This window comes from Nocardia sp. NPDC004168 (genome assembly GCF_040610355.1).
GTDB classification, from domain to species: domain Bacteria; phylum Actinomycetota; class Actinomycetes; order Mycobacteriales; family Mycobacteriaceae; genus Nocardia; species Nocardia sichangensis.
In genome coordinates this window covers 1-56,360 of sequence record NZ_JBEXME010000017.1, presented here as the reverse complement: position 1 = coordinate 56,360, position 56,360 = coordinate 1, and the positions used below count along the sequence as shown (strand labels likewise).

Sequence of the window (56,360 nt, the reverse complement as noted above, 5' to 3'; positions counted from 1 at the left end):
CTGCTCGACCGCGCCGGCTACGGCACCTATTGGTACTGGCTCGGCATGGTGCTGGTGGTGATCGTGCTGCTCTTGGTCGGGAACCTGGAGCGCAGCCGCGTCGGCCGCGCTTGGGTCGCCATCCGCGAGGACGAGGACGCGGCCGAGATCATGGGCGTGCCGACGTTCAAGTTCAAGCTGTGGGCGTTCATGATCGGCGCCGCGGTGGGCGGCATGTCCGGCGCGATCTACGCCGGACAGGTGCAGTTCATCAATCCCACCGGGTTCAACATCATCAACTCGATGCTGTTCCTGTGCGCGGTGGTCATCGGCGGGCAGGGCAACAAGCTCGGGGTGATCTTCGGCGCGTTCGTGATCGCCTATCTGCCCGCAAGGTTGCAGTCGGTGAACCTGGTGAGCAACGAGTCGACCGGGTACGTCCTGCTGGCGATCGATGTCGCGGTGTTCGTCGCGCTGATCGTCGCGTGGCGGCTGTGGTCGGGCCGGCTGAGCGTATGGCCGCGGCGCGGCGTCATCACCGCGATGGTGGTGACCGGCGTGCTGGCATTGCTGCTGCTCGGCAGTGTGCTGCTGTTCCGCAAGGGCGGCGCGCAGTCGCTGGGCGACCTCAAATATCTGTACTTCGGCATCGCGTTGGTGGTGATGATGATTCTGCGTCCGCAGGGTCTGTTCCCGGTGCGGCAGAAGCTGCTCACCTACGGCAGGCAGGTGTACCAGGCCGTGCGCAGACCGGCCCCCGTCGAGCCGATCGGAGCGGGCCGATGACCGGGCCGGGTGCGGGCGACGCGCTGTTCGACAACGAGGACATGGCCGCGGGCTACGCTGCCGAGCCACAGGCCGAGTCCGCGGGCACGGTCGACGTCACCCAGGTGATCCCGGAACTCGCCGACGCGGAGACCGTGGCGGAAGTGGTCGCCCCGCGCCGCGAGATCGAGACCGCGGTGGGTGCGCCGCTGCTGCGGACCGAGGGCCTCACGGTGCAGTTCGGCGGGCTCACCGCGCTGGACCAGGTGAGCTTCGAGATCCGCCGCGGCGAGATCCTCGGTCTCATCGGACCCAACGGCGCCGGCAAGACCACGTGCTTCAACGCGATCACCGGCGTCTACCAACCCGCCTCCGGACTGGTCTACTTCGACGGCAAACCGCTGACCAAGACCAAACGCAACGCGATCACTCGCCTCGGCATCGCCCGCACGTTCCAGAACGTGCGCCTGTTCGGTGAGATGACCGCGCTGGAGAACGTCGTGGTCGGCACCGACGCGCGGCACAAGACCTCGGTGCCGGGCGCGGTGTTCCGGACGCCGCGGCATCGGCGCGAGGAACGCGACGCCATCGAGCGCGGTATGGCGCTGCTGGAGTTCGTCGGGATCGCTCCGCGCGCGGTGGAGAAGGCGCGCAACCTGTCCTACGGCGACCAGCGTCGCCTGGAGATCGCCCGCGCGCTGGCCACCGAGCCGAAGCTGCTGTGCCTGGACGAGCCAGCGGCCGGGTTCAATCCGAGCGAGAAGTCCGCGCTCATGGACCTGATCCGCAAGATCCGCGACGACGGGTTCACCGTGCTGCTCATCGAGCACGACATGCGGCTGGTGATGGGCGTGACCGACCGGATCGTGGTGCTGGAGTTCGGCCGCAAGATCGCCGACGGGCTCCCCGGGGACATCAAGGACGACCCCGCCGTCATCGCCGCGTATCTCGGCGTGCCGGACGCCGAAGCGGTCGGAACCGGCTCCGCCACGGGCGAAGACGGCGCGTCCGGGGATGTCGCGCCGTCCGGGCCCGAGCCGGATGCGGTGCCGCTCGCCAAGGCGGCGGCCACCGAGCCGGTGGCGGAGACGGCACGCGAGACCGCAGCGGGCACACCGCTGCTCGAAGTCGAGGGCATGGTCGTCAACTACGGCAGGATCCAAGCGCTGCACGGGATCTCGCTGACCGTCGCGGAGGGCGAGCTGGTCACCCTGCTCGGCGCCAACGGCGCGGGCAAGACGACCACGATGCGCGCGATGTCGGGACTGCTGCCGTTGACGCGTGGCCGGATCCTGTTCGAGGGTCGCGACATCACCCAGATGAAGGCGCACGAGCGGGTGCTGCACGGGTTGATCCAAGCGCCGGAGGGCCGGGGCGTCTTCCCCGGCATGACGGTGCAGGAAAACCTCGACATGGGTTGCTACGGACGAGGTTTCAAGCAGAAGGCCGAGTACGACCGGACCTTGGAGTGGGTGTTCGAGCTCTTTCCCCGGTTGCTGGAGCGGCGCAAGCAGGTCGGCGGCACGCTCTCCGGCGGTGAGCAGCAGATGCTGGCCATCGCCCGCGCGCTGATGGCGCGGCCGCGGCTGCTGCTGCTCGACGAACCGTCGATGGGGTTGGCGCCCATGGTGATCCAGCAGATCTTCCGGATCATCGGCGAGATCAACCAGCAGGGCACCACGGTGCTGCTGGTGGAGCAGAACGCACAGCAGGCGCTGGCCCGCAGCGACCGCGCCTACATCATGGAGACCGGTGAGGTCACCAAGACCGGCCGCGGCGCGGAATTGCTCACCGATCCCGCGGTGAAATCGGCGTATCTCGGCGTGGGCTAGGCGTACCTCCGCCTTCGCTGCGGCCATGCGCGGGCTGAGGACGGACTTCGTCCGGCTGCGCCGTTGAGGCGTACCTCCGCCTTCGCTGGGGCGGCTTCGCCTAACTCGCCGCAGACTCCGGTGCCGCGCGGCCTGGCTCGAGGCATGATCGTGACCATGGATGGTCACGACGAGCTGATGAGCTTGGCCGAGCGGTACTGGGACAGCGTCCTCGAGGCGGCGCCGAGCGAGGCGACCCTGCTCGGCGACCGCCGCTTCGACGATCGGATCGAGGATCTGTCCGTCGACGCCGAACAGCGGTTGCTGTCGACCTGGCGCGATCTGCTGTGCGCGGTCGACGCGCTCGACGCCGAGGGGTTGAGCCAGGGCGACCGCATCACCCGCAGCTTGCTGCGCACCGAATTGAACGGTGCGGTCGAGCATCTGGAGTGGCGGCCGCTGGAACTGGCCTCCGACCAGATGAACGGCGTGCACGCGGGCGTGCTGATGGTGGCGCCGCAGACGAACGCGCCGCGGCCGGAGCACGCGCTGGCGCTGGTACGCCGCTACCGCCAGTTCGGGGACATGCTCGGCCAGGCCGTGGAGCGGTTCCGCGCGGGACTGGCCGCGGGCCGCACGCCCGCCCGGATCGCCATCGAGCGCTCGCTCAATCAGCTGGACGGCTACCTGGATTCCGACGTGGCCGCCGATCCGTTCGTCACCTTCGCCGGTCCGGAGGGCTGGGACGGCGAGGCCGCATGGCGCTCCGAATTGACCGAGGTGACGCGGGATGTCATCCGGCCTGCGTTCCAGGTCTACCGCGACGCGCTGTACGACGAACTGCTGCCCGCCGCGCGTCCCGACGACCAGCCGGGCCTGTGCTGGCTCGGCGCCGACGGCGAGGACATCTACCGGCGGCTGCTGCGCCACCACACCACGCTGCCCGATCTCGGCGCCGACGAGATCCACGAACTCGGCCTCGCCGAGCTGGCGAAGCTGCGCGAGGAATACGCGACGGTGGGCGCGCGCCTGTTCGGCACCGGCGATCTCGGTGCGATCTTCGGTCGGCTGCGCGACGATCCCGCGCTGCGCTACGACGACGCCGAGCAGATCATGTTCGACGCCCGCCGCGCCCTGGCCGTGGCGACCGCCGAAATGGGGAACTGGTTCGGACGCCTGCCGAAGGAGTCCTGCGACATCGTCCCGGTGCCGGAGTTCCTGGCCGCGGATTCGCCTGCGGCGTATTACTTCCCGCCGGCCGCCGACGGGTCCAGGCCGGGCACGTACTTCGTCAACCAGCACCATCCCACCGGCCGTGGGCGCTTCGAGACCGCGTCGGTGGCCTACCACGAGGCGATCCCCGGTCATCATCTGCAACTCACCATCGCCAACGAACTCGATCACCTGCCGCGTTTCCAGCGCCAGTCCTTCGCCAACACCGCGTTCGTCGAGGGCTGGGCGCTCTACACCGAGCGGCTTGCCGACGAGATGGGTTTGTACGAGGACGATCTCGGCCGCCTGGGCATGCTGGCGGGCGATTCCTGGCGCTCCTGCCGGTTGGTGGTCGACACCGGCCTGCACGCGAAAGGTTGGAGCAGGCAGCAGGCGATCGACTTCATGGTGGCCAACGCGCCGGTCGGGCTGGCCGAGATCACCGTGGAGGTGGACCGCTACATCGCGATGCCGGGGCAGGCGGTCGGCTACAAGATCGGGCAGCTGGAAATCCTGCGCCAGCGGGTGGCGGCCACCGAGCGGCTCGGCGCGGACTTCGACATCAAGGCCTTCCACGACGTGGTGCTCGGCTCCGGATCGGTGAGTCTGCCGGTGCTGCGGGAACTGGCGGGCACACTCTGACGGCGCGGGGCGCGACCGGTACTCGCGCCCCGCGGACCGGAATCCGGTCCCGGCGGCTCCGGCTGCCGGGTGTCGGCGTATCGCCTTGTCGGTGCCGGTCCCTAGACTCTGGGGCGTGAGTTCACCCACGACCGCTCCGCGTCCTGCCCCCGCGTCCGGCTCCGGCGATCCCGGCTCGGGAGACCGGCCGACGCTGCTGTTGCTGGACGGGCATTCGATCGCCTATCGCGCGTTCTTCGCGCTACCGGCGGAGAATTTCAAGACGGTCACCGGGCAGACCACCAACGCGGTCTACGGCTTCACCGCGATGCTGATCAACCTGCTGCGCGACGAGAAGCCGACGCATGTGGCCGCGGCGTTCGACGTGTCGCGCCAGACCTTCCGCGCCGAGGCGTATCCGGAGTACAAAGCCAACCGCACCACCACGCCGGACGAGTTCCGCGGGCAGGTGGAACTCACCAAGGACGTATTGGGCGCGCTGGGCATTCCGGTGATGGCGATCGAGGGCTTCGAGGCCGACGACATCATCGCCACGCTCACCACGCAGGCGACGGCCGCGGGTTTCCGCGTGCTCATCGTCACCGGCGACCGGGACTCCATCCAGTTGGTGAACGAGAACGTCACGGTGCTGTACCCGCGCAAGGGCGTGTCCGACCTCACCCGGTTCACCCCTGACGAAGTGATGGCCAAATACGGCCTCACGCCCAACCAGTACCCCGACTACGCGGCGCTGCGCGGCGATCCGAGTGACAACCTGCCCGGCATTCCCGGCGTGGGGGAGAAGACCGCGGCCAAGTGGATCCGCGAGTACGGCGACCTGAACACGCTGGTCGAGAAGGTCGACCAGGTGAAAGGCAAGGTCGGCGACGCGCTGCGGGCCAATCTGAGCAGCGTGGTGCTCAACCGGCAGCTCACCGAGCTGATGCGGGAGGTGCCGCTGCCGTACACCCCCGATCAGCTGGCGCAGGGGCCGTGGGATCGCGAGAAGATCCATCAGCTGTTCGACGATCTCGAGTTCCGCGTGCTGCGCGACCGGCTGTTCGAGACGCTGGCTCCGCCGGAGCCGGAGGCGGAGGCCGGTTTCGAGATCAGCGGCGGCGCGCTGGAGATCGGTGCGGTCGCGGACTGGCTCGCCGAGCACGCGAAAGCCGGTGTGCGCCACGGTGTCTCGATCCTCGGCACCGGCTCCCCGGCCGGCGGTGACGTTCGTGCGCTCGCCATCGCCGCAGGTGACGGCGAGAGCGGCTACATCGACGTCACGGTGCTCACCCCCGAGGACGAGGCGGCGCTGGGCGCCTGGCTGGCCGACCCGGCCGTGCCGAAGGCGCTGCACGAGGCCAAGGCCGCCCTGCACGCCCTGCGCGGCCGCGGCTGGGCACTGGGCGGGCTGACCAGCGACACCGCGCTGGCGGCGTATCTGGTCCGCCCGGGCCAGCGCACGTTCAACCTCGACGACCTGTCACTGCGCTACCTGCACCGCGAGTTGCGCGCCGAGACCGGCGAGACCGCGCAGTTGTCGCTGCTCGACGACGAGGACGCCGTCGACGCCGAGCTCGCGCGGGCGCAGATGCTGCGCGCGCGTGCCGTCGCCGACCTGGCCGACACGCTCGACGGGGAACTGGCCCAGATCGAGTCCACCCCGCTGCTGGCGGACATGGAGCTGCCGCTGCTGGGTGTGCTGTCCACCTTGGAGGAAGCGGGCATCGCGGTGGACACCGACCAGTTGGCGACGCTGCAGCGGCAGTTCGCCGACCGGGTGGCCGAGGCGGCCGAGGCGGCCTACGAGGTGATCGGCAAGCAGATCAACCTGGGCTCGCCCAAGCAATTGCAGGTGGTGTTGTTCGACGAGCTGGACATGCCGAAGACCAAGCGCACCAAGACCGGCTACACCACCGACGCGGACGCGCTGGAATCGCTCTACGAGAAGACCCAGCACCCCTTCCTGGAGCATCTGCTCACGCACCGCGACGCCACGCGCTTGAAGGTCACCGTCGACGGCCTGCTCAAGTGCGTCGCCGAGGACGGTCGCATCCACACCACGTTCAACCAGACGATCGCGGCCACCGGGCGGCTGTCCTCCACCGAACCGAACTTGCAGAACATCCCGATCCGCACCGATACCGGCAGGCAGATCCGCGACACCTTCGTGGTCGGCTCCGGGTACCAGTCGCTGATGACCGCCGACTACAGCCAGATCGAGATGCGGATCATGGCGCACCTGTCCGGGGACGAGGGCCTGATCGAGGCGTTCAACTCGGGGGAGGACCTGCACAGCTTCGTGGCGTCGAAGGCCTTCGACATCCCGATCTCCGAGGTGAGCCCGGAACTGCGCCGCCGGATCAAGGCGATGTCCTACGGCCTGGCCTACGGGTTGAGCTCCTACGGTCTGTCCGCGCAGCTGAAGATCAGCACCACCGAGGCGAAGGAGCAGATGGAGGTCTACTTCGCCCGCTTCGGCCGCATCCGCGACTATCTGTACGAGGTGGTGGAGCAGGCACGCAAGGTCGGCTACACCGAGACGCTGTTCGGCCGCCGCCGGTACCTGCCCGATCTGGATTCCAGCAACCGGCAGCGCCGGGAGGCCGCCGAACGGATGGCGCTCAACGCCCCCATCCAGGGCACCGCGGCCGACATCATCAAGGTGGCGATGATCAACGTGCACCGGGCGATGCGCGAGGCGGGTTTGCGCTCCAGGATGCTGTTGCAGATCCACGACGAACTGCTGTTCGAGGTCGCCGACGGGGAACGAGAGACGCTCGAGGCGCTGGCGTGTGAGCAGATGTCCGCCGCGATCGCCCTCTCGGTGCCGCTGGAGGTCTCCGTCGGCGTCGGCCGCAGCTGGGACTCGGCCGCGCACTGACCGGTGCGGGCACACCGCACCGACATGCCGGGCCCCACCGCACGGGCCCGGCATCGGGCATCCCGAGAGCTATCATCGGGCCACCGCGCGCAAGTAAACGAATCACGGTGAACGGGATCCATGTCCCGTGCCGCGCGGCCACCTACCGTGGGGCTGGTCATACATAGGGATTCACGCATACCGAGCGCAGGGGATGGCCCATGACTGTCACCGATGAGTACCTGGAGAACAACGCGGCGTACGCGAGCACCTTCCAAGGCCCGCTGCCGCTGCCGCCCGCGAAGGGCGTGGCCGTGGTCGCGTGTATGGACGCGCGGCTCAATGTCTACGGCGCGCTCGGCCTCGCCGAGGGCGAGGCGCACGTCATCCGCAACGCCGGCGGCGTCGTCACAGCCGACGAGATCCGCTCGCTGGCCATCAGCCAGCGGCTGCTGGGGACCAGGGAGATCATCCTGATCCACCACACCGACTGCGGCATGCTCACCTTCACCGACGACGACTTCAAGGCGAGCATCCAGGAGGAGACCGGCATCAAGCCCGAGTGGTCGGCTGAGGCTTTCTCGGACCTGGAAACCGATGTGCGCCAATCGATCGCGCGCATCGTCGCGAGCCCGTTCGTGCCGCACAAGGACTCCATCCGCGGCTTCGTCTTCGACGTCGCCACCGGAAAGCTGAACGAGGTTCTGCCCCGATAGGGACGAATTTCACACTGCGCCAGTGGGATCCGGGTGAAGTCACCCGGATCGCACTGCGTGTGGCGTATTTCACGAGGGCTGTCGCACGATCAGGCGCGCCGATCCGGCGCCGAGATCCACCTCGTCGCGGGGTGGCGCGCCGTCGGATGCGTCCTCCCGATGCATCAGCGTCGTCATCCGCTGCTCGAACTCGTGGTGCTTGCCGCCTTGGAAAACCGCCGTGACCTCTTCGAACCCCGCCGCCGCGACCGGAAGCCCCGACCGCTTGCGAGTCCAGGGCAGCGCGCGGCCGCCGGTGAGTTTGTTCCAGGCGACTTCGGCGAAGGCGAACAGGATGAGCAGGACGGCCAGACCGGGAATGGTCATCGCCACGAGGAGACCCATGTCACCGACGCTACCCTTGCCCTCGCCGCACCGCGCTGAACTGCACGTTTGATACTCGCCAGTAGACAATTCGGGCATCGAATGTGGTTGCTATTGCGCCGCGATGTCCCTATCCTCGATGCCGTGCCGAAACCCGCCGACCGCCGCAGCGCAGCGCTCCATGTCGCAGACCGCGACAGCGCTTTGCTTTCGGCGTCGCTCATCGGGCCCTCCGTGGCAACGCAGGCTACCGCCTCCGTGTCCGAGGATCGCGCCGAGCTACTTCCGCTCACCGCGATGGTGGCGCCGCTTCCCCGAGTTCTCGTAGTAGCCCGCCGTAGCGGGGTCTGATTCGGGCCGGCCCCCTCGCTGCGGGCATTTCCACTTGTTAGTGCTGGTCCCCTCTGTCAACTGAGCCACGACATTCTTCGGGAAGACCTACTTTCAATGACCATCCTGACTCTTGATACAGACATGTTCCAGGCCGCCGCGCCCAAGGGCCTACGGGCCGAAGCCACCGGGCTGACCTCGGCGCAGTTCCACAGCCGTTACTGTGCGCACGGCGGTCCGATCCGGCTCGGCGAGTGGTCGCCCGCGGGCGCCAGAACCGCGGAGTTCACCGCCACGCTGGAGTTCGCCGGGCATCTGCGGACCGTCGTCGCCACCGGCAGCCCCGTCGCGGCGATGACCTCGGCCCTCTACGAGGAGGGCTACCCCGTCGAGATCCTGCAATTCCACCAGCGGCGCACCGCCGAGGGCACCGCCACCTTCGTGCAGTGCGAATGCAACGGCAGGCGCGGCTGGGGCGCGGCGATCGCCGACGACGGCGCCGAGTCGACGGTCCGCGCCATGATCGCGGGCGTCAACCTGCTCGGCGTGTCCTGACATCGGGTCATTCGGCCTCGGGGCGGCGGCCTGCCGCCCCGAGGTTCGCGCCCGGCCACTGACGTGCGACAGGCCCGGACACGGACTGCCGCTTTCGCGTGTCCGTCCCCGGGCCCGAGTGAATTCCGTTGTGGCGCAGTGCCGCACCGCGCCACGCGAACTACTGTTCGGCCTTCTGCTGCTCGGCGAGCTGCTTGCGCACCTCGTCCATGTCCAGCGCCTTGACCTGGGTCACCAGGTCCTCGAGCGCCGCGGGCGGCAGCGCGCCGGGCTGCGCGAACACCAGCACGCCCTCCCGGAAAGCCATGATGGTCGGGATGGAGCGGATGTTGGCAGCCGCCGCGAGGCCCTGCTCGGATTCGGTGTCGACCTTTCCGTGCACCACGTCGGGGTGCTTGGTGGAGGAGGCCTCGAAAGTCGGTGCGAAACTCTTGCACGGGCCGCACCAATCGGCCCAGAAATCGACGAGTACCACGTCGTTTCCGGTGACTACCTCATCGAAATTGTGCTGGGTCAGCGTCTGGGTGGCCATGACGTCCTCTCGTTTCGGTGTGCCTGCTACAACGCGGGCTGCCTCGGTTATCTTCCACGACGGATCCGGCCGACCGGCCACTCGCGCCGCTGATCCCCGTCCCATCGACGGATACCCAGCACCGTCGCGGGGAAATCCCGGTCCCGCGCGACGGCGTGGATGGCCTCGCCGAGCTGGTGCGGGGGCACCCGCCTGGCGAGGGTGATGTGCGGGGTCCACGCGTCCGGATGCAGGTTGGCCGGAACGCCGGGGCACGGGGAGATCGTGTGGAAGATCCGGCGGTGCAGGGCGAGCAGTGCCTCGGACGGGACCACCATCCGCACCAGGATGGAGCGGCGGGCGCCGAAGACCACCAGCCCGCCGAGCCGCACGGGGATCGGCGCGAAGGCCTGCTCGTCCAGCGCCTGCTCGATGCGCGGCCAGATCTGCCTGGCCACCCCTGCGGTGATGTGCGGGCGGTTGGACTCGTCGGTGCGCGCGGCGAGGCTCGGCACGCCCGCTTCCGCCAGCAGTTGCCACTGGCGGCGGATCTCCGTGTCGGCGGCCTCGTCGAGGAGTAGTTCGACCGACTGCACCATGGTCTCCCGAAGGTAGCCGCAACCGGCGTGTCCGCGGGCCGGTTCCGGCGGCCGGGCGCGCCGGCGGGAGGATGTCCCGGTGAACGACGTGAAGCGACCCCGGGCGCACCGGGCACTGCGACTCGGCCTGATCGACGGCGACGGCATCGGCCCCGAGGTGGTGCGATCCGCCAGGCAGGTCGTCGACGAGGCGCTGTCCGCGGCGGGCGCCGCCCCGGTCGAGTGGGTGCCACTGGCCATGGGACACCAGGCCATCGCCGAGTTCGGCACTCCGCTGCCCGAGCAGACGCTCGAGCAGCTGGCCGGTGTGGACGCGTGGATTCTCGGCCCGCACGACAACGCGTCCTATCCGGCCGAACATCGCGTCGCGCCGGGCGGGGTGATCCGCAAGCATTTCGACCTCTACGCCAACATCCGTCCCGCGCGGGCCTTCGCGGGTGTGCACGCGGCGGCCCCGGATATCGACCTGGTGATCGTGCGGGAGAACAGCGAGGGGTTCTATGCCGACCGCAACATGTTCGCCGGGTCGGGGGAATTCCGGCCGACGCCGGACATCGCGATGTCGGTCGGACTGGTGACCCGGGCCGCCTGCGAGCGGATCGCGCATCAGGCGTTCCGGCTGGCCGCGACCCGGCGCAAACGGGTGACGATCGTGCACAAGGCCAACGTCCTGCCCCTGACCATGGGCCTGTTCCGCGACGTCTGCCGTGCAGTCGGCCAGGACTACCCGGGAATCGAGGTCGATGAGGAACACGTCGACGCGGCGGCCGCGCACTTGGTCCGCGCCGCCTCCGACTACGACGTCCTGGTCACCGAGAACCTGTTCGGCGACATCCTGTCCGACCTGGCCGGTGAGTTGAGCGGATCGCTCGGGCTGGCCGCGTCGCTCAACTGTTCGGCCACCGCGGCCATGGCGCAGGCGGTGCACGGCGCGGCCCCGTCGCTGGCCGGGCACAACCGGGCGAACCCGGTGGCGCTGCAACTGTCGGCGGCGATGCTCTTGCGCTGGCTGGCGACCCGGGACGCCGAGATGGCCCTGGCGCGGGCGGGCGAGCGGATCGAACGCGCCGTCGCCGCGACCTTCGAGGCGGGCATCGCCACCGCCGACCTCGGCGGACTGGCATCCACCAGCGAATTCACCGAGCAGGTTTGCGCCAGGGTGCATCGCAGGTAGCGGTCAGCGAAATTTGCGCGGCCCGGCCAGTTCTCGCAACCGCGCCCAGTTCAGCGTCGGTGGCGGCACCCGCGTGCCCGGCCGGGTCCGCGGCACCCGCACCCGCAGCGCGCCCGGCGAGATCGCGCAGCGCACCGGCGTTTCGAGGCGGAGGGATTCGCCGTCCACACCGGCCGGGATCTCGGCCCGGTCCGCGTCGACGACCACCTCGGTGGCGGTGAGCCGCACCAGACCGCGATCGTGCGCCCTCCGCAGCAGGCCCACCGCTTGGCGCGTGCTCGCCACCGTGACCGTCACCACGCCGAGCAGGCCCGCGTCCAACCGGGCGCGGCGGCCGAGGCCCGCGAGATCGCCGGTGGCGTAAGGGCCGTTGCTGACCAGGACCGCCTGGGGCCCGTCCACGGACACGTTGCCGATGCGCGCTCGCAACCCGGTGTCGGAGCCACGTCCGAGCAGGTCGGGTAGCAGGCGCAACACGGTCCCGGTCTTGTCGTCGCGATACTGCGGACTCCGCACCACCTCCGCGTAGACGCCGAAGGAGGCGTTGACGAACGTGCGCCCGTTGACGGTGCCGAGGTCGACCAGGATCTCGACACCGTCGCGCAGCGCAGCCAAGCCCGCGGCCGGGTTCTTCGTATCCAGTCCGAGATCCCGCGCGAAATGGTTTCGTGTACCGGCGCCGATCACCACGAACGGTAGCCGGTGTTCCGCGGCGACCGCCGCGACCGAGGCCTGCGTTCCGTCGCCGCCTGCCACGCCGAGGAGGTCGGCGCCCCCCTGAACCGCTCGCCGGGCCAGCGCGGCGACATCGATCGGATGCGACCCGGACAGCAGCGCCACTTCGGCGCCGAGTTCCCTGGCCTTGCGTGGCAGCTCGAACTCGACCACCTTGCCCCCGCCGGAGCGGGGATTCATCACCAGGAACGGGTGTTGTGCCGGGGCGGCGGGGAACTCGGGCAGTCGTGACTCGCCGGGATCGTTCCGCAATGCCCGGCGTGCGCACGCCACGGCCACCGCGACCAGGGCTCCGGAGACCAGCACCACCCACAGCTGACGCTCCCGGACGAAGAGAAGCGCCACCGCGACCGGCGCCAGGATCGCCAGAGCCGCCGAAGCGACCCGCACCGCGCCACGGTTGACCAAGGACCAGTAGATTCCGGCGACGCCGACCGCGACGCCGCCCGTCACGGCGATCAGCAAGGTGAGCAGACCGAGCAGCCCGGCCACCGCGAGTGGCAGCACGGCCGCGGCGATCACGGCGGCGAATGCCGCCCTGGCCCACCACTGCCCAGCCATCGGCGGCTGCGCCGAGCGGCGCTCCGCTCCCGCCATCACGTACCGGTCCCGGCCGTGGCCCCGTCCTTCGTTTCGGGCTCGGCTGGTTGTTGCCAGGCCCGAGCGGGACGAATCAACAGCTCCAGCAGGAGCAGCGCCAGCAGCGCGCCCAGGACGATCCACACCACCACGAGACCGGTGGGGTAGCGCCAGAACACCAGCAGCAGCGCGGCGATGCCGATGATCGCGCAGCGCAGCGCGGTGCGCGCCCGGAAAGCCCAGGTCTCCACGGGGTTCGGCGGACGCGATCGCCGCAGTCGCTGTACCGCGTCCATGGCACGCCCGAAATCGCGGCGCACCACGGTGGCCGAGGCCGAGCCTCCGGTGAGGTAAGCGCCCACCGCGATCACGAGACCGAGCACGGCGACCCCGCGCAGCGCGGTCCGCAGCGGAACCAGCACCGTGTCGATGAGAACGGTGGCCGCGTCCGGGGACAGCACATCGGGCGGCATTCTGTCCAAATACACCGCTCGCGCGATCATCAGCGCGATCGCCAAGATCAGCATGCCCACCGCAAGCGCGAGACCCACGAAGGCCAGGGCGCGGCGGCGACGGCCGACGGGTGCCGCGGCGATCGCGGCCACAGCGGCCGCGATCGTCACCCACGGCAGCACTGCCGAAGCTTTGTCGAGATTGTCGACCGCCCGTTGCGCCCGTACCAGTTCCGGCGACCGGAACAACACGAACTGTTTGTCGACCGCGGGGATCTTCTCGGCGAACGTGAAGCCGCGATCGATCAGCCGCGCCTTGACGTTCTCGATCACGGTGCGCAGCGAGAGGCTCACCGTGCCGTTCTCGTCGACGGTCACCGACTGCGGGCCGACGTGGCCGGTCAGCACCCCCACCAGCGCGGTGTGGGCGGCGCGGTTGGCTTGCACCCACAGATCCTCGAACTGGTCGCTGCGCACGAACGACAGCACGGTGTCGTTGACGAAGCCGCGGGCCTGCTGCGTGATCACCGGCGCCAGACCCTCGACCGCCCGGTCCACCCGAGGCCGGTTCGCGGTCGCCGGAACGGCGTCGGTCAGCGCGGCCAGGGCGTCCGCGGTCAGGCCCTCGATGTCGACGCGAGCGAAGATCTCGTCGGTGACCGTGTCGGCCACCTCCGTCTGCAGCGCCGGATCCGACCCCAGCGGCGCCACCGTGCTCAGGTACCGGTCGGTGTCGAGGATCTCGCCGCGCACGAAGCGCGCCAGCACCGTGGTGATCGCCAGGACGGCGACCAGCACCGTCAATATCACCACCGCGGTCCACCGCCACGCATGCCGCGGTGGCCGCGACACCCGCGGCGGCGCACCGCGCGCCTCCGTCCGCAGCGCGGCGACCTCGGCGCGCAGGCGCTCGAGCTCGGCGCGTTCGTCCGCGCTCAGCCGACGTTCGGGTGCATTGTCACTCGCGTTGGAATCCATGGGTTCCTCACTCCAGGAACGGATTCGGGCTGCGGGACGCGACCGGCAGCCGCGCTGCTCAGACCGTCGCCGAGCCGGAGGGCGGCGCTCCGGGGCCGGCGGCGGAACCCGGCCCCTGGAACGTGGTCTCCGGGTTCCACGTCGTGACGGCCCAGATCACCACCACGTCCAGCGCGATGATCAGGATGGACCAACCCGGGTAGTACGGCAGCCACAGGAAGTTGGCGATGATCGACAGCGCCGCGATGACGATCGCCGACACCCGCGCCCAGGTCGCGCCGGTCATCAACGCGATGCCGACGACGATCATCACCACGCCGAGCACGATGTGCGTCCATCCCCAGGCGGTGAAGTCGAATTTGAAGGTGTACTGCTGGCCCTGGACGAACAACTCGTCCTCGGCGACCGCCGAGATTCCTTGGAACAGCTGAAGGAACCCGACGGTGGTCAGTATGATCGCGGCCGCAATCGATGTGCCCGCGGCGATGCCTTGCCGGACGCGGTGGTTTTCCTGGCCCACAGGCGTGTGTTGCGACATTTGCGGTTCCCTTTCGCGACGATTTCGTATCGGCATGGGATGTGCGCATGCACGCCATGTCGGGACGGGCTTCGAACCTGAGGGTCCGGGCCGGGCTGAAGGTTTCGCGACCGGGTGGCGGTCGGCGGCGTACGCTATGACTGAGATTAGCATCGGGATGGCAGCCGAGTTCGAAGTTGTCATTTCTCGGATCCGGGATGCCGGTGCGTATTCCGGCAGACCTGTGAGAGGCCGATCGGTACGGCGGCCCGATTCGAACGAATTTCTCCATTTCGCAACGGAAAAGAGGCTTCCGGTGACCGATACCGATATCGACGCGATAGGCCCTATTGACTATCTCGTTATCGAATTTCCCCCGGATCGACCCCCGGACGGTTCGGCGCTGCCCATGCTGGCCGACCTCGTCGAGCGCGGCATAGTCCGGGTCCTCGATCTGGCGTTCGTCCGCAAGGACACCGACGGTTCCCTCACCGGAATCGACATCGCCGACATGGGACTCGAAGGGGACTTCGACATCACCCTGTTCGCGGAGGCGGGCTCGGGCCTGCTCGACGAAGCCGACCGCAGGGAAGCCGGGGCGGCGCTCGAACCGGGATGTTCGGCCGCGGTCCTGGTCTACGAGAACAGGTGGGCGGCGCCTTTCGCGTCCGCGTTGCGCCGCAACGGCGCTCAGCTCGTGGCCTCCGGGCGCATCCCGGTGCAAAGCCTTTTGTCGTCGTTGGATGCCCTCGAGGCACAGAGTCGATAGGAGACAGTCATGCCAGGTTTGCTTCGCGGAGTCGCCCGCACCGCCGTCGTCGCGGGCACCGCGACCGCCGTCTCCAATCGGGTCTCCCGACGTCAGGGGGAACGCTGGGCGGCGCAGGAACAGTCGCAGTACGACCCGTACGCGCAACAGCAGTACGCGCAGCAGCAGTATGCGCAGCAACCCGCCGCGCCGCAGCCCGCGCCCGCACCGCCGAGTGGCGGCGGTGCGGGCATGGACCGGATCACCGCGTTGAAGGAACTCGCCGAACTCAAAGCTCAGGGCGTACTCACGGAACCCGAATTCGAGGCCGAGAAGGCCCGCATCCTCGCTTCCTGAGCGCGAAACCGGCGCTGGTCACCGACCCGCAGGCCGGGTGGGCGCCCCGCTCGGTTGCGGCGTCGGCGCCGCGCTTGCTTGCGGCGCCGCACCGGGCTGCTGTCCTGCCAGTGCCTGGGCCTTGAGTTGCTCGAATTCGGCCACGGTGATCGCGCCGGAGTCGAGGAGTGCTTTGGCGTCGGCGATGCTCTCCGCGGGAGACCTGCCCGCCACCTCCCGGATGTACTGGTCGGTGGCTTGTTTCGCTTCTGCCTGGGCATGTTGGGCGCGCAGGGCCATGCCCCGGCCCCGGACGACGAGGTAGACCAATGCCGCGAGGTAAGGGAACACCACCAAGGCGATCACCCACACGGCTTTGGCGAAGCCCGAGACGGAGTGATCCCGGAACAGATCGACCAGAATCTGGAACAGCACGATCAGGTATGCCACGAAAGCGAATACGAGGATCGTGTACCACACGTAGTCCCAGAACGAATCCATGATGTGAACCTCCTCTGACGAGCCCGCGGCGTATTCGAAATCCGCGGCTCACCATGTCCTGGATCGGACCGTCGGACGGCCCGGTGGCCGGAAAAAACCTTTCTCTGTGCGCTTGCCGGGCTCTGCCTGCCGTATATCTCTTTGTTCGGTAGGGCAGCCCGCATCGGTGCTCGGGGCGGGCGTCGGTGCGAAGCGTCCGAAAGAGGGAACGTTTCACCGCCGCCGTGTCGCTCGAATATTCGAGGGCACATCAATTTTCGAGTGTCCGGACAGTCGTTCGGTTCATCCGTCGATCCGGAGAAACTCGTCCGGCCCGAAAAGACCGGCAAATAATCATCGGCGCTGGCGGAGGCGTCGTCAAGATTGCCGGGGAATTCGGCGCCGGTGCCGCAACGGCGTCGTCGCGCGAACGGAGCCGGTGTCCGATGGACCGCGTGCGCGGATGTGAGCGCCGTGTCCACCGCCACGCCCCGGACAGCACGCGTGGGAAGAGCCGCGGCGTACGGCGGCGGAACCGGGCCGACGCAGAGCCCGAGCCGACGTCGTTCATTCGATCCGCGGAGCGGCACCCGGCGGAGTAGGGTCTCCCCGCCGGCGCCCCGGCACGGGGCGCGCGAGCAGATCGTGTTGCTGTTGCATTACTGTCCAGCGCGGAGCGGCCCGGTCGCTTAAATTGCCAAACGGGTGATGACGCCCGGGTAGCGTGGAGTCAAAATGTGGAGGGCTGCTGTGTCTGATCGTTCGTTTCTCGGCAGGCGCGCCCTGCGAGCCGCCACGGGCGCGCTCGCCGCGGGCGCACTGGTGCTGACCGGATGTACCACCAACACCGAGGACACCGGACCCTCGGTGGCCAAGGTGCAGGTGGACAAGGTCGACGAGATCGCCGCACAACTCCCCGACAAGATCAAGCAATCCGGCCGGCTCGTCGTCGGCGTGAACATCCCCTACCAGCCGAACGAGTACAAGGACGCCAGTGGCCGGATCGTCGGCTTCGACGTGGACCTGATGGACGCGATCGCCTCCGTGCTCGGCGTCGAGGCCGAGTACCTCGAGTCGGCCTTCGAGAAGATCATCCCCTCGATCCAGGCGGGCACCTACGACGTGGGCATGTCGTCGATCACCGACTCCAAGGAACGTGAGCAACAGGTCGACTTCACCACCTACTTCAACGCGGGCATCCAGTGGGCCCAGCAGAAGGGCAAGCCGGTCGATCCGGAGAACGCCTGCGGCAAGAAGGTCGCCGTGCAGGCCACCACCGTGGAGCACACCGACGAGGTGCCCGCCAAGAGCGCCAAGTGCGTCGCCGCGGGCAAGCCCGCCATCGATATCAAGTCGTTCGACGAGCAGAGCGCCGCGACCAACGCGCTGGTGCTCGGTCAGGTCGACGCCATGTCGGCAGATTCGCCGGTGACGGCGTACGCGATCAAGCAGAGCGGCGGCAAGATCGAGAACGCGGGGCCGGTGTTCGACTCCGCGCCCTACGGCTGGGCGGTGCCCAAGGGCGCGCCGCTGGCCGCCGTGCTGCAGAAGGCGGTCCAGCACCTGATCGACACGGGCAAATACGCCGAGATCACGAAGAACTGGGGCGTGCAGGAAGGCGCGATCACGAAGTCCGTCGTCAACGGCGCCGTGAGCTGATCGATGACGGACAACGACACTCGGCCGGCGCCCGGCGATCCCGGGCCCGGCGGAGCGGATTCGACGCGGGAGCCGGAGCCGATCAAAGCGGTTCCGCTGCGCAGGCCGGGGCGCTGGATAGCGGCGGCGGTCATCCTCGTCCTGGTGGGGTTGTTCGTCTACGGCGCCGCCACGAACCCGGCCTATCGCTGGGATACCTATGGGAAGTACCTGTTCGACACCAGGATCACGGCAGGCGCGATCGTCACGCTGGAACTCACCGTGTGCGCGATGGCGATCGCGGTCGTGCTCGGAACGGTGCTGGCCGTGATGCGGCTGTCGCCGAACCCGGTATTGCGCAGCTCGGCATGGGTGTACCTCTGGATCTTCCGTGGCACCCCGGTGTTCGTGCAGCTGGTGTTCTGGGGGCTGGTCCCCTCGCTGTACAGCCGGATCCAGCTCGGCGTTCCGTTCGGGCCGGAGTTCTTCCACCTCGACGTGCAGCAACTGCAGGCCGCGTTCGCCTTCGCCGTCCTCGGCCTCGGGCTCAACGAAGCGGCGTACATGGCCGAGATCGTGCGGGCCGGGATCAATTCCGTCGGTGAAGGGCAGCGGGAAGCGTCGCTGGCGCTCGGCATGTCCTGGAGCCAGACCATGCGCCGCACGGTGCTGCCGCAGGCCATGCGCGTGATCATCCCGCCGACCGGCAACGAGCTCATCGGCATGCTGAAGACCACCTCGCTGGTCACCGGCATCCCGCTGAGCACCGATCTGTTCGGCCGGGCGCGGGACATCTACGGCGTGAACTTCCAGCCCATTCCGCTGCTGTTGGTCGCCGCCACCTGGTATCTGGCGATCACGAGTGTGCTCATGGTCGGGCAGTACTACTTGGAGCGCTACTACTCGCGCGGCGTCTCCCGCACGCTGACCACCAAGCAGCTGCAGGAGCTGGCCGACGCCCAGCAGGGGGAGAAGGCCAAATGAGCGTGCAGGTCGAGAAGACCACGGCCCCTCCGATGGTCCTGGCGGACCGGGTCTGCAAGAACTTCGGCGCACTGCAGGTGCTCAAGGGCGTCTCCCTCGAGGTGGGCCGCGGCGAAGTGCTGTGCCTGATCGGGCCGTCCGGCTCGGGTAAGTCCACCTTCCTGCGCTGCATCAATCACCTGGAGCAGGTGAACGCGGGCAGGCTGTACGTCGACGGCGAGATCGTGGGCTACCGGGAGAAGAACGACAAGCTCTACGAGATGCACCCGCGTGATGCGGCAAAGCAGCGCCGCGAGATCGGCATGGTGTTCCAGCATTTCAATCTGTTCCCGCACCGGACGGCGCTGGACAACATCATCGAGGCGCCCACCCAGGTCAAGAAGGTGCGTAAAGCGGAGGCGGTGACCAGGGCGCGTGAGCTGCTGGACCGGGTCGGGCTGGCGGACAAGGCGAACGCCTACCCGGCGCAGCTGTCCGGCGGGCAGCAGCAGCGCGTCGCGATCGCCCGTGCCCTGGCCATGGACCCCAAGCTCATGCTGTTCGACGAGCCGACCTCGGCGCTGGATCCGGAGCTGGTCGGTGAGGTCCTCACGGTCATGCGGGAACTGGCCCGCTCGGGCATGACGATGGTCGTGGTGACCCATGAGATGGGATTCGCCCGCGAGGTCGCCGACCAGCTGGCGTTCATGGACGGCGGCGTGGTCGTCGAGTCGGGGCCGCCCAGACAACTGCTGGCGGATCCGCAGCACGAGCGCACCAAGGCGTTCCTCTCGCGACTGCTCTGAGGGGGTTACGTCCCGGCGCGCAGCGCGATGCGCAGCTGTCCGAGCAGCACTTTGGCTGCCGGACTCGCGGGACGGTCGGTGCGCCAGACCAGTGCGAGGCGCCCGCGCGGTTCCGGTTCGACGATCCGGACGGTCCGCACCCCGAAGGCCGCGGCCTCCTCGGTGCTGAGCGCGGGCACGACCGCGACACCGAGACCGTGCGCGGCCAAGCGCAGCAGCAGCGCGGGCGCCGCCGCCTCGTAGGCGATCGCGGGCTCGAATCCCGCCGCGGCGCATGCCCGCTCGAAGACGCCGCGGATTCCGGTGCCGGGGGTGAGACAGATCAGCGGACGATCCCGCAGCGCGGTCAGCGGGATCTCCGCGCCGTAGTCGAGGTCCGCCACCGCGACGGCGGCGACCACCGCGGTCTCCAGCACCACTTCGATGCCGATGCCCGGTTCGAGGTCCGCGCCGGTCATCCCGATCAGGGCGATGTCGAGATCACCCCGGCCGAGGGCGGCGAGCATCCGCTCGGAGGTGTCCTCGGTGAGGCTGATGCCGACCTCGGGGTGGTCCCCGTGGAATTCGGCGAGCACGGCGGCGACGTCGAACTCCTCGACCGCCGCTCCCGAGATCAAGCCGACTCGGACCTGACCCCGCAGCAACCCGCTGAACTCGTCCACCGTATGGGTGATCCGCTCGGCGGCGGCCAGCGCCGCCTTCGCGTGCCGCAGAACGGCGGCGCCCACTTCGGTCAGGGTCACCGTACGCCCCCCACGGTCGAGCAGCGGTTGGCCGAGTTCGCGCTCCAGCTGCCGGATCTGGGCGCTCAGGCCGGGTTGGGCCAGATGCAGCCGAGCCGCCGCGCGGGTGAAGCTCGCTTCCTGGGCGACCGTGACGAAGTACCGTAGCTGACGCAGCTCCATAATCGTTCATTATAGGAACTAGAAGAACTATCTGTTTTACTTCTTCACCCTGGCCGGGCAGGGTCGAAGCCATGGGAAAAAACGCCGCACAGATCGAAGAAAACAGCGACATCTTCACCGGCCCGGTCTTCCGCCCTGGCGACGACGGTTACGACGCCGAGATCGCCGGGTTCCAGACCGCCTACACCCATCGGCCCGCGCTGATCGTGGGCGCGGTGCACACCGAGGACGTGCGCGCGGCCGTGGAATACGCCGCGCGCCACGATCTGCCGATCGCCGTGCAGGCCACCGGCCACGGACTGTCGGTCGCCGCGGACGGCGGTGTGCTGATCAGCACCGGGCGCATGACCGGCATCCGGATCGATCCGGTGCGCCGGACCGCGCATGTCCGCGCGGGAGTGCGGGCGGGCGCGCTGGTCGACGCGGCGGCCGAGCACGGACTGGCGCCGCTGAACGGTTCGTCGCCGTCGGTGGGCGTGGTCGGCTATCTGCTCGGCGGCGGCGTCGGTCTGCTCGCGCGCCGGTTCGGGTACGCGGCCGAGCACGTGCGATCGATCGAGCTGGTCACCGCCGACGGCCGGGTGCGCACGCTGACGCCGGACGACGAGTTGTTCGGCGCCGTACTCGGCAGCGGGGGCAACTTCGGCGTCGTGACCGCGCTGGAAGTCGGCCTGGTCCCGGTCACCACGGTGTACGGCGGACAGTTGGTGTTCGACACGCCGCTGGTCGAGCGGGCGCTGGACGCGTGGCGACGATGGACCGCGACCGTGCCGGAGGACCTCACCTCGACGGTCACCATGCTCGCCTTCCCGGATATCCCCCAGGTGCCCGAGCCGCTGCGCGGACGGTACGTCGCCTCCGCACGGATCGCTTACAACGGGCCCGCGGAAGAAGGGGAACGGCTGGTCGCGCCGCTGCGGGCGGTGGGGGAACGACTGAAGGACGATCTGCGCGAAATGCCGTACCCGGAGTCGCACACCATTCACAGCGACCCTGATCATCCACACGCCTATGCCGCTACCAACGCGCTACTCGGCGAATTCACCGAGGAGACGGCCGCTGCCCTGCTCGCCGCCGCGGGCCCGGATTCCGGGGCGGGCGCGGTCGTCGACGTCCGTCATCTCGGCGGGGCACTGGCCCGCCCGAGCGATACCGGCATCGCCGTGGATCATCGCGAGGCCGCGTATGTCGTGCGAATCATCACCGGCCCCGAGGATGCCGCGACTCGCGCCGCGATCCGCGCCGCGCTGACGCCGTGGACGCTCGGGCACAGCCTCAATTTCCTCTACGGCGCGGGCGCCGAAGCGGACGAGGCGCAGACCCGCGCGGGTTACCGGCCCGACACCTACGCCCGGCTGGCCGCGCTCAAGGCCGAGCACGATCCGCGCAATCTGTTCCGCTTCAACCGCAACATCCGGCCGGAAGGCCGCTGATCGCACCGCCGCCGCGCCCTGGTGTGGCGCGGCGACGTCATGCTATCTTCGTGATATCACTCTGATATTGGGAGAATGTCATGCAGTTTCGATCCGCGTTCCACGTCGACGGCTTTCTGGTGCTGCTCGGGTGGTTCGTGCTCACGGTCTTGTTCGGCGGCGGCGCGGCGCTCGGTTTCGCCGTGGGCGCCAGGGACGGCAACGGCTTCGCGGTGGCCGGTGCGGTGGCGGCGGTCGTCGTGGTCGTCGTCCTGCTGCTGCTCGCGACCGGGCTGACCGTGGTGAACCCGAACGAGGCCAAGGTGGTGCAGTTCTTCGGCCGCTACGTCGGCTCGGTGAGCGAGCCCGGCTTCTATTCCGTGCTCCCGCTGACCGACCGCAAGAGCATCTCGCTGCGTGTGCGGAACTTCGAGACCCAGAAGCTCAAGGTCAACGACGCCGACGGCAACCCGGTGGAGATCGCCGCGGTGGTCGTCTACCGGGTGGTGGACAGCTTCAAGGCGGCCTTCGCCGTCGACGACTACGAGGAGTACGTCGAGACCCAGTCCGAGGCGGCCGTCCGGCACCTGGCCACGACGCACCCGTATGACGCGCACGAGGCCGACCGCACCAGCCTGCGCGACGGCGCGGAGGTGGCCGGGGAACTGACCGTCGAACTGCGTGAACGCACCGAAATGGCGGGTATCGAGGTGCTGGAGGCGCGGATCACCCACCTCGCCTACGCGCCCGAGATCGCCCAGGCCATGCTGGTCCGCCAGCAGGCCGCCCAGGTGGTCGCCGCGCGGACCCGGATCGTCGAGGGCGCGGTCGGCATGGTCGGCTTGGCGCTGGAGCGGCTCGCTCAGGAGGGCATGGTGGAACTGGACGAGGAGCGCAAGGCGGCGATGGTGTCGAACCTGCTCGTCGTGTTGTGCGGTGACCGTCCCACCCAGCCCGTCGTCAACGCCGGTTCGCTCTACTCCTGAGGCGGGCTGCCCATGGCCGAGCGCAAGAAACTGCTGCTACGCCTGGACCCGGCCGTCCACGACGCCATCGCGAAGTGGGCGGCCGACGACCTGCGCAGCATCAACGCCCAGATCGAGTACGCGCTGCGCCTGGCGCTGGAGCAGGCCGGACGCAAACCGAAGTCGCAGTGACACGACCTCGATACCGATCAGAGATGGTGCCCCGGCCCGAGGGCGCGAAGACTTGCAAGGTGTCAGCAAATGTCCGGCCATCGGAACCGAAAGGGGAAATGATGACCACGGTCGTGCACATCGATGACACCGTCCGCGATTACGAGACGTGGAAGCCCGCCTTCGACGGTCTGGTGCAGTACTACACCGAGGCGGGAGCCCGCAACTGCCGGGTGGCGCGGTTCACGCACAACCCCAACCGGGTGCTCATCGAGCTGGACTTCGACACCATGGCGGAGGCCGAAGCCTTCCGGGACGGACTGCACAAGCTGATCGACCTGCCGCGGACGCAGATGCTACTGGTCAGCCACGAGGTCTCCATCCTCGAGCTGGTCGATGACCGCCGCCTCACGGCCCGGGCTTCCTCGTGACGAAGATGGCCGTACCGGGGAAAAGCTCACCGCGCAGCGGGCTCCACTGCCCCCATTCGCGGTCGAGCCATTCCGGCCATTCCGGTTCGACGATGTCCTCCAGCACCAGGCCCGCCGCGACGATCTCCCTGACCCGGTCGCCGATGGTCCGGTGGTGCTCGACGTAGGTGGGCACGTCGTCGCCGTCGACCTCGACGTAAGGGGTGCGGTCGAAGTACGGGATGGTGGCGGTCAGGCCCGCCGGGCCGGGATCGTCCGGGAAGATCCAGCGCATCGGGTGGTTCACCGAGAACACCCAGCGCCCACCGGGGCGCAGCACTCGCGCGACCTCGCGCATCACCTGCGCCGAATCGGCGACGAACGGCACCGCGCCGAACGCCGAGCAGGCCAGATCGAACGACGCGTCCGCGAACGGAAGGGCCTCGGCGTCCGCCTGCACCAGCGGCACTCGCGGGCCGCCGCGCGCCATCACCGCGAGGCCCCGCTCGAGCATCCCGCGCGACAGGTCGAGCCCGACGGGACGCGCGCCCTGCCCCGCCAGCCAGCGCGAGCACGGAGCGGAGCCGCAGCCGATCTCCAGCACCGCTTTGCCGGTGACGTCGCCGAGGAATCTCATGTCGCCTTCGTGCAGGCCCTCCGGGCACCACACGAACTCGCCGCCGGGGGAGTCCACGCCGAGGAACTCCGCGTGCGTCTCGTGGTACTGCGCGGCGTCGGCGTCCCACCATCGCCTGCTGGCCAGTCTGCTGGCCGCCGATCCGATCCGGGTCCGCACCGTGCCCGTCGTTCCGAGCAGTGCGTTTGCTTGCGCATGGCGATCTTCCGACACGCCGATCAGACTATCGGCGTGGCGACCCGACCGGTTTGCCCGCCCGGACCGAGGTCGCGTACGCTGAACGCGCGAGTGTCTTCCGTACAGCCGTACCGAAGTTCAACCCGTGCTGAGTTTCACGCGCGTCGCGTGCGGTACGTTCCTAGTGTCCGTCTTCACACCTCGCGGTGAGATCGCAGCGTACCGAAAGTTCCAATGTCCGCAACCGACCACAATCCGTCCGGAGCAAACCGACATATGCCCACCACCGTCACCTCGCCGCAGGTAGCCGTCAACGACATCGGCTCCGCCGAGGATTTCCTCGCCGCCATCGACGCCACGATCAAGTACTTCAACGACGGCGACATCGTCGAAGGAACCATCGTCAAGGTCGATCGCGACGAGGTCCTGCTCGACATCGGTTACAAGACCGAAGGCGTCATCCCCTCTCGTGAACTCTCCATCAAGCACGACGTCGACCCCAACGAGGTCGTTTCCGTGGGCGATGAGGTCGAGGCCCTTGTTCTCACCAAGGAGGACAAGGAAGGCCGCCTGATCCTGTCGAAGAAGCGGGCGCAGTACGAGCGTGCGTGGGGCACCATCGAGGAGCTCAAGGAGAAGGACGAGGCCGTCAAGGGCACCGTCATCGAGGTCGTCAAGGGCGGCCTGATCCTCGACATCGGCCTGCGCGGCTTCCTGCCCGCGTCGCTGGTCGAGATGCGGCGCGTCCGCGATCTCCAGCCGTACGTCGGCAAGGAGATCGAGGCCAAGATCATCGAGCTGGACAAGAACCGCAACAACGTCGTGCTCTCCCGCCGCGCCTGGCTGGAGCAGACCCAGTCCGAGGTGCGCAGCGAGTTCCTGCACCAGCTGCAGAAGGGCCAGGTCCGCAAGGGTGTGGTCTCCTCGATCGTCAACTTCGGCGCCTTCGTCGACCTGGGCGGCGTGGACGGTCTGGTGCACGTCTCCGAGCTGTCCTGGAAGCACATCGACCACCCGTCCGAGGTCGTCGAGGTCGGCAACGAGGTCACCGTCGAGGTGCTCGACGTCGATCTGGACCGCGAGCGCGTCTCGCTGTCGCTCAAGGCGACCCAGGAAGACCCGTGGCGTCAGTTCGCCCGCACCCACGCGATCGGCCAGATCGTGCCGGGCAAGGTCACCAAGCTCGTTCCGTTCGGCGCGTTCGTCCGCGTCGAGGAGGGCATCGAGGGCCTGGTGCACATCTCCGAGCTGGCCGAGCGCCACGTGGAGGTGCCGGACCAGGTCGTGGCCGTCGGCGACGACGCGATGGTCAAGGTCATCGACATCGACCTGGAGCGTCGCCGGATCTCGCTGAGCCTCAAGCAGGCCAACGAGGACTACCACGCCGAGTTCGACCCGTCGAAGTACGGCATGGCCGACAGCTACGACGAGCAGGGCAACTACATCTTCCCCGAGGGCTTCGACCCCGACACCAACGAGTGGCTCGAGGGCTTCGACAAGCAGCGCGAGGAGTGGGAGGGCCGCTACGCCGAGGCGGAGCGTCGCCACAAGATGCACACCGCGCAGATGGAGAAGATGGCGGCCGACGCCGCGGCCGAGGCCGCGAACGGCGGCGGCGCGTCGAACTACTCCTCCGAGAGCGGTTCGCAGTCCTCCGCGGGCCAGGCCGAGCCCGCCGGCGGTTCGCTGGCCAGCGACGCCCAGCTGGCGGCTCTGCGTGAGAAGCTGTCCGGCAACGCCTGATCGGCAATAGGCTGAACGACTGTGCCCCAACCGGGATTCGGTTGGGGCACAGTCGTTTTTCGGTGAGTTTTTCAGTCGTTCTCGTGCCGTGAGGCTTTCGTCGTGCCGCGTTGCACTCGTGGCGCGTGAGCGGGCGGCCGTAGCGCCTCATGTGGCGCCACCATCTGGGCCGTGGTGAGCGCGACGACCTGAATCTGCTCGAGCCGCAACCCGAGCGAGGCCAGCCGGGCGATGACGCCCAGCCGATGTTCCGGCAAGCCGGGGCGAATCACCAGCGGTTCCCGCTCCGATCGACGCAGAACGTAGGCTCGACGTTCGGCGTCGAACCGCACGGGGACACCGTCCCGGATCGCCCGGTAAGCGGCCAGATCCAGTGTGTTGTGCCGGATCGGGTCGATCAGCAGCGACTCGACGAATTGCTCCGCCTGCCGCAGGAACGGCTCTTGGTCCGACGGGTCCAGATGCTCGATCCGCTGGGCCACGCGGTACCGGTAATCCTCCGCGGCGGGGCGCAGCAGGGCACGGTGCCGCTCGATCTCCGCCGCGAAGGCCACGAGCTCTTCGTGGTCCACGGTGAGACGGTCGGGCGTCGAAGCAAGGACGTCGGGCATGGTGACCCCTATCTCTCGGGTTGCGGATTACTTTGTGTGGCAACCTGATCGACGTCCGACATCCCTTATTGTGCCGGAGGGGTCCGACAGAAACCGTGCGCGGCGCCCGGCTGTTCGCCCGTAGGCCCCGGGTTGTTCGGCAGGCGACTCCAGCCTCAGTAGCCCACGGTGAAGCGGCGCTGAACGAAACGCGGCTGCTCGGCCTCGTCGATGAGGGCGACCGCCACGTCTTCGGCGGAGAGGTCTCCGCCGCCGACCAAGAGTTGATCGCCGCCGATCCGGAAGCGGCCGGTGCGCTCGCCCGGAGCGATCCGCCCCGAGGAGGGGCTCAGGTAGGTCCAATTGCGGTTGGACAGCCGATAGATGTTCAACGCGTCGCGCAATGCGCGCACCACCCGCGCGTAGTCCGCGGGAACGTCGAGCACTTCGGTGAGGGTGCGAGTGAAATCGTCTCCGGTGTCCAGTAATTGGATGCCGGGCGCGACTTCCAGGCTGCCCGCCCCGCCCACCGCGATCAGCCGGACGCGCGGCTGCCGGTCGAGCGCGGCGACCATCGCCCGTGCGCCCACCACGAAGTCGTCCGCTCTGGCGATGGTGTCGGCGATGCCGTGCCCGGCGTTCACCGCGCTCACGACGACGTCGAGCCCGGCTATGGCCTCGGCGATGCTGTCGGTATCCAGCCAGTCGGCCACCGCCCACGTCGCGCTCCCCTCGCGGGTCGGGATACGCGCCGCGTCGCGAGTGAACGCGGTGACCCGGTGCCCCCGCCGCAGCGCTTCGGTGACCACGCGCGACCCGATGACGCCGGTCGCCCCGAAAACTCCGATGTCCACGATTCTCCTTAGCAATGTTCATTTACTACACGCCGTTCAGTAACAACACGGGAGATAGTATCCAAACGCTGTAGGGTGTCAACCGTGGCCGAAATCGTGAGAAGTCGCCGGGAGCGCCTGCGCGCCCAGACGCTGGAGGACATCACGACGATCGCGATGCGGCTGCTCGCCGAGGGCGGTCCCGACGCGATCTCGCTGCGCGCCATCGCTCGCGAAATGGGCATGACGGCGGGCGCGATCTACGGCTACTTCGCCACCCGCGACGACCTGATCTCCACCCTCATCTCGGACGTCTACACCGCCTTGGTCGACCGGCTGGAAGCGGCGCGCGACGCCGTTCCGGCGGCGGATCCGGCCGGACGCATCATCGCCTGGGCCGAGGCCGTGCGCGCCTGGGCAATCGAACGGCCCGCCGAATTCCGGCTCATCTACGGCGATCCGGTGCCCGGTTATCGGCCGCCGCCGGGCGGACCCGCCGGCGCGGCCGAATTACGCGCCTGTACCGGCCTGGTCGGTCTCGCGGCCGCCGCGTGGCCACGGGCCGCGGCTACCCAGTCCGCGGGTGACTGCACGTGGTCCGACTTCGACGCGAGCTTGGTCGACCATGTCCGGTCCGACTTCCCGGATCTATCTCCCGACGCACTCGCCCTCGCCCTGCGTCTGTGGGGCCGGATGCACGGCCCGATCGCACTGGAGGTGTACGGCCACCTGCGTCCACAGTCGCAGGACCCGGGGAAACTGTTCCGCGCCGAGATGCGCGACCTGGTTCGTTCGCTCGGCTTCTAGCCCGTCGGGTTCGGCGGCGGTTCCGCAGCGGCGTCGCGGAGCTCGGACGGTCTAGCGTGCCGGTCGTGTTCCCTCGTGCGATCCCGGTTCGGCGGGGCCGTGCGCGATGTCGTGAAAGGCGTTGCGCAGCAAGGCGATGATGCGCTGCGGCGGCGCGTCGCGCAGACCATCGAGTTCGAGCAGATGACGGCCGATCACCACGCCGATGGTGAGGGCTCCCAGCAATCCGGCGCGCAGGTCCGCCTCGTCGTCGCGCAACTGCCCGGCCGCTTCCCGCTGTCGCGCGGTCATGGCCGTGCGTACCTCGTCGGCGGCGTCCGGGTGGGTGAGCATCGAGCGGATCGCCGCCAGCGTGTTGACCGGCTGGTCGGCGAGCTTGATGGCGAGCGCGTCGAGCAGGAGTTCGGCGACCTGCTCCGGCGTCCCGGTGATCGGGTGGTCGTCGGCGAAGACCGCGACCCGCGCGAACAAATTCTCTTTCGATCCGAAATAGCGCATCACCAGGCTCGGATCGGTGTCCGCCTCCGTCGCGACGGCCCGGATGGTCGTCCGGTCGTAGCCGATCTCCGCGAACAACCGGCCCGCCGCCGCCAGGATCCGTTCCTCTGTGTTGCGGCGCTGCTGGGCTCGGGTGGGAGTGGCATCCATGAATTCAGTCTACGTGCGTTGACTCAAAGGCCGCGCAGGGGTAGCTTTCGGTCTACAACTGTTGACCGAATTGGAGAGTGAGGTGGTAGCGATGTGGTCCACTGTCGCCCTGGCCCTCGGTGCCGGGATCCTGGGAGTGAACGCCGTTCCGCATTTCGTGAAAGGGATGATGGGGGAGGAGTTCCCGAACGTCACGGGTAACGCGCCCGTGCGCAACTCCGTGGCCGGATTCCTCGGACTGCTGCTGACGGCGCTGCTGGTGTACTGGGCCGACTTGGCGAGTCATCCATGGGTCGGTGCGGTGAGCATCGGCATCGGAGGCCTGAGCATGGCGGTCTTCCACGGTCTGGGTGGGGCTTACCGCCTCAACACCGCACTCGGGCTGCCGAATCCGCCTCGGCAGATGCACGCGGGTACGACTGCCTGATCCCGCGTTCCGGGCTGGTGCGGCTTCGGCGAGGCATCCGATGAGGTGTCTCGCCGTCGCCGGTCCATGAATTCAGCGAGCCGGTGCCGGAGCGGTGCCGGCTTTCGCTGTGATGCCGAGTGCCGCGAGGATCGCCGCCACCGCGAGAATCGCCGAGCTGATTTCGAATGCGAGCCGGAATCCCTGGGTGAGTGCGGATTCGGTGGAGATCCCGGACTCGAGCAACGCGGTGCTGCGGCTGATCGCGACGGTGCTGAGCACGCCGAGCCCGAACGCGCCGCCTAGCTGTTGCGTCGTCGTCACCAGTCCGGAGGCCAGTCCGGTGATGTCCTCGTGGGTTTCACCGACCGCCGCGATGGTGATCGACACGAACGCCAAGCCCATTCCGAACCCGGCGGCCAGCATGCCCGGCAACAGCTCGAGATAGCCTCCCGTGGGTGACAGCCGCGACAGCGCGAGCATGACGAGACCGCAGGCGACCATCGCGGTGGTCAGAACCCAGCGGACGCCCAAACGTGGAGTGAGGGCCGCCGAAGTCGCGAAGCCCGCGATCACCAACGCGCAGAACGGCAGCCAGGCCGCTCCGGTTCGGGCCGGGCTGTAGTGCATGACCTGCTGCAGGTGGAGGGTGAGGAAGAACAACATCGACAGGATCGCCGAGCAGAACAGGACGTTGGCCGCGTTGGCGACCGCACGATCCCGATCGCGGAAGAACGACAAGGGAATCAGGGGGGACGCGTGGCGCCGTTCGCGAACGAGGAACGCGAGCAGCAGCGCGAGACCCGCACCCAGCCGGAACGCCGTCGCGGCGAAGGATGCTCGGCCGCTGTCGATCAGCCCGTAGTCGAACGCCGCGACCGCCGCGGTGATCAGGGCTGCGCCGAGCCCGTCGATGCGCGGCCGCACGGCCTCGCTCCGGGTTCCCGTCTCGACCAGTCGTGGAATCGCGACCAGGGCGATCAGCGCCACCGGCACATTGATGAAGAAGCACCAACGCCAGCTCGCGTACTGAGTGATGACGCCGGAAAGCACCACGCCGAGCGTGGCAGCCAAGCCGCCGAGGCCGGCCCAGATGCCCAAGGCGCGACTTCGTGCCCGTGGGTCGGTGAACAATCCCGCGACGATGCTCAGCGCGGCCGGACTGGCGAGAGCGCCGCCGATGCCCTGACCCGCGCGGCTCGCCACCACCATCAAACCGTTCTGCGCGAGGCCGGTGGTCAGTGACGCGACCGCGAACACGGTGACGCCCACCAGGAAGACGCGCTTGCCGCCGAACAGGTCGGCGCAACGTCCGCCGAAGATCAGGAACCCGCCGAACAGCAGGAGGTAGGCGTTGACGATCCAGGTCAGGTCGCTTTCGGACATGTGCAGCGAGCGCTGGATGGTGGGCAGTGCGACGTTGACCACGGTGTCATCGAGATTCAGCATCATCTGCACCGAGCACAACAGCGTCAACGCCAGATAGCCGGACCTCAGGCCGGGGCGCGGTGCGATCGTCGAAGTAGTCATGGTTCCTTCATTGGTGGTGTACCACTATTACCGAGCTATGGTGACATCCGATTTAATGGTGGTCAACCACTAATTAGTGTGCCGTGGGTAGGCTGTGCCGGTGAGCGAACCGCAAGAGGTGCCGAGCATGGCGGAGTTGGTCGACGTGCTGCAGCGCGCGGTCGGGCTGGTGCGTGCGCATTTCGCCGCTGCCACAGCGCGTTTGGGCGTGACCCCGGCGCAGGCGAAGGCGCTGGGGCGACTGGCTACGCCCATGACGCCGAAGGATCTCTCCCGTCAGTTGGGTGCCGACCTGTCGAATACCGCGACCATGGTGGACCGCTTGGAGGCGCTGGGCTTGGTGCGCAAGGAGGTGCACCCCACCGATCGCCGCGCGCGCCTGCTGACTCTCACCGAGCGGGGAGAGGACCTCCGGAGAACTCTCGATCGAGAGGTGTTCGACAACGTGCCCGCACTGGCCGTGCTCGACGAACCGGAGCGCAGGCAACTGTACGGGCTGCTGCGCCGCGTGACGTCGGGCTGAGCGCCGCGAGAGACCCGGTAGCCCGGCTCGCTGCGGATGGTTTGCCAGGAGACGCACCACATCGAGAATCCGAAAGGCGTCGGCCGCTGGTGAAAGGCGATATCCCGCTGGCGATAATGCCGGGAATTCGGTCGTCGGCGCTTATGGGACCGTTCGGTGGGTCGAGTTGCGCGAGAAGCCGTGGAAACGGCGGCGGTTTCGGAGATGTTTTTCTCTCGTTCCGGTGACGGTCACGAATCGAAACCGAGTGCATGCCGTGTCGTCGCACGGCTTCGTCACCGAATCGGAGGAGAACTTTCGTAATTATTTACGATGTCACCCGGGCATCCGGGCCGCTCGGAGTTCGCGCTCGGGGAAGCACGGCTTATTCGGGGACGGTCGGCGCGGAGTTCCGCCGGAAGCGAGTTCACTGTCGCGGCCCGCCACCGATCTTGCATCTGTACTTACATTCTGTCCGGCCGATGTCGCGCACCGGGAACCGCGCTCACCGTTGGCACGCAAAACAGTGGCCCAGCCTTGGCGAGAGGCTGGGCCACTTCGAGCTCGGGTTCAGCTTGCGGTAGCAGGTACCCACCGGACCGCGGGTGCGGCCGGACGGTTCCGCATGGCAGCGAAACTGTGCCGCGCGGGACTGATGAACGCGGTGAACCAAGAGCGACGGTGCTCGGCGAGCGCCGCCGCGACAGCGGGGATCTGAATGCAGTGCACTCGCCCCGCCATGCCCAGGCGGTGGCGACCCGCCCGGTTGATTCTGGTGCCCAATGGTGTTCCTTTGCTTCGCTGGTGTCGGCCTGGATCGCCACGGCGAAGATTAGCGGAACGAAACTGATCGGCAGAGTATTTTGCCCGAGTAATTGCCTCGGCGTGTCGGAAAGTCGTCGCGGCCGAACCGTAAACATCCGGAATTGTTGCGAATCGGTCTCGGCGCTGTCACGGATCGGCCAAATGGCTTCCCGGGCGGTGGAATACGCGACCGCATCGGGTAATCGGCCGGATCGCCCGTCGACGGGCCGGGCCTACGAGGCGGACCGTCGCCGACGCGTTCGGGGCAGCACAGGCCCCTGCCAGGCCCGGATGCGAGACTGGTCGAATGTTACGAATCGGCCTCACCGGAGGCATGGGAGCGGGGAAGTCGACGGTGGCTCGCGCACTGGCCGACCTCGGCGCGGTGGTCATCGATTCCGACCTCATCGCCAGGGAGGTGGTCGAGCCGGGCACCGAGGGACTCGCCGCGCTGGTGGAGGCGTTCGGCGCAGGCATCCTCGCCGCGGACGGCAGTCTCGACCGGCCCGCCCTGGCCGCCGCGGCCTTCGGTGACGACGCGGCGCGCGCGAGACTGAATTCGATCGTGCACCCGCTCGTCGGAAAACGTACCGCGGAATTGATCGCGGCCGCACCCGCGGACGCCGTTGTGGTGCAGGATATTCCGCTTCTGGTGGAAAACGGCCTGGCGCCGTTGATGAATCTCGTGCTCATCGTCGACGTCGACGCGGAAACGCGAATTCGCCGTTTGGTGGAATTCCGTGGTGTCGCCGAATCCGATGCGCGTGCGCGTATTTCGGCGCAGGCCACCGACGAGCAGCGTCGAGCCGTTGCCGATGTATTGCTGGACAACAGTGGCGCGCCGGGTGAGGTCGAGGCGGAGGTACGCGCGCTGTGGGCGGAGCGCCTGGTGCCCTTCGAGCGCAACCTGCGCGCCGGGACGCCCGCGCGACGCGGTGACATCCGGCTGGTGCCCGCCGATCCGGCCTGGCCCGCGCAGGCGCAGCGGCTGATCGCAAGGCTGTGGGTGGCCTGCGGCAGCGCCGCCTCCCGGATCGACCACGTCGGTTCCACGTCCGTGCCGGGCCTGCCCGCCAAGGACGTCATCGATCTGCAGATCACGGTCGCCGACCTGGCCGCCGCCGACGGCCTGCGCGATGCCATCGCCGCCGCGGGATTCCCGGCGCGGCCGGAGAGTACCCAGGACAATCCCAAGCCGACGCCGCAGGACCCGGCGGGCGTGGACACCACGCTGTGGAGCAAGCGCTTCCACCAGAGCGCCGACCCCGGCCGGCTGGCCAACGTGCACGTGCGCGTCGAGGGTTCGCCGGGGCAGCAGTACGCGCTGCTGCTGCGGGATTGGCTGCGTGCCGACGCCGGGGCTCGCGCGGAGTATCTCGCCGTCAAGCGTGAGGGTGAAGCCAAGGCGGCAGGGCTGACGGGAGCGGAGGCCACCGCCGCCTACCTCGACGTCAAAGAGCCCTGGTTCGACGCCGCGTATCCGCGGGCGCTCGCTTGGCGGGAGTCGTCGGCGCCTTAGCCGCTCCGGCCCCGTCCGTCCGCCGCGCCGATCGGGTCGGGTGTGCGCAGGTCCGGGACTACAGCCAGGTCAAGGTGATGTCCATGGTCTCCAGCCAGCCCTCGAAGGTGTGACCGTTCGCGGCGATGCCGTCGATGGCGGCGGTGGCGTGCTGCACCGCCGCCTCGGCGTCGGCGAGGCTGATCAGGCCCGCGGCGTGCGCGGCGATCAGCTCGTCGACGTCGAGCAGCTGCGTCTCGCGTGCGGAGCGCACGACGATGTCGAGGTAGTGATCGACGGACTTCCACTTCTTCGGGGCGACCGGCGTGAATTCACCGATGTCGAGGTAATAGTCCTGGTCGCGCCGATGCGCGGGCAGGTAGTGGAAGATGGTCGCGCGCAGGTGCAGCTTCGGCAGCAACCAGGACTCGATGTAGTGGAACTGCGGGTGATCCGAGGTGCGCGCCATGTACAGGCCCCACGGCTCGACGTGGTACTTCTCGACCGGGCGCACGAAGCCTTTCGGATCCGTGTTCGTCAGGTCCGCGAGGTTGAAGTACTCGACTTTGGGCCGGTGCACGTCGACGATGGGTGCCTGCGTCATGCATCAAGAATCTACCGCCGTTCCCGGCGCGTCGAGCCGGAGGCAGTAATCCGCGGGCTACATCCAGGTGAGGGTGATGCCGTGGGTGGCGAGCCAGCCCTCCACGCGGTGATCGTGCGCGGCCAGCCCGTCCAGCACGGCCGTGGCCCGCTCGAACGCCCGGTGCGCCTGCGCCGTCTCGACCAGTCCCGCGGCATGCGCGGCGAGCAGTTCGTCGACGCCGAGCAGTTCGGCGGTGCCGCCGCGGCGCACGGCGATGGACAAGTACTGGTCCACCGCCTTCCAGCGTTTCTGGCCGACCCGGCTGAACTCGCCGACGTCGAGGCGGTAGACCGGTTCCCGGTGGTGTGCCGGGTTGGTCCGCGCCAGCGTCGCGCGCAACGAGAGTTCCGGCAGCAACCAGGATTCGAGGTAGTGCGAATCCGGTCCACCGACCCGGCGGGCCATGTACAGGCCCCACGGCTCGACGTGGAAGCGGTCGACCTGGCGGACGAAGCCCTTGGCGTCGGTGTTGCTGAGTTCGGCCAGATTGAAGAACTCCACCCGCGGCCGGTGCGGCGCCGGTCTGACGGGAGCGATCGGCCCTGGTGGGGCGGCCATGACGGCGCCGGCGACGGAGGGAACCACCGCGCGGATGTCTCTGGCGACGTACCCGGCGATGCCGGTCACAGCCGGCACGGCGACGAGCAATGGAATCAGACCGCTCATGGCTTTTGTCCTTCACCACGTCCGAACAACCAGATCAGGTTACACCTGGGTCGGGGTGCTCGCGCGGTTCGCGATAAGGTGTTCTTCCACACGAAACCTGTTGCCGCAACGGACATTTCGGACATGTAACCGTTCGCGCCGAGCGCGGGTACGTGGGCTGTGAGGATGCGGTCGAGCGCAGGCCGCACGGCGAACTCCGTGCCGCCGAGGATGATAGGAGCGGGCTCGCACCGCTTCATCGAAAGTCGTTGAAATCGTTCGCTTTCGGTGTACCCACCGCGCGGTGTCGCTGATCCCCTTCTTCTCGATGGCCGACAGGCGGCTCGATCGCGTCCGTGCGTATCGGTGGCACGCGAACTCGGGAACTTTCGGCGAACGACCGGCCGGCGACCGCTTTCGGTGTGATCGGTTTCACAGCGTCGAAGCGCGGGGCATCACCCGGCTCGTGACCGTCCGTTGTCCACGGGAACCTGTCGGTGGGTGGGCCTAGGCTGGTGAGCATGGCATTCGCAACCGAGATTCCGGCGGAGGGCTTCGAGAACAGGGCCGCCGAGCAGCCGCTCGCGCACTCGGAGTTCCGCCCGGTCGGCGAGATCGAGCGCGTCGGCGGCCGGTTCGAGGTGGTCAGCGAGCACCAGCCCGCGGGCGACCAGCCTGCCGCGATCGCCGAACTGGAGCGCAGGATCACCGCGGGGGAACGCGACGTGGTGCTGCTCGGCGCCACCGGTACGGGCAAGTCGGCCACCACGGCCTGGCTGATCGAGCGGTTGCAGCGGCCGACGCTGGTGATGGCGCCGAACAAGACGCTCGCCGCCCAGCTGGCCAACGAACTGCGCGAGATGCTGCCGAACAACGCCGTCGAGTACTTCGTCTCCTACTACGACTACTACCAACCCGAGGCGTACATCGCGCAGACCGACACCTACATCGAGAAGGACAGCTCGATCAACGACGACGTCGAGCGGCTGCGCCATTCGGCGACCTCGAGCCTGCTGTCCCGGCGCGATGTGGTGGTGGTCGCCTCGGTGTCGTGCATCTACGGCCTCGGCACGCCCCAGTCGTATCTCGACCGGTCGGTGCAGCTGCAGGTCGGCACCGAGATCGATCGGGACGCGCTGCTGCGGCTGCTGGTCGACGTGCAGTACACCCGCAACGACATGGCGTTCACCCGCGGCTCGTTCCGGGTGCGCGGCGACACCGTGGAGATCATCCCGTCCTACGAGGAACTCGCCGTTCGCATCGAGTTCTTCGGCGACGAGATCGAGGCGCTGTACTACCTGCACCCGCTCACCGGCGACGTCGTCCGTCAGGTCGACATGCTGCGGATCTTCCCCGCCACCCACTACGTGGCGGGCCCGGAGCGGATGGAGCGCGCGGTGCACGACATCGAGGCCGAGCTGGAGGACCGGCTCGCCGAGCTGGAACGTCAGGGCAAGCTGCTCGAGGCGCAACGGCTGCGCATGCGCACTCAATACGACCTGGAGATGATCCGGCAGGTCGGCTTCTGCTCCGGCATCGAGAACTACTCCCGCCACATCGACGGCCGCCCGGCCGGTTCGGCGCCCGCGACGCTGCTGGATTACTTCCCGGAGGACTTCCTGCTCGTCATCGATGAGTCGCACAACACCGTCCCGCAGATCGGCGGTATGTACGAGGGCGACATGTCCCGCAAGCGCAACCTGGTGGAGTACGGCTTCCGGTTGCCGTCCGCGGTGGACAACCGGCCGCTGACCTGGGAGGAATTCGCCGATCGGATCGGGCAGACGGTGTATCTGTCGGCGACTCCCGGTCCGTACGAACTCGGGCAGACCGGTGGCGAGGTGGTCGAACAGGTCATCCGGCCGACCGGGCTGGTCGATCCGCAGGTCGTGGTGAAGCCGACGAAGGGGCAGATCGACGATCTGATCCACGAGATCAGGCAGCGCACCGAGCGTGACGAACGGGTCCTGGTCACCACGCTCACGAAGAAGATGGCCGAGGACCTCACCGACTACCTGCTCGGGCTGGGGGTCCGGGTGCGCTATCTGCACTCCGAGATCGACACCTTGCGCCGCGTCGAGCTGCTGCGGCAGCTGCGGCTCGGCGAATACGACGTGCTGGTGGGCATCAACCTGCTGCGCGAGGGCCTCGACCTGCCCGAGGTGTCGCTGGTGGCGATCCTCGACGCGGACAAGGAAGGATTCCTCCGCAGCACGACCGCGCTGATCCAGACGATCGGGCGCGCGGCGCGCAACGTCTCCGGCGAAGTGCACATGTACGCGGACAAGATCACCGACTCGATGCAGTTCGCCATCGATGAGACCGAACGCCGCCGCGCGAAACAGATCGCCTACAACGAGGAAATGGGCATCGATCCGAAGCCGCTGCGCAAGAAGATCGCCGACATCCTCGATCAGGTGTACCGCGAGGCCGACGAGACCGAGGTGGAGGTCGGCGGCTCCGGACGCAACGCCAGCCGGGGCAGACGCGCGCAAGGCGAGCCGGGGCGGGCGGTGAGCGCGGGTGTGTACGAGGGCCGCGACGTCAAGTCGATGCCGCGCGCCGAACTGGCCGATCTCGTGAAGGAACTCACCGCACAGATGATGAACGCGGCTCGGGAGTTGCAGTTCGAACTCGCCGGGCGGTTACGCGACGAGATCGCGGATCTGAAGAAGGAATTGCGCGGCATGGACGCCGCCGGGTTGAGTTGATCCGGGGCGCAGCGGCGCTGCCTCCGCGGTCCGTTCCCGGAACGACCGCGGAGGCAGCCGAGCCGTCAGGCCTGGGTGGCCATCCATTCGTTCACCCGGCGCTCGGCCTCTTCGCGCGAGACGTCCTCGACCTTGGTGAGCACCACCCAGCGGTGCCCGAAGGGATCGATCACCACGCCGAACCGGTCGCCGGTCACGAAGGTCTGCGGCTCCTCGACCTTGCGGGCGCCGTGTTCGACGGCGCGCCGCACTACGGCGTCGACATCGGGGCAGTAGTGCACGATCGAGGTGTGCACCCACTCGCCGTTCGGCGCCAGCACGCCGTTGTCCGGGATGGGCAGCCCCATCTGCAGGGTCGAGTCGCCGATCTTCAGTTCGGCGTGCGCGGGCTGCCCGTCGGGCATGTCGTTGCGAGTGACGACCTCGGCCTCGAAGACGGCGGTGTAGAAATCGATCGCTTTGTTGCCGTCGCCGACCGCGAGGAAACAGGTGATCGAGTGGTAGCCATCGGCAATGGGATTCACTGTGTTCGTCATGACCACTACTTTCGCCGGTCCGGGCCCCCGGGTCTTGTAAGAAAGCGACACCGTGCCGCGTAGCGCCGAATCATCCGCCGCCGAGCCGCCGCAGCCCCGCAATCCCTTCGCGCCCGAGGACACGAAGGGCATTCTGCATCCGGACGAGCAGGCGAAGCATCGCTCTCTGGTTCGCTTGCCGCCGGGTCCCGCGGTCGACCGCTACATCGAGTGGTACTGGGCGGTGAGCTGGGATCTGCGGGGCAGGCCGCCGTACCGGGCGGAGGTCCTGTCCTATCCGAGCGTGAACGTCACCTTCGAGCGATCCGAAACGCGCACCGGCGGATTCGTCAACGGCGTGACCACCACGAAATTCATCCGCGAACTCAGCGGGCTCGGGGAGACGTTCGGCATCCGCTTCCGTGCGGGCGGATTCGGCGCGTTCACCGGCCTGGATGTCGGCTCGTTCCGCGATCGCGCCGTGCCACTCGCCGACGTGCTGCCCGACGCCGCGAACTTGACCGAACGCGTGCTGGACGCGCCGACTGTCGAGCGGCGTCGCCACATCGTCGAGGAATACCTCGCCGACCACCCCGCGGTCGAGGACCCGACCTATCGGTCGGTGCTGCGCATCATCGACGCCATGGCCACCGACCAGGAGCTCACCAGGGTCGATCAGATCGCCGAGCGGTTCGATGTGCCCGCCCGCACGCTGCAGCGCATGTTCCGCCGCTACGTCGGCGCGGGGCCGAAATGGGTGCTGCGGCGCTATCGATTGCAGGACGGCGCCGATCTGCTCGCGAAAGGCCGTACCGAGGATCTCGCCGCGTTGGCCGCGGAACTGGGCTATTTCGACCAGGCCCATTTCTCGCGTGAGTTCACCGCGGAAGTGGGTATGGCACCCCTGGAATACGCCAAGAATTCCCTACGTCTCCGGAACGAGGTCACCGCCAAGGTCATCCCGGCGAGGGCTTAGTTGCCGGACAGCCGACGAGGAGCTGGACATGGATGTCGTGGTGTTGATCGGACGAGTGTTGTTCGCGCTGCTGTTCCTGGCCTCCGCCCTCGGGCATTTCACTCAGACCGAGGCGATGGCGGGGTACGCGCGGAGTAAGGGCGTCCCGATGGCGAAGGCCGCAGTGTTCGGCTCGGGGGCGCTGTTCCTGCTGGGCGGCCTCAGCGTGCTGTTGGGCATCTGGGCCGACCTCGGTTCGCTGCTGTTGGTAGTCGCGCTGCTGCCGACGGCGGCCGTGATGCACCGGTTCTGGCAGGAGTCCGATCCGCAGACCAGACAGGGCGAGATGATCCATTTCAACAAGGACGTCGCCCTGGCGGGCGCCGCCCTGATGCTGTTCGCGTTCTTCGCGCACGTCGACGAACTCGGATTGACCATCACCGGTCCGCTTTTCGACCTCTAGTCCGCGCTCCGCGCGCTAATATTGCGCGTCCTTTTCACCGCAGGAAGAAGAAGCCATGGACATCATCGGAGCGATTCTCGGCATATTCTGGGCAAACTATCGGCAGTGGCCGTAGCCGCACGGTAGTCCGGGCCCGATCGGTCCGTTCCCGGCACGTGATCAACGTGCGGGGCGGACCGATCTTCGTGTGACGGACCTGGCTCTGTGATGAATATCCCAGGCCCGCAACGGCGTTGAAGGCCGTTGTGGCACATCACAAGTTTAGTTCTCCGAAATTGCGTCTGCCCTGGTTGGTCCGGCCCTTCCGGTATTCCCTGGCGAATACGCGGCGGGAATGGCCGGACGGCCCCGGTGTGATGTCTTGCGATTTCTGAAATTTCCGCACCGATTGCCGCTATGGTCGACCCCAGTCGCCGCGCCGGCGCGCCGTCGAACCAGAGGCGAACCCGTGCGCAGCACCCGACACACCGCATAGTTGGAGGAGAAATGACCGCCTACCGGACCATTGTCGTCGGTACCGATGGCTCGGACTCGTCGTATGTCGCCGTCGAGAAGGCAGGGGCGCTGGCCGGTGTGTCCGGCGCGACCCTGGTCGTGGCCTGCGCGTACTACCCGACCGACGACCGCGATGTCGCCGCCGCGGCCGACGTGCTCAAGGAGGAGGCTTACCAGGTACGCGGTTCCGCGCCGACCAATGAGATCCTGCGCGTCGCCAGGGACAAGGCGATCGCGGCGGGTGCGGCCGACATCGTCGAGCGCGCCATCGTCGGCGAGCCGGTGGAATCGCTGCTGGCGCTGGTCAAGGAGGTCGACGCCGATCTGCTGGTCGTCGGTAACCGGGGCCTGAACACCCTGGCCGGACGGCTGCTCGGCTCGGTGCCCTCCGATGTGGCGCGCAAATCGCGCTCCGACGTCCTGATCGTGCACACCGTGCGCTGAGTCCCGCCTCGGCCGAAAGGCTCCGTGCCCACCGCGAACAGTGTTGTGGCACGGAGCCTTTCGTCTTCCGGTGCGTCGGTGATCAGCGCAGCCGGTCGAGCACGGCGGGCAGGTCCGCGCTGTGCACCACGCCGAGCCGCTGGGTGGCGCGGGTCAGCGCGACGTACAGATCGTTGAGGCCACGCGGCGATTCGTCGAGGATGTCCCGCGGTTCCACCAGATAGACCGCGTCGAACTCCAAACCCTTCACCTCGTGCACGGTCAGCACGCGCACCGATTCGCCCGCGAGGTCGGCCAGCGGTGCCACCAGCGCCTGCGGCGCGATCACCGCCGTGGTCCCCGGCCCCGTCTCGGTGGCGACCAGCCGGGCGACCTCCGCGTGCACGTCGCCGGGCTCGACCCGGTACGCGCGCGGCGCGACGCCGGTCTCGCGGACCGAGCGCGGCGCGGTCGCCGTCGGATCGATGGCGGCGAGGACGTCGGCGGCTACGTCCATGATCTCCGCGGGGGTGCGGTAGTTGACGGTGAGTTCGGTCAGCTTCCACCGGGCCGCGACGTAGGGCTCCAGCATCCGCTGCCACGACGACGTGCCCGCCGGGTCGCCGGTCTGCGCGACGTCGCCGACCACCGTCACCCACCGGTTCGGGATGCGCCGCATCACCATGCGCCAGGCCATCTCCGACAGCTCCTGCGCCTCGTCCACGATCACGTGGCCGTAGGTCCAGGTGCGGTCGCCCGCAGCGCGCTCCGCGGTCGTCTGCCGGGTGCGGAAGTCCTGACGTTCGGCCAGCTGGCCGGCATCGATCAGGTCGTAGGCCATCAGAATCTCGGGATCGAGGTCGTCCTCCAGATCCTGGGGCGCGGAGCCGGTGAGGATGTCGAGGGCGTCCTGCGCCTCGGCGAGCTGGGCGCGCCAGCGGCGGCGGGCGCGTTCGCGTTCCTCGGTGTCGTCCACGCCGAGCAGTTCGGCCAGCTCGTCCAGCAGCGGTGCGTCCGCCGGACTGAACCGCCCGTCGTCCGGCCGGAGCAGTTCGGCGCGGTCGGCCGGGTCCAGCGAGCTGGCGGCCCGGTCCAGTCGCTTCGGGTCGGCGAGCAGGTCGGCCAGGACATCCTGCGGGGACAGGATCGGCCACAGTTTCGCGATCGCCGCCTGGATCTGCGGGTCGGCGCGCATCTCGTCGCGGATCTCGGTGAGATCGGCCGAGCTGAGCAGACTGGGCCCACCGGAGAGGTCGGCGCCCATGGTCGCGGCGAGCTGATCGGTCAGCGCATCGACCACCGAGGCGGCGAAGATCGGCCGCGCCAGGTTGTGCGGGCGGCGCGAGGAACGGGCGCGGCCACGGGCCTTCGTGGCGATCTTGCGATCCAGCGTGACCGGATAGCCGTCGAAGCCCAACCGGATCGGTTCGGCGGGCACCTCCTGACGGTCGCGCACGGCCTGCTTGAGCACCTCGAGTATCGTCAGCGACCCCTTGATCTCGCCCGCGCGCAACGAGTCCTCGCGCGCGGCCCGGACGCCGGGGTACAGATCGCCGATGGTGGACAGCAGCACGCCGGTTTCGCCGAGCGACGGCAGCACCTGCCCGATGTAGTCCAGGAAGGTGGCGTTCGGCCCGATGATCAGCACGCCGCTCTTGGCCAGCTGCTGCCGGTAGGTGTAGAGCAGATACGCCGCCCGGTGCAGCGCGACCGCCGTCTTGCCGGTGCCGGGCCCGCCCTGCACCACGAGCACGCTCTTGTGCTCGGAGCGGATGATCGCGTCCTGCTCGTGCTGGATCGTCTCGACGATGTCGTTCATGTGGCCGGTGCGCGCGGCGTTGAGCGCGGACAGCAGCGCGCTCTCGCTGCCGACACCGCCGTCCGCGGCCGTGACGCCGGCCCGGCGCGCGGCCGTCAGATCGAGGTACTCGTCGTTGATCGCGGTGACCTTGCGGTTGCGCGAGCGGATGTGCCTGCGCCGGGTCACCCCGTCCGGCGCCGCGGTGGTGGCCAGGTAGAACGGCCGCGCCAGCGGGGCGCGCCAGTCCAGCAGCAGGCTCTCGTAGTCGTCCTTCTCGTCGAGAATGCCGAGCCTGCCGATGTAGCGGTACTCCTCCTGTTCACCGTCGAGGTCGATGCGGCCGAAACACAGGCCGTGTTCGGCGGCGTCGTATTTCGCCAGGTCCTCGGTGTAGAGCTGACTGAAGGACTCCCGTTCGCTGCGGGCCTGCGGCGTGCCGCCGGTCTCCAGCAGCACGGTGCGCAGGCGATTGCGCGCGTAGTCGCGCATCTCGTCGAGCCGCTCGTACAGCACCGACAGGTAGGCCTGCTCCTGATCGGTTTCGCGGGTCCGCTCGGGCGCGCCGCCGCCTGCGGCACGGTCCTGAGTGAGGTCGGGCAAACTGAACTCCTTGTCACCGCGAACAGGCGCGAGCACGCCGCCGGGATCGGGCAGGTGCACGCACGGAAAACAGAGTTGTCGAGTCTACTGGGGTTGCGGCGGGCTCGCCGTAACCGCAGGTGAGGCCCCCGGCGCCGGGGCGGGGGCGAGGTCGGCGGGCGGTGTGAGCTGCACCGGCGTGAAGTGCTCGACCACCGGGAACGGGTCGTAGAAGTGGTGTAGCAGGTCCTTCCAGCGCTGATATTCCGGCGAGCCGCGGAATCCGACGACGTGATCGTCGAGCCGGTCCCATTCCACCCGGAGCAGGTAGCTGCCCGGCGACTCGACACCGCGCGACAGCGACAGCGTCCGGAAGCCGGGCATGCTCGCGATGATCGGCCGTGCCGCGGCGAAGGCGGCTTCGAAATCGGCGGCGAGTTCGGGGCGAACCGGCAGAAGTGCGTGTTCGATGATCATGGCGAGCTCGTCAGGACGCGTGGGTGCTGTTGGGTCTGCGGCCTTTGGTGACGGTGCCTTCCCGCCGTCCAGGCGGCTTCGCGCGGTACATCGCCAAGTCCGCGTCGTGCAGCACCGCCTCCGGGCTGCGCCGGTCGCCCACCCCCAGTTCGGTGACGCCGATCGAGGCGTTCACCTCGATCCGGTGCCCGCGCGCGATGATCGGCTCGGCCATGGTGGAGCGCAGCCTGCTCACCAGCGCGTCGATGTCGACGCGGCGGGTGCGGCCGGACAGCAGGACCAGGAATTCGTCGCCGCCGAGCCTGCCGACGATGTCGTCGCCGCGCAGTGCGCGCTGCAGGCGCTGGGCGACGATCTGCAGCACGGTGTCGCCGATGGCGTGCCCGAGCGTGTCGTTGATCGCCTTGAACCCGTCCAGATCGATGAACAGCACGGTGGACACCGGCAGCAGTTCCTCGGTGCTGGCCAGCGCGGCGGCCAGCTGGGACAGGATCAGCGAGCGATTGGCCAGCCCGGTCAGCGAGTCGTGCGTGGCCTGATACTCCAATTGCCTTCTGCTGGCGCGGAATTCGGTGATGTCGGCGAAGGAGGACACCGCCGACGAGCGCGGATCGCCTGGATTGAGCAGGCGGCTGCTGCCCGACAGCCAGCGCCGCTGGCCGTCCACCCGGTCGACGCCGAAGACATAGCCGGTGATCGTCTCGCCCGTGGCCAGCGTGCGCGCCACCGGATGGCGGCTCGGCGGCAGCGGCTGGGCGTTCGCGTCCAGCAGCACCAGCGGCAACGACTGGATGGTGCGCCCGATGACCATGCCGTCGGGCCCCTCGGTACCGAAGATGCGCTTGGCCGCCGGGTTCATCGACTCGATCCGGCCCTCCGGATCGATCACCACGACGCCCTCCTCCAACTGGGACACGACCGTGGTGAAGTAGTGCTCGGCCCTGCGCTGCGCGGCCTCGGCATGGCGCTGGGCGGTGAGGTCGTGGATGACCACCTGATAGGCGAGGTGATCGTGCCACGCGGTCAGCACGGACACCGTCTCCACGGGCACGGTGCCGCCGTCCACCCGCATCAAGGTCATCTCGGTGGGAATCGAGGCCGCGCCCGCGGTGGTGAGTGTGCTGATGCGGTCGAGCATCGAGGGGACGGAGGCGGGGTGGACGAAGTCGGTCAGCGGGCGGCCGATGATCTCCTCGGCGTCCTCCGCGGCGAGCAACCGGACGGTGGCCGGGTTGACGTAGACGACCCGGCCACGCTCGTGCACACAGATCCCGTCCGGGGTGTGCTCGACCAGGGAGCGGTAGCGTGCAGCCAGCTGTTCGGCGGCGTCGACCGCCGCGGCCAGCTTGTCGTCACCCACTCGAACCCCCGATCATCGACCCCATTATGGCCATTGGAACACGGGATTATTCTGGTATCGACGTGGACAAGATCACATCCTCCACGCTATTGCTTCGATCACAGTACTGGCACGTTCTCGGGCCGGATCCGGCGATCATGGCAGAAACCGGTTTCTGCGTCGAGGCGGGGCAGACGGTTGGGCCCGCCCTGGGAGCCGGTGAAGGAGCGATACATGCCGGGTGCCGACCCGAACGCCGCTACGCGGTTCCGCACCGATCCGCGGGGGCCTCGAGACAACATGACCATCGCCGGGATCGGCGCGATCACCGGGTACGGATGGGGACGTGAACAGCTGTGGGACGGCTTGCTCAGCGGCAAGTCGGCGGCGGCTCTGCAACCGGGCTACGGGCCCGGCCGCGACGACGACGCGTGGGTCGCGCTCGTCCCCGACGGCGGCGACCCCGAGGTGAGCACGAGCCGGTACGGGCGGGCTGTGCACGAGGCGGCGCGGGAGGCCGTCGCCGACGCACGCGACCGGGGCTGGCGGCCAGGCCGCACCGTCGGCCTGTTGCACGCCATCGTGCTCGGCGACGTGGTGAACTGGCGCGACTTCTACCTCGTCGACGGCGGCCGCCGCCGGTCGAGGGACTACCTGCGGCTGTTGCCGTCCACGCCGGTCTCGATGCTGATGCAGGAATTCGGCTTCCACGGCCCGGCGATGAACATCTCCGCCGCGTGCAGTTCCGCCAACGTCGCGCTCATCACCGCGAAGCTCTGGCTGGACGCGGGCATGGCCGACGACGTGATCTTCGTGGCGACCGACCTGTCCGCAACCCCGGACATGCTGGACAGTTTCGTGCGGCTCGGCGCCGCGGTCGCCGACGCCGAACCGCTGGACGCCTGCCGTCCCTTCCAGGAGGGCAGTCGCGGGTTCAGCATGGGCGAGGCCTCGGTGGCGTTCGTGCTGACCCGTTCGGTGGATCGGCCCTATGCGGCGGTGCTCGGTGGCGCCATGTCCAACGACGCCTATCACGTGGTCTCGGTCGACCCGACACACGAGCAGATCCTCGACTGCGCTCGCGGCGCGCTCGCCGCCGCGCACGTCACCGCCGCCGACGTGCGCTATTTCAACGCGCACGGCACCGGGACCCGGCAGTGTGACGTGGCCGAGCACCATCTGCTCGCGGACGTGTTCGCCGACCGCCCGCACATCTACGCGGTGAAGCCGCTTGCGGGCCACTGCCAGGGCGCCGCGGCCGCCGTCGAGGTCGCGGCCGCCGCGCTCGGCTACGACCGGGGCATCGTGCCCGCGGCCCCGATCGTCGCGCCCGCGCATCCACGGCTGCTGGACGGCCCCACACCGTTCGAGGGCGGCATCACCGTGAAGCTCTCCCTCGGTATGGGCGGCAACAACTCCGTCGTGGTGCTCGGCGCCGCGTGATCGTGGCCGCCACGCGAGGCGCGACGCGGGCACTCGCCCCGGGCCGAGCCTGAATTCCGCCTGCGCCAGTCTTTTTCGCTCGATGGGGGACTTTCGGCCCTGTTCGCGGCATCCCCCGCGGTGCTGGCATGGGGTGGGACGAATCGATCCGGAAGGCGGGGCAATGCAGATGGTCTCATCGGGGCTGCGATTCGCGTCGGACCAGTGGACGACGGCCGCGGGGCCGGAAGTGGCGGTGAACACGCGTGGAGAGGTCTCGGCCATGGACGTGACGCGGGCGGTGCGCGCCATCACCCGGGTTCTGCGCAGGCATCATCTCGACGGGCCCGCCCGGGTGCGTCTCGGCGCGCCGCCCGATCCGGAGGCGCCGACGGTGGTCCAAGTCGACGTCCACCACCGGGATGTGGTCACCCGGGTGCAGGTCACCGGGCCGCGCGGGTTCGCGGTGACCTTCGCCGCCGAGCGGCTCGACCGCCGACTGGCCCGCTCGGCCGCGGGTGAGACGCGGACCTGGCCCGATCCGGCCCGCCCTCCGCTGGCCCGCGCGGGTGCACCGCGTCCGATCGTGCGCCGCAAGCGGTGCGTCCTGTCCGTCTGCACGCCCGCCGAGGCGGTCGCGGTGCTGGACGCCATGGACTACGACGCCCACCTGTTCATCGACGCCGAGACCGGTGCGGACGCGGTGGTGTACTGGGCGGAGGCGGGCGTGCGACTCGTCCGCCAGTGGGCGACGTATCCGCCGATCCGGTCGACGGAGCCGGTGCGCGGCACCCCGCCGATCCTGGCCGACGCGGCTCCCGCCGCCTGCCTGGACCCGGCCGAGGCCGCGAACATCCTGTGCCACAAGGGATTGCCGTTCCTGTTCTGTACCGATCCGGGTAGCGGGCGTGGCGGGTTGCTGTACCGGCGCCACGACGGCGACCTGGCGATCGTGCTGCCCGCCTGACTCTCAGGCCAGCGGCGCGGACCAGTGCACCCTGGTGCCGCCGCTGTCGGTCCGCTGCACCGTGCAGTGACCGTCGGACATGCTCGCACGCTGCGCGAGGTTGGCCAGACCGCTCGGTGTCACCTGCGCGGGCATCCCCGCGCCGTTGTCCTCGACGAGCACGGTCAGTTCGTCGCCCACGGTGATCTCGACGGCGAGCCGGTTCCCGCCGGAATGGCGCACCGCGTTGCTGACCGATTCGCGCACCACGGCTTCCGCGTGGTCGGCGAGCTCGTCGCCGACCACCGACAGCGGCCCGGAGAACCGCACACTGGTCCGGAACGCGCCGTCGGCGGTCTGCTGGCGGATGGCGTCCTCGAGCCGACGGCGCAGTGGGTCGCCGCCGTGCAGGTCGAAGATCGACGTGCGGATCTCCTGCACGACCTCCTGCAGACCGTCCATCTCCACCGAAAGCCGTTGCCGCACCACGGGATCCTCGGTGCGGGCCGCGGTGGCCCGCAACCCGAGCCCGACCGCGAACAGTCGCTGGACCACATGGTCGTGCAGGTCGCGTGCGATGCGGTCGCGGTCGGCGAGCACGTCGAGTTCGCGCATTCTGCGCTGGGTCTGGGCCAGTTGCATGGCCAGCGCCGCCTGATCGGTGAACGCGGCGGTCAGGTCCACCAGTTCGCCGGGGTACGGGGGACACCCGCGTGGCCGCACCACGATCAGCACACCGAGCGCGAGGTCCGCGGTCTGCAGTGGCAGCACCAGCGCGGGCCCCGCCGCGCCGACCTCGGCCCCGAGATCGACCGATTCGGCGTCGGCTAACCGCACCGGCGCGCGACGAGTGAACGCCGTGCCGGTGGCGGTATCCGCGATACGCACCCGCTCCGGGCCCCCTCCGGGGCCGAACCATTGCGCCACAACGAGTTCGGTGGCTTCATCGGGCGGCGTCCCCGGCGCCACCACGGCCAGCAGCGCCTGCTGCGAACCGGTCAGCGCGCGGGCGCGCGCCACCACCTGCGCGAGCACGAGATCCGGCGCCGTGCCCGCGAGGAACTCGGTCGCGATGTCGCGCGTCGCCTCGATCCACGCCTGCCTGGTCCGCGCGGATTCGTACAGCTTCGCGTTCTCGATGGCGATACCCGACGCGGCGGCCATGGCGAGCACGATGGCCTCGTCGTCCTCGGTGAACGACTGTCCCCCGGCCTTTTCGGTGAGGTAGAGATTGCCGAAGATCTCCTCGCCGACCCGCACCGGGACGCCGAGGAAACTGCCCATCGGCGGATGGCCGGGCGGAAAGCCCACAGCGGCCGGATGTTCCGACAGATCGTCCAGCCGGATCGGGTGCGGGTGCGCCGGCAGCAAGCCCAGTACGCCGTGTCCCTCGGGGGAGCGGCCGATGTGGGCGGCCGTCGCGTCGTCGACGCCGTGGAAGATGAACTCGACCAGCCGGTCGTCGTGGCCGCGGATGCCGAGCGCGCCGTAGCGGGCCGCGACCGAGCGGGTGGCGGTTCGCAGCAGGGCGCGCAGGGTGTCGAGCACCGTTGACGGGAGATGCTGGGTCAGGATCGTCATGGATGAGTGGGGGAGGCCGGTGGGGGGCGCACAGCGGGCTCAGTTTAGTCGGGGACCGGTGCGCGCGGGGCGCAGTTGTGCGGAGTGGTGACCGGTCTCGCCGGAGACATCCGCGCCGCGCTTCTGTGGGTGTCTGTGGGTGCTCGCACCGTGCTGGCCAGTTCGTTCGCCGCGCGTGCTCGAGGTTTTCCATCCCACCACCGCGGAGCGATCTCGCGCACCGCGCATCCGTTGGGGGCGTCGCCGGCCGCCCTGCGTCGGGCTGCCTGCCGTAACTGTGTCGACCAGGGGAATGCCGAATGACGTCGCGCTGTTGACCAGTGGTGCCGGGAGGGCGATGCTACGGAGGCGTCCTGGCCCGTTTCCCGGCTCATCCGCAACGTCCGGCCACAGAGGTCCCGTCATTCGCCCAGGTGACGGCCGGTCCGCGAAACTTGTCGGTGCCCATGCCTAGCATGGCGGCCGGGGGTATGTCTGGACGCCGAACACGAAGGAGAAGGGACGGCCGTGGCGGAACGCCTCACTGTGCGCGGAGCTCGGGAGCACAACCTCAAGGGTGTCGATCTCGACCTGCCCCGCGACAGCCTCATCGTGTTCACCGGTCTGTCCGGCTCCGGCAAGTCGAGCCTGGCCTTCGACACGATCTTCGCGGAGGGGCAGCGGCGCTACGTCGAGTCGCTGTCGGCGTACGCGCGGCAGTTCCTCGGTCAGATGGACAAGCCCGATGTCGACTTCATCGAAGGCCTCTCGCCCGCGGTGTCCATCGACCAGAAGTCGACCAACCGCAACCCGCGCTCGACCGTGGGCACCATCACCGAGGTCTACGACTATCTGCGGCTGCTCTACGCGCGAGCAGGCACGCCGCACTGCCCCGTCTGCGGCGAGCTGATCGCAAAGCAGACGCCGCAACAGATCGTCGACCAGGTGCTGGCCATGGAGGAGGGCATCCGATTCCAGGTGCTAGCGCCGGTGGTGCGCACCCGCAAGGGCGAGTTCGTCGACCTGTTCGATCAGCTCAACACCCAGGGCTACTCCCGCGTGCGGGTGGACGGCGTGGTGTATCCGCTCACCGATCCGCCGAAGCTGAAGAAGCAGGAGAAGCACGACGTCGAGGTCGTCGTCGACCGCCTGGCGGTGAAGCCGAGTTCCAAGCAGCGCCTGACGGATTCCATCGAGACCGCGCTGCGCCTGGCCGACGGCATCGTGGTGCTCGACTTCGTCGATCGCGACGAGCACGCGCACGACCGGGAGCGCCGCTTCTCCGAGCGCCTCGCCTGCCCGAACGGCCACCCGCTCGACATCGAGGACCTGGAGCCCCGCTCTTTCTCGTTCAACTCGCCCTACGGCGCCTGCCCGGACTGCACCGGCCTCGGCATCCGCAAGGAGGTCGACCCGGAACTGGTGGTGCCCGACCCGGCGCTGAGCCTGAACGACGGCGCCATCGCGCCGTGGTCGCGCGGCCAGACCGCCGAGTACTTCACCCGGCTGCTCTCGGGCCTCGCCGATTCCATCGGCTTCTCCATGGACACCCCGTGGCAGGATCTGCCGCCCAAGGCGCGCAAGGCCGTGCTGGAGGGCAGCGCCGACCAGGTGCACGTCTCCTACACCAACCGCTACGGCCGCAAGCGCTCGTACTACGCGGACTTCGAGGGCGTGATGCCGTTCCTGCAGCGGCGCATGGAGAACACCGAGTCCGAGCAGATGAAAGAGCACTACGACGGGTACATGCGCGACATCCCGTGCCCGGTGTGCAACGGCGCCAGGCTGCGCCCGGAGATCCTCGCCGTCACCATCGCCGCGAACGGCGACAAGAAGTCCATCGCCGACGTCAGCGATCTGTCCATCGGCGAGTGCTCGGCGTTCCTGAACTCGCTCACCCTGGGCGAGCGCGAGGCGGCGATCGCGGGGCAGGTGCTCAAGGAGGTGCAGGCGCGGCTGGGCTTCCTGCTCGATGTCGGCCTGGAGTACCTCACGCTGTCCCGCGCGGCGGCCACCCTCTCCGGCGGCGAGGCGCAGCGGATCCGGCTCGCCACCCAGATCGGCTCCGGCTTGGTCGGTGTGCTGTACGTGCTCGACGAGCCGTCCATCGGCCTGCACCAGCGGGACAACCGCAGGCTCATCGAAACCCTCACGCGGCTGCGCAATCTGGGCAACACGTTGATCGTGGTCGAGCACGACGAGGACACCATCCGCGCGTCGGACTGGGTGGTCGACATCGGCCCGTTCGCCGGCGAGCACGGCGGCACGGTGGTGCACAGCGGGCCCTACGAAGAGTTGCTCACCGATCCGAACTCGCTCACCGGGGCATATCTGTCGGGCCGGGAACGCATCGACGTGCCGCTGGTGCGCCGCCCGGTCACCAAGAAGCGGCAGCTCACCGTGGTCGGGGCGAGCGAGCACAACCTGAAGGGCATCGACGTCGCCTTCCCGCTCGGTGTGCTCACCTCGGTGACGGGCGTCTCCGGGTCGGGCAAGTCGACCTTGGTGAACGACATCCTGGCCACAGTGCTGGCGAACCGGCTCAACGGCGCCCGGCAGGTGCCGGGCAGGCACACCCGGGTCAACGGGCTCGACCACCTGGACAAGCTGGTGCAGGTGGACCAGTCGCCGATCGGCCGGACGCCACGGTCCAACCCGGCCACCTACACCGGCGTCTTCGACAAGATCCGCACGCTGTTCGCGGCCACCACCGAGGCGAAGGTGCGCGGATACCAGCCGGGCCGGTTCTCCTTCAACGTCAAGGGCGGTCGCTGCGAGGCCTGCTCCGGCGACGGCACGCTGAAGATCGAGATGAACTTCCTGCCGGACGTCTACGTCCCCTGCGAGGTGTGCCACGGCGCCCGCTACAACCGGGAAACCCTCGAGGTGCACTACAAGGGCAAGACCATCGCCGAGGTGCTGGACATGTCCATCGAGGAAGCCGCTGAGTTCTTCGAACCGGTCACCTCGATCCACCGCTACCTCAAGACCCTGGTGGACGTCGGGCTCGGCTACGTACGTCTCGGCCAGAGCGCTCCCACCCTCTCCGGTGGTGAGGCCCAGCGAGTGAAACTCGCCGCCGAGTTGCAGAAGCGGTCCACCGGCCGCACGGTGTACATCCTCGACGAGCCGACCACGGGCCTGCACTTTGAGGACATCCGCAAGCTGCTGAACGTCATCAACGGCCTGGTGGACAAGGGCAACACGGTGATCGTCATCGAGCACAACCTGGACGTCATCAAGACCTCCGACTGGGTGATCGACATGGGTCCCGAGGGCGGCTCCGGCGGCGGCACCGTGGTGGCGGAGGGCACGCCGGAGGAGGTCGCGGGCGTCGCGGACAGCTACACCGGTCAGTTCCTGAAGGAAGTGCTGGACCAGCCACCCGCGCCGCAGAGCGTCGCGAAGAAGGCTCCGGCGAAGAAGACCGCGGCCAAGGCCACCAAGCGTCCGGCGAAGAAGGCCGCGGCGGTCGGCTGACCTCTCGTCCGAAGCGGGCGCGGTCGGGGACTCGGACCGCGCCCGCTTCGGCTCAGCGGTTGGCGATGGTGTGGATCAGTTCGGCGAGTTCCTTAGGCTTGGACCACATCGGCCAGTGCCCGGTGGGCAGGTCGACGTATTCGGCGTCGATGCGCGCCAGCTCGGCGAAGAGGGCGGCGTCACCGTTGTCGCGCAGCTTCTTGACCACGTCGGCGGTCATGCTGCTGCAGATCACGGTGGTCGGGATCGTCAACCGGGCGGTGGAATCGCTCAGCCGCAGCGGCGCGGCCGCGACGGAAGCGGGCTCCGGCACGGCGCGCTCGCGAAAGCGCGCCAAGACGGCCTCGTCCAGGCCCGCCAAGCTGTTGCCCGCGGACTCCAGCTCCGGCCATTCCGGCAGGACCCATTCTCGCGCGGCGACATCCAGCGCCGAGTTGATGACGAAGCCGTTCGGTAGCGGCGCGCTGTCGACGTAGATCGCCCGGCGGAACAGCTCGGGCGCGCGGTCGATGGCCAGGTAGGCGGGCGCAGCGCCGCCGGAGTGCGCGACGAGCACGACGGTCTCGCCCGCGGGCACCGCGTCGATGACGGCCTGCGCCTGGCATTCCAGGGTGGCCGACAACCGGTCGGGGTCGGCTTCGTCCAGGCCGGGCAGCGTGAGCGCCACCACCTCGTTGCCACGCCGCCGCAGATCGGGTGCCACCTCGTCCCACGCCCATGCACCGAGCCAGAATCCAGGAGCGAGAAGAATCCGAGTAGCCATGGGCTCACTGTGCCCTACCCGTTGGGATATTTCCTAAACATCGTTGTACCCACCGGTATTTCGCTCATAATGCCGCCCTTACTTCGGAATTCTCTTCTCGACCGGGCGGAACGCGGAGGATCGATCGGGGCGGGTGCCTGACCCGCTGCGGCCGGTCGATGGTCGGCGCGGCGCGGTGTCAACTCCCATCGGGCTCGGAACCGAACGAGGTCAGTAGACCGGGCCGGTGTACTTCTCGCCCGGGCCTTTGCCCGGCTCATCGGGATGCGCGGAGGACTCACGGAACGCACGTTGCAGCGACTGCAATCCCTCGCGCATCGGTCCGGCGTGGGGCCCCAGGTACTCCACCGACGCCGTCACGAGTCCGGCCAGCGCGGTGATCACGCGGCGTGCCTCGTCCAGGTCGCGGCGCGGGCTGGTCTCGGGGTCCTCGTCCGCCAGCCCGAGCTTCTCGGCCGCCGAACTCATCAGCATCACGGCGGCGCGGCTGATCACCTCGACCGCGGGGATGTCGGCCAGTTCGCGTACGGAGGCGTCGAGCTCGTCAGTCATGCCTTCAGGCTAGCGACGCCGCCCGGAGCATCCGGAGGTGGCCGATCTCGGTGATGTCGGCGAGGTGGATCCCGGCGAGTGACCAGGTCAGGTCGAACTGCCATCGCAGCAGGTCGCGGGGTGGTGTGGGCACCGGGGAAGCGTGGCATGCCGGACGCGGCCGGGCAATGATTCGCGGCCGATTCGGCGATAGCCGAACGGAATGTTAGACTTTCCGCTGACGACCGCCCCGGGCTGCCCCGGGGCTGATAAGTGGAGCCCGACTCCCACCGTTGCCGACGAGTCATCGTACGGTCCAGCGGTCCGGTCACTCACCCGCGAGGGTGGGTTTCTCGTGCCGGGGTTCTCATGGAGAACCCTGCCGCGCGAGAGTCGACCCGAGTTCGCTCGTGGTCGGTGATCGGTCGACATCGGGCCCCGTGCGCGGAATACCGCACCGGGGCCTTCGTGTTGAACAGGGGTTGCAGTTATTGCGCGCGGTCGTCTGACGACACCGCTTGACCTAGGAGGCCCCATCAGCACTGAGACCCGCATCAACGATCGCATCCGTGTTCCCGAGGTCCGGCTCATCGGACCGGGCGGCGAGCAGGTTGGGATCGTGCGTGTTGAAGATGCACTACGCGTCGCCCTCGAAGCCGACCTCGATCTGGTCGAGGTGGCACCGGATGCCCGTCCGCCGGTCTGCAAGATCATGGACTACGGCAAGTTCAAGTACGAGACGGCGCAGAAGGCGCGCGAGTCTCGGAAGAACCAGCAGCAGACGGTGATCAAGGAGCAGAAGCTCCGCCCGAAGATCGACGACCACGACTACGAGACCAAGAAGCGCAACGTCGTGCGCTTCCTCGAGGCCGGGTCCAAGGTCAAGGTGACGATCATGTTCCGGGGACGCGAGCAGTCCCGCCCCGAACTCGGTTTCCGGCTGCTGCAGCGGCTGGCGTCCGACGTCGCCGATCTCGGTTTCGTGGAAACCTCGGCCAAGCAGGACGGTCGCAACATGACCATGGTCCTCGCCCCCCACAAGGGCGCGAAGACCCGGGTGAAGGCGCAGCAGGAGTCGGCTTCGCGCCCGGCGCCCAGCGCCGCCCCGGCCGGTCAGCCCGCCCCGGAGCAGGCCGAGACGGCCGGCCCGCAGTAACACCGATCAGAACACCGGCGGTCCGCCCCGACCGCCGGGACGACAGATAGAGGAATCCATGCCGAAGATGAAGACGCACAGCGGCGCCTCGAAGCGATTCAAGGTGACCGGCAAAGGCAAGCTGCTGCGCCAGCAGGCGAACCGTCGCCACCTGTTCGAGCACAAGCCCAGCCGCCGGACTCGTCGTCTGGACGGTGTGGAAGTCGTCGCCTCCGCCGACGTCCGTCGCGTGAAGAAGCTGCTCGGTCTCTGATCGCGCCCGCGCGCAGACCGGCACGCACTCGCGACCGGAGTTACCTCCGTCGCCACCCCGACCCATTTCCGGGCGCCGCCCCGCGCCCCCAGATCGAACAGGACTGACCAGTGGCACGCGTCAAAAGGGCCGTCAACGCTCAGAAGAAGCGCCGTTCCATCCTCGAGGCCTCCAAGGGCTACCGCGGCCAGCGCTCGCGGCTGTACCGCAAGGCCAAGGAGCAGCAGCTGCACTCGCTCACCTACGCCTACCGGGACCGCCGGGCGCGCAAGGGTGACTTCCGCAAGCTGTGGATCGCGCGCATCAACGCCGCCGCGCGGATCAACGACATCACCTACAACCGCTTCATCCAGGGCCTGAAGGCCGCCGGTGTGGAGGTGGACCGCAAGATCCTCGCCGAGCTCGCGGTGTCGGACGCCGAGGCGTTCGCCGGCCTCGTCGCGGTCGCCAAGGCCGCCCTGCCGCAGGATGTCAACGCGCCGGCCGCCTGAGTCGCGTTCGTTGACACCCGGACGACTTTCGGAACGACCCGTGGAAGCGCTCAGTGAGCGCAATCCGCGGGTCGTTTCCGCTGTCAAGCTGCAACGCGGAGCGCAGCGCCGCAAAGCGGGCCGATTCCTCGCCGAAGGAGCCAATGCCGTCGCCGCGGCCCTGGAGACCGCGCGCGTCCACGAGCTGTTCTATTCGCAGGCGGCCGCCGAACGCGACCACGCGCTGATCGCGGGGGCGTCCGCGGCGGGCGTCCGCACCACGCTGGTCAGCGACCGCGCGGCGGAGCATCTCGCGGAAACGGTCACGGCGCCGGGCTTGGTAGCGGTCTGCGATCTGCTCGACGTGCCCTTGGCCACGATCCTCGACGCCGGACCCCGGATGCTCGCCGTCCCGGTCGAGATGGCCGAGCCGGGAAACGCCGGCACGGTCATCCGAGTCGCCGATGCGGTCGGCGCCGACGGCGTGGTGCTGGTGGGCGACACGGTCGACCCGCACAACGGCAAATGCGTGCGAGCCAGCGCGGGCAGCATCTTCCATGTGCCGATCGCCCGGCACCGCGATGTCGCCGAGACGCTGGATGCGATCGCCGCGGCGGGCATCACGATCCTCGCTACGGCGGCGAACGGCGAGGTCGACCTCGACGACGCCGACGAATTGTTCACCGAACCGGTGGCCTGGCTGTTCGGCAACGAGGCGCACGGCCTCGACCCGGCCGTCGCGCGCCGCGCCGACCACCGCGTCCGCATTCCCATTCGCGGCCGCGCCGAGAGCCTGAATCTGGCGACGGCCGCCGCGATCTGCCTGTACGCGAACTCGCGCGTGCGGTATTAGATTTCCAGCGCCTGCGGCGCTGGGTGTTCGCGGCCCCCTTGTGGCTCGCGTCGGGAACCGGGCCGAGGTGGCGAAGATCGGCCGCGCGTCGCATACGGTCACCCGGTAGCC

54 protein-coding genes and 2 pseudogenes (1 of these 56 running past the window's edge) are annotated in these 56,360 nt (G+C 68.6%); 33 read left to right on the top strand and 23 right to left on the bottom strand.

Going from position 1 to position 56,360, the window contains the following annotated elements:
• From ABZW96_RS26080 to ABZW96_RS26055, 6 genes and pseudogenes are all read left to right on the top strand, one after another.
• Positions 1-765 carry the 3' portion of a branched-chain amino acid ABC transporter permease gene (locus ABZW96_RS26080; RefSeq protein WP_355078247.1) on the top strand. 654 nt of this gene lie to the left of the window's left edge, so the window shows 765 of its 1,419 coding nt (coding positions 655-1,419); the start codon falls outside the window, past its left edge; the stop codon is at positions 763-765.
• A pseudogene (locus tag ABZW96_RS26075) lies at positions 762-1,706 on the top strand (ABC transporter ATP-binding protein); the annotation flags it as partial. The gene ABZW96_RS26080 and the pseudogene ABZW96_RS26075, both read left to right, overlap by 4 nt.
• Positions 1,707-1,880: 174 nt before the next feature.
• Positions 1,881-2,576, top strand: a complete 696-nt coding sequence (locus ABZW96_RS26070) for an ABC transporter ATP-binding protein (RefSeq protein WP_245562527.1) — start codon at positions 1,881-1,883, stop codon at positions 2,574-2,576.
• A 156-nt stretch (positions 2,577-2,732) separates the two neighbouring features.
• Positions 2,733-4,409, top strand: a complete 1,677-nt coding sequence (locus tag ABZW96_RS26065) for a DUF885 domain-containing protein (protein WP_355078246.1) — start codon at positions 2,733-2,735, stop codon at positions 4,407-4,409.
• Between the two features lie 115 nt (positions 4,410-4,524).
• Positions 4,525-7,269 carry a DNA polymerase I gene (polA, locus tag ABZW96_RS26060; RefSeq protein ID WP_355078245.1) on the top strand — a complete coding sequence of 915 codons (2,745 nt, stop codon included), beginning with the start codon at positions 4,525-4,527 and terminating at the stop codon, positions 7,267-7,269.
• Between the two features lie 200 nt (positions 7,270-7,469).
• Positions 7,470-7,964, top strand: a complete 495-nt coding sequence (locus ABZW96_RS26055; protein ID WP_355078244.1) for a carbonic anhydrase — start codon at positions 7,470-7,472, stop codon at positions 7,962-7,964.
• Between the two features lie 69 nt (positions 7,965-8,033).
• Here the strand turns inward: ABZW96_RS26055 and ABZW96_RS26050 are convergent, their stop codons facing one another.
• The gene (locus tag ABZW96_RS26050; RefSeq protein WP_355078243.1) at positions 8,034-8,348 is read right to left on the bottom strand and encodes a DUF6191 domain-containing protein; all 315 of its coding nucleotides are present in this window, start codon (positions 8,346-8,348) and stop codon (positions 8,034-8,036) included.
• A gap of 426 nt (positions 8,349-8,774) precedes the next feature.
• On the opposite strand from ABZW96_RS26050, the gene ABZW96_RS26045 reads away from it, so the two are divergent.
• On the top strand, positions 8,775-9,212 hold the full coding sequence (locus ABZW96_RS26045) for a 2-keto-3-deoxygluconate kinase (protein ID WP_355078242.1): 438 nt from the start codon (positions 8,775-8,777) through the stop codon (positions 9,210-9,212).
• A gap of 160 nt (positions 9,213-9,372) precedes the next feature.
• Here the strand turns inward: ABZW96_RS26045 and trxA are convergent, their stop codons facing one another.
• A complete protein-coding gene (trxA, locus tag ABZW96_RS26040) occupies positions 9,373-9,744 on the bottom strand; it encodes a thioredoxin (protein ID WP_355078241.1) in 372 nt (123 codons plus the stop codon).
• A gap of 47 nt (positions 9,745-9,791) precedes the next feature.
• Positions 9,792-10,322 (bottom strand): 2'-5' RNA ligase family protein, encoded by a 531-nt coding sequence (locus ABZW96_RS26035; RefSeq protein WP_355078240.1) that lies wholly within the window; start codon positions 10,320-10,322, stop codon positions 9,792-9,794.
• 79 nt (positions 10,323-10,401) lie between these two features.
• Between ABZW96_RS26035 and ABZW96_RS26030 the strand changes: the two genes are divergently transcribed.
• Positions 10,402-11,496, top strand: a complete 1,095-nt coding sequence (locus ABZW96_RS26030; RefSeq protein WP_355078239.1) for an isocitrate/isopropylmalate family dehydrogenase — start codon at positions 10,402-10,404, stop codon at positions 11,494-11,496.
• A gap of 3 nt (positions 11,497-11,499) precedes the next feature.
• Here ABZW96_RS26030 and ABZW96_RS26025 read toward each other — a convergent pair whose 3' ends face one another.
• Genes ABZW96_RS26025 through ABZW96_RS26015 form a run of 3 tightly spaced genes read right to left on the bottom strand, consistent with a single transcriptional unit; the run spans position 11,500 to position 14,778 of the window.
• Positions 11,500-12,828 carry a diacylglycerol kinase family protein gene (locus ABZW96_RS26025; protein WP_355078344.1) on the bottom strand — a complete coding sequence of 443 codons (1,329 nt, stop codon included), beginning with the start codon at positions 12,826-12,828 and terminating at the stop codon, positions 11,500-11,502.
• Positions 12,828-14,240 carry a hypothetical protein gene (locus ABZW96_RS26020; RefSeq protein WP_355078238.1) on the bottom strand — a complete coding sequence of 471 codons (1,413 nt, stop codon included), beginning with the start codon at positions 14,238-14,240 and terminating at the stop codon, positions 12,828-12,830. Before ABZW96_RS26020 ends, ABZW96_RS26025 begins: the two co-directional genes overlap by 1 nt.
• 58 nt (positions 14,241-14,298) lie before the next feature.
• On the bottom strand, positions 14,299-14,778 hold the full coding sequence (locus tag ABZW96_RS26015) for a hypothetical protein (RefSeq protein ID WP_355078237.1): 480 nt from the start codon (positions 14,776-14,778) through the stop codon (positions 14,299-14,301).
• Positions 14,779-15,073: 295 nt separating this feature from the next.
• Between ABZW96_RS26015 and ABZW96_RS26010 the strand changes: the two genes are divergently transcribed.
• Together ABZW96_RS26010 and ABZW96_RS26005 are read left to right on the top strand one after the other, a co-directional pair.
• Positions 15,074-15,526 carry a DUF6325 family protein gene (locus tag ABZW96_RS26010; protein WP_355078236.1) on the top strand — a complete coding sequence of 151 codons (453 nt, stop codon included), beginning with the start codon at positions 15,074-15,076 and terminating at the stop codon, positions 15,524-15,526.
• A gap of 9 nt (positions 15,527-15,535) precedes the next feature.
• A complete protein-coding gene (locus ABZW96_RS26005; RefSeq protein WP_355078235.1) occupies positions 15,536-15,862 on the top strand; it encodes an SHOCT domain-containing protein in 327 nt (108 codons plus the stop codon).
• Positions 15,863-15,880: 18 nt separating this feature from the next.
• On the opposite strand, the gene ABZW96_RS26000 is transcribed toward ABZW96_RS26005, so the two are convergent.
• A complete protein-coding gene (locus ABZW96_RS26000; protein ID WP_355078234.1) occupies positions 15,881-16,342 on the bottom strand; it encodes an SHOCT domain-containing protein in 462 nt (153 codons plus the stop codon).
• Positions 16,343-17,071: 729 nt separating this feature from the next.
• Here ABZW96_RS26000 and ABZW96_RS25995 point away from each other — a divergent pair.
• The 3 genes from ABZW96_RS25995 to ABZW96_RS25985 are packed head-to-tail and all read left to right on the top strand — an operon-like array spanning position 17,072 to position 19,728.
• Complete coding sequence (locus ABZW96_RS25995) at positions 17,072-17,980, top strand: ABC transporter substrate-binding protein (protein WP_355078233.1); 909 nt, start codon at positions 17,072-17,074, stop codon at positions 17,978-17,980.
• 3 nt (positions 17,981-17,983) lie between these two features.
• Positions 17,984-18,943 (top strand): amino acid ABC transporter permease, encoded by a 960-nt coding sequence (locus ABZW96_RS25990; protein ID WP_355078232.1) that lies wholly within the window; start codon positions 17,984-17,986, stop codon positions 18,941-18,943.
• Positions 18,944-18,975: 32 nt separating this feature from the next.
• Complete coding sequence (locus ABZW96_RS25985; RefSeq protein ID WP_355078343.1) at positions 18,976-19,728, top strand: amino acid ABC transporter ATP-binding protein; 753 nt, start codon at positions 18,976-18,978, stop codon at positions 19,726-19,728.
• Between the two features lie 5 nt (positions 19,729-19,733).
• Here the strand turns inward: ABZW96_RS25985 and ABZW96_RS25980 are convergent, their stop codons facing one another.
• Positions 19,734-20,633, bottom strand: coding sequence for a LysR family transcriptional regulator (locus ABZW96_RS25980; protein ID WP_355078231.1), 900 nt, complete (start codon positions 20,631-20,633; stop codon positions 19,734-19,736).
• A gap of 71 nt (positions 20,634-20,704) precedes the next feature.
• Between ABZW96_RS25980 and ABZW96_RS25975 the strand changes: the two genes are divergently transcribed.
• The 4 genes from ABZW96_RS25975 to ABZW96_RS25960 all read left to right on the top strand — a co-directional run bounded on the left by ABZW96_RS25975 (position 20,705) and on the right by ABZW96_RS25960 (position 23,612).
• The gene (locus ABZW96_RS25975) at positions 20,705-22,066 is read left to right on the top strand and encodes an FAD-binding oxidoreductase (RefSeq protein WP_355078230.1); all 1,362 of its coding nucleotides are present in this window, start codon (positions 20,705-20,707) and stop codon (positions 22,064-22,066) included.
• Positions 22,067-22,146: 80 nt separating this feature from the next.
• The gene (locus ABZW96_RS25970) at positions 22,147-23,031 is read left to right on the top strand and encodes an SPFH domain-containing protein (RefSeq protein WP_355078229.1); all 885 of its coding nucleotides are present in this window, start codon (positions 22,147-22,149) and stop codon (positions 23,029-23,031) included.
• A gap of 12 nt (positions 23,032-23,043) precedes the next feature.
• On the top strand, positions 23,044-23,202 hold the full coding sequence (locus tag ABZW96_RS25965; RefSeq protein ID WP_168434213.1) for a hypothetical protein: 159 nt from the start codon (positions 23,044-23,046) through the stop codon (positions 23,200-23,202).
• Positions 23,203-23,303: 101 nt separating this feature from the next.
• On the top strand, positions 23,304-23,612 hold the full coding sequence (locus ABZW96_RS25960; RefSeq protein ID WP_355078228.1) for a hypothetical protein: 309 nt from the start codon (positions 23,304-23,306) through the stop codon (positions 23,610-23,612).
• Here ABZW96_RS25960 and ABZW96_RS25955 read toward each other — a convergent pair.
• Positions 23,590-24,441, bottom strand: coding sequence for a class I SAM-dependent methyltransferase (locus ABZW96_RS25955; protein ID WP_355078227.1), 852 nt, complete (start codon positions 24,439-24,441; stop codon positions 23,590-23,592). The two genes, ABZW96_RS25960 and ABZW96_RS25955, sit on opposite strands and share 23 nt — an antisense overlap.
• Before the next feature lie 240 nt (positions 24,442-24,681).
• On the opposite strand from ABZW96_RS25955, the gene rpsA reads away from it, so the two are divergent.
• The gene (rpsA, locus tag ABZW96_RS25950) at positions 24,682-26,148 is read left to right on the top strand and encodes a 30S ribosomal protein S1 (RefSeq protein ID WP_039797295.1); all 1,467 of its coding nucleotides are present in this window, start codon (positions 24,682-24,684) and stop codon (positions 26,146-26,148) included.
• 71 nt (positions 26,149-26,219) lie between these two features.
• Here rpsA and ABZW96_RS25945 read toward each other — a convergent pair whose 3' ends face one another.
• Both ABZW96_RS25945 and ABZW96_RS25940 read right to left on the bottom strand, forming a co-directional pair.
• A complete protein-coding gene (locus ABZW96_RS25945) occupies positions 26,220-26,759 on the bottom strand; it encodes a hypothetical protein (protein ID WP_355078226.1) in 540 nt (179 codons plus the stop codon).
• 155 nt (positions 26,760-26,914) lie between these two features.
• A complete protein-coding gene (locus tag ABZW96_RS25940; protein WP_355078225.1) occupies positions 26,915-27,592 on the bottom strand; it encodes an NAD(P)H-binding protein in 678 nt (225 codons plus the stop codon).
• Between the two features lie 84 nt (positions 27,593-27,676).
• On the opposite strand from ABZW96_RS25940, the gene ABZW96_RS25935 reads away from it, so the two are divergent.
• Positions 27,677-28,378 (top strand): TetR/AcrR family transcriptional regulator, encoded by a 702-nt coding sequence (locus tag ABZW96_RS25935; RefSeq protein ID WP_355078224.1) that lies wholly within the window; start codon positions 27,677-27,679, stop codon positions 28,376-28,378.
• Between the two features lie 51 nt (positions 28,379-28,429).
• Here ABZW96_RS25935 and ABZW96_RS25930 read toward each other — a convergent pair whose 3' ends face one another.
• On the bottom strand, positions 28,430-29,026 hold the full coding sequence (locus ABZW96_RS25930) for a TetR family transcriptional regulator (protein WP_355078223.1): 597 nt from the start codon (positions 29,024-29,026) through the stop codon (positions 28,430-28,432).
• A 91-nt stretch (positions 29,027-29,117) separates the two neighbouring features.
• Here ABZW96_RS25930 and ABZW96_RS25925 point away from each other — a divergent pair, with 91 nt between their 5' ends.
• On the top strand, positions 29,118-29,453 hold the full coding sequence (locus tag ABZW96_RS25925; protein ID WP_355078222.1) for a hypothetical protein: 336 nt from the start codon (positions 29,118-29,120) through the stop codon (positions 29,451-29,453).
• Positions 29,454-29,525: 72 nt separating this feature from the next.
• Here the strand turns inward: ABZW96_RS25925 and ABZW96_RS25920 are convergent, their stop codons facing one another.
• Positions 29,526-30,962 (bottom strand): MFS transporter, encoded by a 1,437-nt coding sequence (locus tag ABZW96_RS25920; protein ID WP_355078221.1) that lies wholly within the window; start codon positions 30,960-30,962, stop codon positions 29,526-29,528.
• A 100-nt stretch (positions 30,963-31,062) separates the two neighbouring features.
• On the opposite strand from ABZW96_RS25920, the gene ABZW96_RS25915 reads away from it, so the two are divergent.
• Together ABZW96_RS25915 and coaE are read left to right on the top strand one after the other, a co-directional pair.
• Entirely contained in the window at positions 31,063-31,485 is a 423-nt protein-coding gene (locus tag ABZW96_RS25915; protein ID WP_355078220.1) for a MarR family transcriptional regulator, read from the top strand.
• A gap of 1,090 nt (positions 31,486-32,575) precedes the next feature.
• Positions 32,576-33,787 (top strand): dephospho-CoA kinase, encoded by a 1,212-nt coding sequence (coaE, locus tag ABZW96_RS25910; protein WP_355078219.1) that lies wholly within the window; start codon positions 32,576-32,578, stop codon positions 33,785-33,787.
• A gap of 58 nt (positions 33,788-33,845) precedes the next feature.
• Here coaE and ABZW96_RS25905 read toward each other — a convergent pair whose 3' ends face one another.
• Positions 33,846-34,370 (bottom strand): DUF402 domain-containing protein, encoded by a 525-nt coding sequence (locus tag ABZW96_RS25905; protein ID WP_355078218.1) that lies wholly within the window; start codon positions 34,368-34,370, stop codon positions 33,846-33,848.
• 57 nt (positions 34,371-34,427) lie between these two features.
• Positions 34,428-35,078, bottom strand: coding sequence for a hypothetical protein (locus ABZW96_RS25900; RefSeq protein WP_355078217.1), 651 nt, complete (start codon positions 35,076-35,078; stop codon positions 34,428-34,430).
• 500 nt (positions 35,079-35,578) lie between these two features.
• Between ABZW96_RS25900 and uvrB the strand changes: the two genes are divergently transcribed.
• The gene (uvrB, locus tag ABZW96_RS25895; RefSeq protein ID WP_355078216.1) at positions 35,579-37,768 is read left to right on the top strand and encodes an excinuclease ABC subunit UvrB; all 2,190 of its coding nucleotides are present in this window, start codon (positions 35,579-35,581) and stop codon (positions 37,766-37,768) included.
• 65 nt (positions 37,769-37,833) lie between these two features.
• Here uvrB and ABZW96_RS25890 read toward each other — a convergent pair whose 3' ends face one another.
• Positions 37,834-38,304: a VOC family protein gene (locus ABZW96_RS25890; RefSeq protein ID WP_355078215.1), complete on the bottom strand. Its 471-nt coding sequence runs from the start codon at positions 38,302-38,304 to the stop codon at positions 37,834-37,836.
• Between the two features lie 52 nt (positions 38,305-38,356).
• On the opposite strand from ABZW96_RS25890, the gene ABZW96_RS25885 reads away from it, so the two are divergent.
• From ABZW96_RS25885 to ABZW96_RS25875, 3 genes are all read left to right on the top strand, one after another.
• A complete protein-coding gene (locus tag ABZW96_RS25885; RefSeq protein WP_355078214.1) occupies positions 38,357-39,259 on the top strand; it encodes a helix-turn-helix domain-containing protein in 903 nt (300 codons plus the stop codon).
• A 28-nt stretch (positions 39,260-39,287) separates the two neighbouring features.
• On the top strand, positions 39,288-39,701 hold the full coding sequence (locus tag ABZW96_RS25880; protein ID WP_355078213.1) for a DoxX family membrane protein: 414 nt from the start codon (positions 39,288-39,290) through the stop codon (positions 39,699-39,701).
• Between the two features lie 486 nt (positions 39,702-40,187).
• Positions 40,188-40,640, top strand: coding sequence for a universal stress protein (locus tag ABZW96_RS25875; RefSeq protein WP_355078212.1), 453 nt, complete (start codon positions 40,188-40,190; stop codon positions 40,638-40,640).
• An 82-nt stretch (positions 40,641-40,722) separates the two neighbouring features.
• On the opposite strand, the gene ABZW96_RS25870 is transcribed toward ABZW96_RS25875, so the two are convergent.
• The 3 genes and pseudogenes from ABZW96_RS25870 to ABZW96_RS25860 all read right to left on the bottom strand — a co-directional run bounded on the left by ABZW96_RS25870 (position 40,723) and on the right by ABZW96_RS25860 (position 44,836).
• Positions 40,723-42,933 (bottom strand): ATP-binding domain-containing protein, encoded by a 2,211-nt coding sequence (locus ABZW96_RS25870; protein ID WP_355078342.1) that lies wholly within the window; start codon positions 42,931-42,933, stop codon positions 40,723-40,725.
• 258 nt (positions 42,934-43,191) lie between these two features.
• Positions 43,192-43,476, bottom strand: a pseudogene (locus ABZW96_RS25865) (antibiotic biosynthesis monooxygenase); the annotation flags it as partial.
• A 10-nt stretch (positions 43,477-43,486) separates the two neighbouring features.
• Positions 43,487-44,836, bottom strand: coding sequence for a diguanylate cyclase (locus ABZW96_RS25860; protein ID WP_355078211.1), 1,350 nt, complete (start codon positions 44,834-44,836; stop codon positions 43,487-43,489).
• Between the two features lie 279 nt (positions 44,837-45,115).
• Between ABZW96_RS25860 and ABZW96_RS25855 the strand changes: the two genes are divergently transcribed.
• Both ABZW96_RS25855 and ABZW96_RS25850 read left to right on the top strand, forming a co-directional pair.
• The gene (locus ABZW96_RS25855) at positions 45,116-46,258 is read left to right on the top strand and encodes a beta-ketoacyl synthase N-terminal-like domain-containing protein (protein WP_355078341.1); all 1,143 of its coding nucleotides are present in this window, start codon (positions 45,116-45,118) and stop codon (positions 46,256-46,258) included.
• 163 nt (positions 46,259-46,421) lie between these two features.
• Positions 46,422-47,204, top strand: a complete 783-nt coding sequence (locus ABZW96_RS25850; protein ID WP_355078210.1) for a sigma 54 modulation/S30EA ribosomal C-terminal domain-containing protein — start codon at positions 46,422-46,424, stop codon at positions 47,202-47,204.
• A 3-nt stretch (positions 47,205-47,207) separates the two neighbouring features.
• Here ABZW96_RS25850 and ABZW96_RS25845 read toward each other — a convergent pair whose 3' ends face one another.
• The gene (locus tag ABZW96_RS25845; RefSeq protein ID WP_355078209.1) at positions 47,208-48,764 is read right to left on the bottom strand and encodes a GAF domain-containing protein; all 1,557 of its coding nucleotides are present in this window, start codon (positions 48,762-48,764) and stop codon (positions 47,208-47,210) included.
• Between the two features lie 507 nt (positions 48,765-49,271).
• Here ABZW96_RS25845 and uvrA point away from each other — a divergent pair.
• Positions 49,272-52,223, top strand: coding sequence for an excinuclease ABC subunit UvrA (gene uvrA, locus ABZW96_RS25840; protein ID WP_355078208.1), 2,952 nt, complete (start codon positions 49,272-49,274; stop codon positions 52,221-52,223).
• Between the two features lie 52 nt (positions 52,224-52,275).
• Here uvrA and ABZW96_RS25835 read toward each other — a convergent pair whose 3' ends face one another.
• From ABZW96_RS25835 to ABZW96_RS25825, 3 genes are all read right to left on the bottom strand, one after another.
• Positions 52,276-52,986: an alpha/beta hydrolase gene (locus tag ABZW96_RS25835; RefSeq protein ID WP_355078207.1), complete on the bottom strand. Its 711-nt coding sequence runs from the start codon at positions 52,984-52,986 to the stop codon at positions 52,276-52,278.
• Positions 52,987-53,196: 210 nt separating this feature from the next.
• Entirely contained in the window at positions 53,197-53,538 is a 342-nt protein-coding gene (locus ABZW96_RS25830) for a DUF1844 domain-containing protein (RefSeq protein WP_355078206.1), read from the bottom strand.
• 4 nt (positions 53,539-53,542) lie between these two features.
• Positions 53,543-53,671: a hypothetical protein gene (locus tag ABZW96_RS25825; protein ID WP_355078205.1), complete on the bottom strand. Its 129-nt coding sequence runs from the start codon at positions 53,669-53,671 to the stop codon at positions 53,543-53,545.
• Between the two features lie 351 nt (positions 53,672-54,022).
• On the opposite strand from ABZW96_RS25825, the gene infC reads away from it, so the two are divergent.
• From infC to ABZW96_RS25805, 4 genes are all read left to right on the top strand, one after another.
• Positions 54,023-54,673 (top strand): translation initiation factor IF-3, encoded by a 651-nt coding sequence (infC, locus tag ABZW96_RS25820; protein WP_355078340.1) that lies wholly within the window; start codon positions 54,023-54,025, stop codon positions 54,671-54,673.
• A 58-nt stretch (positions 54,674-54,731) separates the two neighbouring features.
• Positions 54,732-54,926 carry a 50S ribosomal protein L35 gene (gene rpmI, locus ABZW96_RS25815; RefSeq protein ID WP_355078204.1) on the top strand — a complete coding sequence of 65 codons (195 nt, stop codon included), beginning with the start codon at positions 54,732-54,734 and terminating at the stop codon, positions 54,924-54,926.
• A 110-nt stretch (positions 54,927-55,036) separates the two neighbouring features.
• Positions 55,037-55,417, top strand: a complete 381-nt coding sequence (gene rplT / locus ABZW96_RS25810) for a 50S ribosomal protein L20 (RefSeq protein WP_039797323.1) — start codon at positions 55,037-55,039, stop codon at positions 55,415-55,417.
• Between the two features lie 40 nt (positions 55,418-55,457).
• Positions 55,458-56,249 (top strand): RNA methyltransferase, encoded by a 792-nt coding sequence (locus ABZW96_RS25805; protein ID WP_355078203.1) that lies wholly within the window; start codon positions 55,458-55,460, stop codon positions 56,247-56,249.
• Positions 56,250-56,360 lie beyond the last annotated feature (111 nt).

Coding starts and splice junctions, on each gene's coding strand:
- ABZW96_RS26070 (WP_245562527.1), top strand. CDS start 1,881: ATGGTCGTCAACTACGGCAGGATCCAAGCGCTGCACGGGATCTCGCTG.
- ABZW96_RS26065 (WP_355078246.1), top strand. CDS start 2,733: ATGGATGGTCACGACGAGCTGATGAGCTTGGCCGAGCGGTACTGGGAC.
- ABZW96_RS26055 (WP_355078244.1), top strand. CDS start 7,470: ATGACTGTCACCGATGAGTACCTGGAGAACAACGCGGCGTACGCGAGC.
- ABZW96_RS26050 (WP_355078243.1), bottom strand. CDS start 8,348: ATGGGTCTCCTCGTGGCGATGACCATTCCCGGTCTGGCCGTCCTGCTC.
- ABZW96_RS26045 (WP_355078242.1), top strand. CDS start 8,775: ATGACCATCCTGACTCTTGATACAGACATGTTCCAGGCCGCCGCGCCC.
- trxA (WP_355078241.1), bottom strand. CDS start 9,744: ATGGCCACCCAGACGCTGACCCAGCACAATTTCGATGAGGTAGTCACC.
- ABZW96_RS26035 (WP_355078240.1), bottom strand. CDS start 10,322: ATGGTGCAGTCGGTCGAACTACTCCTCGACGAGGCCGCCGACACGGAG.
- ABZW96_RS26025 (WP_355078344.1), bottom strand. CDS start 12,828: ATGGCGGGAGCGGAGCGCCGCTCGGCGCAGCCGCCGATGGCTGGGCAG.
- ABZW96_RS26020 (WP_355078238.1), bottom strand. CDS start 14,240: ATGGATTCCAACGCGAGTGACAATGCACCCGAACGTCGGCTGAGCGCG.
- ABZW96_RS26015 (WP_355078237.1), bottom strand. CDS start 14,778: ATGTCGCAACACACGCCTGTGGGCCAGGAAAACCACCGCGTCCGGCAA.
- ABZW96_RS26005 (WP_355078235.1), top strand. CDS start 15,536: ATGCCAGGTTTGCTTCGCGGAGTCGCCCGCACCGCCGTCGTCGCGGGC.
- ABZW96_RS26000 (WP_355078234.1), bottom strand. CDS start 16,342: ATGGATTCGTTCTGGGACTACGTGTGGTACACGATCCTCGTATTCGCT.
- ABZW96_RS25990 (WP_355078232.1), top strand. CDS start 17,984: ATGACGGACAACGACACTCGGCCGGCGCCCGGCGATCCCGGGCCCGGC.
- ABZW96_RS25985 (WP_355078343.1), top strand. CDS start 18,976: ATGGTCCTGGCGGACCGGGTCTGCAAGAACTTCGGCGCACTGCAGGTG.
- ABZW96_RS25980 (WP_355078231.1), bottom strand. CDS start 20,633: ATGGAGCTGCGTCAGCTACGGTACTTCGTCACGGTCGCCCAGGAAGCG.
- ABZW96_RS25975 (WP_355078230.1), top strand. CDS start 20,705: ATGGGAAAAAACGCCGCACAGATCGAAGAAAACAGCGACATCTTCACC.
- ABZW96_RS25970 (WP_355078229.1), top strand. CDS start 22,147: ATGCAGTTTCGATCCGCGTTCCACGTCGACGGCTTTCTGGTGCTGCTC.
- ABZW96_RS25965 (WP_168434213.1), top strand. CDS start 23,044: ATGGCCGAGCGCAAGAAACTGCTGCTACGCCTGGACCCGGCCGTCCAC.
- ABZW96_RS25960 (WP_355078228.1), top strand. CDS start 23,304: ATGACCACGGTCGTGCACATCGATGACACCGTCCGCGATTACGAGACG.
- rpsA (WP_039797295.1), top strand. CDS start 24,682: ATGCCCACCACCGTCACCTCGCCGCAGGTAGCCGTCAACGACATCGGC.
- ABZW96_RS25945 (WP_355078226.1), bottom strand. CDS start 26,759: ATGCCCGACGTCCTTGCTTCGACGCCCGACCGTCTCACCGTGGACCAC.
- ABZW96_RS25930 (WP_355078223.1), bottom strand. CDS start 29,026: ATGGATGCCACTCCCACCCGAGCCCAGCAGCGCCGCAACACAGAGGAA.
- ABZW96_RS25925 (WP_355078222.1), top strand. CDS start 29,118: ATGTGGTCCACTGTCGCCCTGGCCCTCGGTGCCGGGATCCTGGGAGTG.
- ABZW96_RS25920 (WP_355078221.1), bottom strand. CDS start 30,962: ATGACTACTTCGACGATCGCACCGCGCCCCGGCCTGAGGTCCGGCTAT.
- coaE (WP_355078219.1), top strand. CDS start 32,576: ATGTTACGAATCGGCCTCACCGGAGGCATGGGAGCGGGGAAGTCGACG.
- ABZW96_RS25905 (WP_355078218.1), bottom strand. CDS start 34,370: ATGACGCAGGCACCCATCGTCGACGTGCACCGGCCCAAAGTCGAGTAC.
- ABZW96_RS25900 (WP_355078217.1), bottom strand. CDS start 35,078: ATGAGCGGTCTGATTCCATTGCTCGTCGCCGTGCCGGCTGTGACCGGC.
- uvrB (WP_355078216.1), top strand. CDS start 35,579: ATGGCATTCGCAACCGAGATTCCGGCGGAGGGCTTCGAGAACAGGGCC.
- ABZW96_RS25890 (WP_355078215.1), bottom strand. CDS start 38,304: ATGACGAACACAGTGAATCCCATTGCCGATGGCTACCACTCGATCACC.
- ABZW96_RS25880 (WP_355078213.1), top strand. CDS start 39,288: ATGGATGTCGTGGTGTTGATCGGACGAGTGTTGTTCGCGCTGCTGTTC.
- ABZW96_RS25875 (WP_355078212.1), top strand. CDS start 40,188: ATGACCGCCTACCGGACCATTGTCGTCGGTACCGATGGCTCGGACTCG.
- ABZW96_RS25855 (WP_355078341.1), top strand. CDS start 45,116: ATGACCATCGCCGGGATCGGCGCGATCACCGGGTACGGATGGGGACGT.
- ABZW96_RS25850 (WP_355078210.1), top strand. CDS start 46,422: ATGCAGATGGTCTCATCGGGGCTGCGATTCGCGTCGGACCAGTGGACG.
- ABZW96_RS25845 (WP_355078209.1), bottom strand. CDS start 48,764: ATGACGATCCTGACCCAGCATCTCCCGTCAACGGTGCTCGACACCCTG.
- ABZW96_RS25835 (WP_355078207.1), bottom strand. CDS start 52,986: ATGGCTACTCGGATTCTTCTCGCTCCTGGATTCTGGCTCGGTGCATGG.
- ABZW96_RS25830 (WP_355078206.1), bottom strand. CDS start 53,538: ATGACTGACGAGCTCGACGCCTCCGTACGCGAACTGGCCGACATCCCC.
- rpmI (WP_355078204.1), top strand. CDS start 54,732: ATGCCGAAGATGAAGACGCACAGCGGCGCCTCGAAGCGATTCAAGGTG.